Source organism: Cryobacterium sp. TMT1-2-2, from assembly GCF_004403505.1.
Taxonomy (GTDB): Bacteria; Actinomycetota; Actinomycetes; order Actinomycetales; family Microbacteriaceae; genus Cryobacterium; species Cryobacterium flavum.
Genome location: NZ_SOGS01000009.1, coordinates 1 through 57,671, shown reverse-complemented (window position 1 = coordinate 57,671; position 57,671 = coordinate 1). Strand labels below are relative to the sequence as shown.

Sequence of the window (57,671 nt, the reverse complement as noted above, 5' to 3'; positions counted from 1 at the left end):
TGAAGTTGAACCGAGACGCCGACCTGAGCGACAAGCTGCCCAAAGTTCTTGCTCCGACCTTGGTCATCGCCGGTAGCTATGACCAGATGGTCCCGGACCGGCAATCCAAGCTGCTCTTCGGCGGCATCGCCAACGCACGGTACGCGGTCATCGAGAGCGGACACGCCGTTCCGCAGGAACGCCCGGCCCAGCTCTTTCAAATCATCAACGAGTTCCTCACGATCCCCGAGGCCTTCCCGAGGGGTCAGGTCCAAGAACGAATCCACATCTAACACGTCTGCAACGCAATACAAGGCGCAACTGGAGCAACAATGGAAAACACTTCACTGAAAAATTCCGAACACGGTGCTTCACTCGATGTCATCATCATCGGCGCAGGCTTCGCTGGCCTGGGAATGGGTACACAACTGACTCGCGAGGGGAAGCGCTCGTTCGTCATTTTGGAGCGCGCGGATGACGTCGGTGGCACATGGCGTGATAACCACTACCCGGGGGCGGCCTGCGACGTCCCATCGCACTTGTACTCCTTCTCTTTTCGGCCGAACGCAGAGTGGTCGCGGATGTTCGCATCCCAGCAGGAGATCCTCGAGTACCTCCGCAACGCAGCGGAAGAGGAGAACCTGCTGGAGCGAATCGTTTTCCACGCCGAAGTCACTAGCGCCCGCTGGGACGACCAATCTTCGCACTGGATTGTGAATACCCCCCAAGGGCGGTTCGTTGGGAAAGCCCTGATCACCGCGGTAGGTCATCTCTCCGAGCCCAAACTACCCAACATCGATGGTCTCTCCGAGTTCTCCGGCGACTTATTCCACTCAGCGCGGTGGGACGACGTTGTCCAGCTGGAGGGTAAGCGGATCGGCATCATCGGGTCCGGAGCCACTGCCATCCAGGTTCTACCGGAGGTCGCCAAGGTCGCCTCCGGCGTCGTCGTCTTCCAGCGTTCTGCCCCCTATGTGACTCCTCGCCCCGACCGGGCATACTCCGAGGAGGAAAAGGGCCTATTCCGCAAGATGCCCGAAACCATGCAAGAACTGCGCAAAGAGATGTTCTGGTCCAACGAAGAGCGCTACGCCCAGCGCCGCGGCACGCCCGCCTTGGTCTCGACTGCAGCGAAAGTGGCGATTGACCACTTGCACCGACAAATCACCGATCCGGAGCTGCGCCAGAAGCTGACACCCAACTACACGTTTGGCTGCAAGCGTGTACTGAAGTCCAACGACTACTACCCTGCCTTCACCCAAGAGCACGTGGAGCTAGAAACAGGCGGAATCGATCGAGTTGAGGGGAATCGCGTGTTCACCAAGGACGGAGTCCCCCACAAATTGGACGTGCTGATCTCCTGCACGGGCTTCGAGGCGACCGATCTCCCGATTTCTTACCGTGTCACCGGCCGCAACGGAATCTTGCTCAGCACCAATTGGGCCAACGGTATGCAGGCCTACGCCACAACAGCCGTGCATGGATTCCCGAACATGTGGATTATCAGCGGCCCAAACACCGGGCTGGGTCATAACTCAGCGGTCTATATCGCGGAGGCTCAGATCGACTACATCATGGGCGCCCTGGATTTCAAGGACGAATCCGGGCTGCCTCAGCTGGAGGTTTCCGAGTCGGCCGAAGAAGCGTACATGGGCCGTCTGGACAGACTCGCCGAGGGCACGGTGTGGCTCACCGGCGGGTGCAAGAGTTGGTACGTGGACCATCGCAACGGTCGGCTAACAACTCTCTGGCCGGAGCCCGCCTACACATTCCGGCAGGTCAACTCGACTTTTGACGCACAGGCCTACTTGCCCTCAGGTGAGGACTACACCGACGACAGGTCCCTTGTCACGGTCCCATAGTACAAAAGACGGTGTCGGCAACGACCAGAGGACCATCAGGACCTTCAGGACCAGACACAAAATGTATAGTCGCGGTCAGCTTGGCCCCAATGGTCGCAACGGGCGAAAACTCTAGCTACCTCCAGACGCTTGAAGCCGGCATCGTGGGGGATCAACGATCCGTTTCCCTCCGTGGCATTCGCGCCCTGGGTGGCACCAAACAATCAGGTCTCGGCCGCGGTGGCGCAAGTGCCGGCATGCTGGAATTCCAAGAGACGCGGTACGTAGCCTGGAAAGCCTAAATGTGGTGGACCGTTCATGTAGTCCTCGCGTTGTTGGTCGGCTCGAGCATGCAGCGCGTTACCGGGATGGGGATTGATTCGGTGGCCGTCCCCTTCCTGGTCCTGCTCCTAAGGCCTATTGACCGCGTCATCCTCGTTGACCCGTGCGACGCGCTGACCGCCGCCATCATTCTCGGGCGCGTGGTGCGGCACGGGGACTTTCGGCGGGCCGGATGGCTTGCCGTGCTTGCATCAGGGCGCTCATCTTGCAGTACATCCCCAGCGCCTGGTTGGAGATTCCCATCGGAGGGTTACTCGAGCGGGGCGGGTGCCTGTACGATCAGCGATTCCACTGGCGCACGCGGCTTCCCGCGACGTGCCCTTGCCTGGTTCTCCATCTCAGCTTCGACAACATACCGCTTGCAATTACGCTGCACCTTCGTTACGACAGCTCTTACGAGTTGGTCGAATTGCTGTTGTCGCTCTACCCGCCGCACCTCAGCTTTCGTACTCCGCACGGCCGCGGCGACGTCGCGGCTGGTCAGTAGGTCGACCCGGCGCATCCGCTCCGCGACTATCTCGACGGCTCGGGCGTGAACGATGGTCTCCGCCGGAACCGACGGAAGGCCCATGCGCGCTCTGGTCTCCACGTAGGCCTCGGCGAACTCGCGCATGCGAGTGTCGTTCTTCAACATGTGCTCGGTCAGCGATTCCGCGAACACCGTGAACTGCCGCAGATGCTCTGGCCGCGACGGGTCATTGAAGTAGGTATCGGCCTCGCGCTCGTTGGCCCGGCACTCCGCCGCGGTCGTCGCGTGCAAAAGCTGCGGCGGGAGGCCGGCCCGACTCAGGCTGCGCTTCAGCCGTCGCGCTGCTGCGTTGGCCTCCAGCTCGGACCGGTAGATCTCGGGATCGCTGCGCCGGTTGCGCTGCAACTCGGCACGGCGCTCCTTGTTGCGCTCGGCCCACTGCCTCCCGATGCCGCCGAGCAGCGGCCCGACGGATCGAGTCCCGGTTGAGCTCCCGGGCCCGTTCTAGGTGCTCGGCCCGCCAGAGCCGATTTATCGCGCGGATCCGGTTGCGATTCGCCGCCACATACTGGCGCCGCTTCTCCGCCGCTTCATCAGCAGACGGATGCTCCGCCAGCGCCTTCCGCGCCGCGGCGCCTTCCTCAGATGGGTCGTTCATGATCGCGGCTACTCGGCAGGCGGCGGAGCCAACTCGATGACCAAAGCAAGCAGCTCAGAGCGATGCGCCGTCGGATTCGTGATCACACGCCTGATCGCGACGCGCAGCCGTTCGGCGTCCTCGTCCGCGATCCCAGCGACAGGTTCCAGGCAGTACGCGATGTCGTTCTGCAGGTTGGGGCCGTCATCGTCGACGGCTATCTCCGGATAGTAGAACAGAGCAGCGAGCGCGGAGCGGCTGAGCAGGTCCTCAAACTGCTCCTGCGGAATCGTCATACTGAAGCCTCCTGTGCGCGGTCGTGTGTGAGCTAATCATGCCGCTACCAGGAGGTACGCCGACCGTGACGTGAAGTTAGCTGCGCCTGGATACGAGCGTGGGCTCGTCGAAGCGCTCGACGCCCTCTGGGAGAACCGCCCGCGTCATGCGACGGCGGGCCACAGCCTCACGAACGCGCACCGCGATCAACTTGAGCAGGCTGATTGGCCCGATCAAGAGAATCTTCAGGGTGTTCCAGAGACACAAGATCACGAGCAGGTTTAGCCAACCGGGCCCGCCGGCTTCGACCTGCGCTCGGCAATAGATAGCTGCGAGCGCATACGGAACGGCGAGCAGCATCGCCGGCACACCCCACTTCAGCCCGCGCCTCGTATGGATCGCGTCGATCACAAGAGCGGTCGGCATGAATCGACGCAAGAAGAAGTAGCTGCGGGCGGTGGCGGCCAGAATGAATTCGAACATGGCGCGGCCTTTCAGATGCTCGGCAACAAGAACCTGAAGGACTCAAAGTCATACCATCGCAACGAGCGACAGCGCGCTATAGAGGATGCCTACCAACACCCTAGAACTGGATGCATATGGAGGAAAGCCCCCAGCTGTAAAGGTCCAGACGTGCCCGATGGGCGCATCGACACCGTCGATACGCCCAAAGGTCTAGTTCACAGCAGCAAAGGGGTCGGCGATGCCGACGTAGCGAGTCTCCAAGTATTCTTCGATGCCCTCGAAACCGCCCTCTCGGCCCAGCCCCGACTGCTTGACTCCTCCAAACGGTGCGGCCGGATTCGAGACGATGCCCGTATTCACGCCGAGCATGCCCACGTCGAGCTCTTCCGACAATCGCAGGGCACGGTTGAGATCGAGAGTGAAGACGTACCCGACCAGACCGAACTCGGTGTCGTTGGCCAACGCGATCGCCTCCGCTTCGGTCTTGAAAGTGATGATCGGCGCGACGGGACCGAAGACCTCTTCGCGCATGATGCGTGCGGAGGCGGGGACATCCGTCAGCACGGTCGCCGCGTAGAAATACCCGGGTCCATCGATGTATGTGCCACCCAATGCCAGAGTTGCACCCTGTCGTTGGGCATCGATCACGAGCTCGTGAACCTTGGCCCTGGTGGCCTCGTCGACGAGCGGGCCGAGCAGCGTGGCTGGTTCGGTGCCGCGGCCGACGGTGTGGGCGCGCATCCGCTCTACCAAGCGTTGCGTGAAGTCCCCCGCGATGGATTCGTGCACCAGCAGGCGGTTCGCTGCGGTACAAGCCTCACCGCCATTGCGCAGCTTCGCGACCATCGCGCCGTCGACGGCGGCATCGAGATCGGCGTCTTCGAAGACAAGGAGCGGAGCGTTACCGCCAAGCTCCATGGACACTCGCAGCACCTGGTCGGCCGCAGCTTTCAACAGGTTGATCCCCACCGGGGTCGATCCGGTGAACGACAGTTTACGAAGCCGAGAATCGGTGATCAGCGGCCCAGTCACGGCACCGGCACTTGTAGTCTGCACGACGTTGAGCACCCCGGCCGGCAGCCCGCACTCCTGCAGTACCTGGGCGAAGAGCAGCGCGCTAAGCGGTGTCAGCGCTGCTGGCTTCAGCACCATCGTGCACCCCGCTGCGATAGCCGGAGCGATCTTGCGCGTGGCCATGGCCAGGGGAAAATTCCATGGTGTGATGAACAGGCACGGCCCGACCGCACGCCTGGTCACCATCAGGCGGCTTCGACCGTCGGGCGCGACCGCGAACCGGCCCGAAATGCGGGCCGTCTCCTCCGAGAACCAGCGCAGAAATTCGGCGCCGTAGCTCACTTCACCGCGGGCCTCGGCGAGCGGCTTGCCCATCTCGAGCGTCATCAGCAGGGCAAAGTCGTCGGCCCGAGCGGTTACCGCTTCGAATGCAGCCCGCAATATCTCGGCGCGCACACGCGGCGCAGTCTTTGCCCACCCCTTTTGGGCAGCGGATGCCGCCGCCAGCGCCGCGAGGCCGTCTTGCGGCGTCGCATCCGCTACCTGAACCAGAACGTCACCGGTCGAGGGGTCGCAAACGTCGAAGGTGCCTCCATCGCTCGCAGCTCGCCACTCACCGCCGATGAACAGACCGGTGGGCAGGCTCGCGAGGAGCGCCAGTTCGTCGGCGCGGGTGACACCGGCAGGTTGCCGGGTTTCGGTCGTGGTGGTCACAGGGATTCCTTCAGAATGCGCACCACGTCATCGACGGTGGGCTGGATCGGATTGTTGATGGTCACGCTGTCGGCGAGCGTGTCGGCGGCGAGCGATGCCAGATCACCGTCGGTTACTCCGAATTTCGAGAGCGGGCCGGTCATGCCGACCCTCACGGCCAGCGCGGCGACGGCCTCAATAGCGCGCTGCGCGTTCTCGGCCTCGGTCACGTCGGTGCGCCCGACGCCGAGAGCGAAGGCCACCCGAGCGATTCTTGCCGCGCGGGCGGAGAGGTTGAAGCGCAGCACACCCTCGATCACGATGCAGAGCGCTAGTCCGTGCGGAATATTGAACTGTCCACCAAGCGGATGCGCGATGCCGTGCACGAGACCGAGTCCGGTGTGCGAGAAACCGACTCCTGCAACGTGGCTGGCGAGCAGCAGTTCCGCGCGGGCCTCAATGTCGGTTCCGTCGTCGACGGCGCGCGGCAGAAACTCGGCGACGGTGGCGATGACCTGTATGGCGATGCCGTCGCTGTACGGGTTCGCCCGCACGGACAGGTAGGACTCGAGTGCGTGGGTGAGGGCGTCCATGCCGGTGGCGGCGGTCGCGCCGGCCGGCAGGCCCACGGTGAGGTCGGGGTCGAGCACGGCCGCCCGGGCGAGTGCACTGTCGTGACCCACGTAGAACTTGCGATGGCTGACCACGTCGGTGATCACGCCGAAGGCGTTCACCTCGGCGCCGGTGCCCGCGGTGGTGGGCACCGCGACGATCGGCAGGGCCGGGTGCGCGAAGCTGCTCGTGTAGTCGAGGCCGATGCCGCGCTGCGGGTTGCGCGCGCCGAGGGCGATGCCCTTCGCGGCGTCCATCGACGATCCGCCGCCCACGGCCACGATGCCGTCCGCGCCGACGGATGCCGCGAGGTCGCTGCCCTCGTCGACGCACGTTGTCGTCGGGTTCGGGGTGACCCCGCCGTAGACGGTGACGGTGAGCCCCGCTGTTTCGAGGGCCTCGCGCACGGCGGCAACGACTGGGCTGGTGGCGAGGAACGGGTCCGTGACGACGAGCGCGTGCGTCACCCCGCTGGCCGCCGTGATGCGGCCGACTTCGGTGACGGTGCCGCGGCCGAAATGCGCGACCGGTTTCGGGTCGAGCACGAGCGAAATGTCGCTCAGCGGCCGGGGCAGCGGGGCGATCCCGGTCGCGGCGGCGGTCGCATCCGTTGGGCGGATGGTGCTCATGCGGAGGCCAGATCGGCGTTGACGGATGACGCCACGGCCGACGCGGCAGCGGATGCCGCCACCGACGCGGCGACGGCGGCATTCGCCGACGCTTCGGCTGCTTCCTCGGCCGCTGCGACGGCAGCCACCACGTCGGCGGGGCTCGACGGGGTGGAATCGTTCAGTCGCAGGTTGATTCCACTGAGATCCTCATAGAGTCGCACCGGGCTCATCTCCCCCGCGGCGTCTCCGTATTGGGCGCGGGCGCGGCGGTAGATCTGCTCCACCAGGCCGCTGAGTTCGGCGGGTACCCCTACGGAGCGGGCCAGGTCGATGGAGAGTCCGAGGTCTTTACAGGCGAGGGCGATGGAGAAGCCCTCGTCGTAGTCGCCGTCACCGAGGATGGACAGGACGTCGTGCTGAACGAAGTTGCTGTTGGCGGGGCTCGCGATGAGCGAGGCGCGCAGAACGCCCAAGTCGACACCCGCTTTGACGCCGATGCTGAGCACCTCGGCGGTCGCGACCAAATGGGAGAACCAGAGCTGGTTGATCATGAGTTTCACCGCGTAGCCGGTTCCGGCGGCACCGACGTGCAGGATTCGCTCCGGGTCTCCCATCGCCCTAAAGATCGGCAGCAACTCCTCGAAGTCGTCAGAGGAACCGCCAACAAAGATCTGCAGCATGCCCGAGGCAGCGCCGACCGACATTCCGCTGACGGGTGCGTCCAGAATGCGCAGTCCGCGGTCGGCGTGCTCGAATCGCACCCCGTTGGCCACGTCGGGAACGGAGGTGGACATGTCGATCCAGCAGCCGCCATCCGCTATGCCGGCGAGGATGCCGTTCTTGCCGTTGACGACGGTGTCGACGTGACGCGGCGTGGGCAGCATGGTGATGACGACGTCGGTCTGCGCGGCGACCTCGGCCGGGGTGTCGGCCCAGACGGCGCCGTTGGCGAGCAGCGAGGCAGCTGATTCCCGCCGAATGTCGTTCACGACCAGTGCGTAGCCGGCCTCCTGCAGATTGCGGGTCATGCCGGAGCCCATGTTGCCCAGGCCGATGAAGCCGACTCGCGTCGACGGAGTAGCGGTCATAACAGTTTTCTCAATTCAGTCTGTGGTGGTCGAGTTAGTCGAGGGGAAGGGTGGAATCACCCAGGTTGATCCAGGTGGTCTTCAACGCGGTATAGGCGTCGAAGGCGTGCAGCGACCGGTCGCGGCCACTGCCCGAGTTTTTGAAGCCGCCGAAGGGAGTGATGATGTCGGAGGCATCGAAGGTGTTCACCCACACGGTGCCGGCGCGCAGTTCGCGAGCGGCAGCGTGAGCGGTGGAGATGTTGCTGGTCCAGACGCTCGCGGCGAGGCCATAGGGGCTGTCGTTGGCCACGCGCACGGCCTCGGCCGCGCCGCGCACCGTGGTCACAGCAAGGGCCGGGCCGAAAATTTCTTCCTGCCCGATTCGTCCCGTGTTGTCGACGCCGTCAAAAACCGTCGGCTCAACGTAATAGCCTCCGAAGAGTCCATCGGGGCGCACTCGGCCACCGCCGTGAACGTCGACGCCCTCGGCGCGCGCGATCTCGGTGTACCCCAGCACCCGGTCAAGCTGCTTCTCGCTCGCGATGGTGCCGATCTGGGTGGCCTCGTTGAGCGGATCCCCCAGCACGAGCGATCGCCCCACCGCGAGCACCCTGTCGACGAGTTCGTCGTGCACGCGCTCGTCCACGATGAGGCGACTGCCGCCGTGGCAGGTCTGCCCAGCGTTGTAAAAGATGCCCCAGGCAACCGATTCGGCGCATGCGGCGAGGTCTTCGGTGTCGGCAAGAACGACCTGCGCGGACTTGCCGCCGAGTTCGAGGACGACCTGTTTGCCGTTGGACTCGCCGGAGTAGGTGAGAAAGCCGCGCCCGACGGCGGGTGAACCGGTGAAGGTGATCTTGTCCACAAGCGGATGCCGGCCCAGTGCCTGCCCGGCCACAGGTCCGAGCCCGGGAACGACGTTGAAGACACCCGCGGGGATGCCGGCCTCGGCCGCTAGCTCGGCGAGCTTCAGCGCCGACAGGCTCGTCAGTTCGGCCGGTTTCAGTACTACCGAGTTGCCAGCTGCAAGCGCGGGCGCGATCTTCCAGGCTGTGATGATGAGGGGGTAGTTCCACGGAACCACTGCGCCGACAACGCCGAGCGGTTCGCGGGTCACGAGGGCGAGCGCCGACTGGGGCGTGGGTGCCACCTCGTCGTAGATCTTGTCGATGGCTTCTGCGTACCAACGCACTGTGCGGGCGGCCTGCGGCACGTCAACACGGCGGGCGTCCCCGATAGGATGCCCGGAATCGATGGATTCGAGCAGGGCCAGTTCGTCGAGGTTCTCGAGCATCAGGTCGCTGAGGCGGGTGAGTACCCGGGCCCGCTCGCGTCGGTCGGCTCGGCTCCAGACGCCGCGCTCGAAGGCGCTGGCCGCAGCGCGAACCGCGTCGTCGACATCCGGAGCGCCTGCAGCGCTGACCGTGCAGAGCAGACGGCCGTCGCGCGGGGAGAAGTTGTCGAAGGTGGCGCCGTCGCGGGCCGGCCGAAAAGCGCCATCGATGAACAGCCGGGTCTCGGGCTTCAGGGCCGCGGCCCGGGAAATCCAGACAGATTCGCCCAAAACGGTGCTCATACGGTGTACCTCTTTACTGCGTCCCAGTCGATCTGCGCGCCGAGCCCGGGCAGGGATGGCACGACCAGTTCGCCGGACGCGTTGATGCCGAGCGGGGTCATGAAGAAGTCGCGGCGGTCGGGCGTCCAGCCGGGCGGGTCGTAGGGAAACTCCAGGTACGGCCCGGCATCCACTCCGGCGGCGACGTGCAGGTTTGCGAGCAGCCCCAGCCCGTTGCTCCAAGTGTGCGGCGTGAACATCCGGTGCCGCAGGTTGGCAGATTCGGCGACCTGCCTCGCCCGGTACATGCCCACCGAGAGGGCGACGTCGGGCTGGTAGATGTCGTAGGCATCCGCTTCAATGAGGGCGCTCATTTCGCCCATGCTGCGCACCATTTCGCCCGCGGCGATCTGAATGCCGGTTTCCGAGCGGATGCGCCGGGCACCGACAACGTCGGCCTGCGGCAGCGGTTCCTCCAGCCAGAGCACCCCGAGCTCCTGCAGCTCGGCGGCGATGCGACGTACCCGGGCCAGCGGCAGGGCGGCCTCGATGTCTCCGCTCATGCGCCACATCTGGTTGAGGTCGACCATGATGTCGAAGTCGGGGCCGACCGCTTCGCGCGTGGCGCGCACGGCGGCGATGCCCTCGGTGATGCTGTCGCGGGCAATGCGAATCTTCATCGCCTTGAAGCCGCGTTCCCGAGCGGCGAGCGCGGACTCGGCCCGCGCGGCCGCCGGTTTCAGCTCACCGCACGAGGCATACGCGGTGAGGCGGTCGCGCGCCCCGCCAAAGAGCACACTGACCGGCACCCCGGCGACCTGCCCGATGATGTCCCACAGCGCCGCTTCGAGCGGCCAGTAACGGCCGCCGTGAAAGTTGATCGTCTCGATGCGGCGCACCTGGTTGAGGATCTGTAGCGGGTCGGTGCCGATGAAAAGGTCTTCGTAGGCTTCGAAACCGTCCATGGTGTCGCCGGAGCCGACGCCGATCAGACCGGCATCCGTTTCGACCTGCACCAGGGTGGCGGGAAAGTCGCGCCGCGGAACGGGGTCCCAGGCCGCCGAGAAGGGCGGATCGAGTGGCAGATTCAAGCGGATGAGACGGATCGCCGTGATCTTCATGTGGATGCTCCCGAGAGGGTTGGCGCCGGAGCCGCGGTGTTCGCGGGCGTGAAGAACGGGTTGGACGGGCTGTCGCGGGCTTGGATCACGGCGTCGGTGCTTGGCAGTCCGGCCGCACCGTTGACGAGGGCAGTGTGCACGGAGAGGCGGTTGTGGGCGTAGACGGCTTCGGCGTCGTCGGCGCCCGGGTTCACCCAAACGGCGGCAATGATCACGTGACTGTCAGCCTGTTCTCGCGAGATGGTGCCGTCAGCCAGGGCTTCGGCGACCCCGGCTGCGATGCCGGCCTGCGCCGGTCCCCAGATCAGCAGGCCGTGAGCATCCGTTGCCGGAGCGGCCTTGGTCACGAACAGGGTGAGCGGTTTGACCGGCAGGGAGGGGCGCAGCACGGTGACGAAGGGAACGTGACCCGCGCTCGGGGTGGCAAGGGCGGTCGCCCAGGCCACCCCCGCCGGACCTTCGCGGTGACCGAAGACCGTGTTGACGTGGGCGGCGTTCACTCCCTCGCCGATGAAGCTCTCGCCGATCTGGAGGGCTTGCGTCATCAGATCAGTCCCTGTTCGGTCAGCCATTCGTTGGCGATGTCTTCGGGGTCGTCTCCATCAACATCGGCCAGCGCGTTGAGCTTCTGCATTTCTTCGGTCGTCAGCTTGTCGCTCATCAGCGCCATGACCTCGGCGATGCCGGGGTATTCATCGAGTGTGGTCTGCTTGAGCGTGAACGCGCCCTGGTATACCGGGAAGAATTCCTTGTCGTCCTTCATTACCGTGAGGTCGAGGGCGGTGATGCGCCCATCCGTCTGGAAAACCTCACCGAAGTTGCAGTCGTCGCCCTTTTCGGTGGCCGTATATATAACACCCGTGTCGAGCAAGGCCACATTGGAGTCGGGAACGTCGAGACCATACGCGGCCTTGAGACCCGGCCAACCATCATCGCGGGTCGAGAATTCACTCTCAATGCAGAAGGTCTGGTCGGCCACCGGCAGCTTGGCGATGTCGCTGAGCGAAGTGACGCCCAGCTCTTTAGCCTTGTCGGAGCGAATCGCGAACGCATAGGTGTTGTTAAGCGGTGCTGGGTCGAGCCACGCGATACCGTTGGCGGCGTCGACCTCCTTGGTGGCGGCGAACTGTGCTTCCTCACCCTGTACGGGAGCGGTGTTGTTGTTGTAGGTGATCCAGGACGTACCGGTGTATTCCCAGTACCCCATGAAGTCGTCACTTTCGAGTGCGGCGCGAACGTTGGCCGAGCCGACAACCTGCGTGTTGGCATCTGTCTTAGCGCCGTGAGCATTGAGGAGACCGCTCGTCAGGTAGGCGAGGATGTACTGCTCGGAGAAATCCTTGGCGCCGATCGTACCCGTGAGGCCGGTGACTTCGTCACCCTTGGACGCGGTCCCAGCCGAACTGCCCGACGAACAGCCGGTCAGGGCCAGGGCGCCGACGGCCGTGAGGGCAAGGATAGAAAGGACAGTGGCTTTTTTCATTGTTACTCCTTGGGTGTGGGGTTGGTTAGAGCTGCTGTGATCGAAGAAGAAATTGAGAGTTCAGGTACCACGGGGGCGGAGCACGTCTTCGGCTGTAGCGGCGATCCAGTCGATGAGAAGGGCGATACAGGCGACGAGTACGGCGCCGGTCACCAGGACTGGGTATCGCTGCAGTTTCAAGCCGTTGACGATCATGTCGCCCAGGCCACCGGCGTTGATGAAGGTGGCGATCGTCGCCACCCCGACGCAGAAGACCAGCGACGTGCGCAGGCCGGCGAGGATCACCGGCACGGCGAGGGGCAGCTCGATACGAAAGAGCACCTGGTTCTGGGTCATACCCATTCCGAACGCTGATTCACGCACATTCTCGTCAACCTGCTGCAGACCGATCATGGTGTTACGCAGCACCGGCAGAAACGAGTAAACGACGAGCCCGACGAGTGCCGTAACGTAGCCGGTTTGCCAGAGGATGGCCAGCAGAATGATGACGCCGACCGCCGGCGTTGCCTGGCCCACGTTGGCGAGGCCCAGCACGATCGCCTTGATCAGGCGCGAGCGCGTGCGGCTGAGCAGGATTCCGGTCGGAATGGCTAAAAGGGCCACGAGTGCGGACGCAACTACTGTGAGCCCGAGGTGCTCGCGCACGCGGGCGATGATGTAGTCCGTGTTGAGGGTGCGGGACTCGATCGAGTCGAGCGTCAGGCTCGACAGCCAGAGAAAGAGCACGACGAGCACGAGTAGCACCGCGGCGGGGGTGAGGAACCGCTTGATCGACCAGATTTCATCGCTACGCCGGGCCGTGCGGCGCAGCACAGTCGGGGTCGCGCTGGTAGCCGTCGGGACGACCATGGTCAGGCCTCCGCAGTAGGGGCGAGAACGGGCACTTCGGCACCGAGCACTGCGGAGATTTGGTCAACGCTAATCGACCCAACCGTCTTGTTTAGCTCATCAACTACGGCCAGTGCCGGGAGTCCTGAAAGAACGAGGGAATCAAGGGCGTCACGCAAAGAATCCGTGGTGCGCACCGTGGTTCCTCCCCCAGTCGCGGCGTTTGCGGGGCCGAGGCGAGCTGCGGTCACAGGAATGAGGACGAGGCGTTTGATTGCAGTGCCCAAACCGATAAATGAAGAGACGTAGTCGTTAGCGGGGTTCGAGAGAATGTTCGCCGGGGTATCGAATTGTTCAATCTGGCTGCGGTTACTGAGCACGGCGATGCGGTCGCCGAGACGCACGGCCTCGTCGAAGTCGTGAGTGACGAAGATGATCGTCTTGCCGATCGATGCTTGAAGGCGCAGAAACTCGGCCTGTAGTTTCTCTCGGGTGATCGGGTCGGTCGCGCCGAACGGTTCGTCCATGAGCATCACCGGTGGGTCGGCGGCCAAGGCACGAGCAACACCTACGCGCTGTTGCTGTCCGCCGGAGAGCTGCTTGGGGTAGCGGTGCGCGAAGTCGCCGGGTTCGAGACCCACCGTGGTGAGGAGTTCGTGCACCCGGTCGTTCGTTTTTGCTTTGCTCCAATTTAGGAGCTTGGGCACAACGCCGATGTTCTCGGCGATGGTCATGTGCGGAAACAGCCCGATTTGCTGGATGACATAGCCGATGTGGCGGCGAAGTTCACTCGGGTCGAGCGAGAGTACATCGCGGCCGTCGATCGAGATCGAGCCGCTGGTGGGCTCGATGATGCGATTGATCATCTTCATGGTGGTGGTTTTGCCGCATCCGCTCGGACCGACAAACATGATTAGCTCGCCGGGCTGCGCGGTCATCGAGAAGTTCTGAACCGCGGCGGCGGGCTGGTTGGCGTACTGCTTGGTTACGTTGTTGAGCTCGATGAGCGCACCACTCGTTTTGCCGGCGATCTGCAGCAGGGCGGTGTTTGGTTGCTTAGGCACGGAGTCCCCTTGAGGTGGTTGAACGGGTGATGCCCACGAAGGCGGCATCGACGACGAGGGCGAGAAACACCACACCGAGCGTTCCGGTGAGGGCGAAGTTGAGGGCGTTCTTAGAACCGAGCGAGCTGAGACCCTGAAAGATGAACTGGCCAAGACCGGGGCCGGCTACGTAGGCTGCAATCGCAGCGACGCCGATCGTAAGTTGGGCGGCCACGCGTACCCCAGTGAGAATGATTGGCCACGCCATTGGAAGCTGCACGCGGAGCAGCACCGTGAATGGCGTCATGCCCATACCAAGGGCGGATTCCATAATTGCTGGAGAAACCTCGCGAAGGCCCACGACCGTGTTGCGCACGATTGGCAGCAGCGAGTACATAACGAGGGCGATCACGGTCGGCGTCCAGCCCAGGCCAACTGCGGGAATCAGCAGGGCGAGCAGCGCAAGCGACGGGATGGTGAGGGCCACGCCTGCAGCAGTGATGACGGCGGACCGTGGAAGGGGCTTGTCCCACACCAACATCCCCACTCCGACACCGATCACCATGGCGATCGCCAGGGCTACGGCCACAACGGCGAGATGTTCGCCGAGCAACTCCAGGATGTCGTCCCACCGGCGGGCCCAGAACGTCAACAGTCCGTTCAGGTCTAAGGTCACGGGCGCGTCCTCCTTCACTCAACTCTGCGTGAACCGCGATTCAACTGAATAGCGGTGGAATACAGCGAGACTACGAGATCGTGCCCTTTTGCACAACCATGATTGTGCATATGGCAACATTCAACTATTCTGCAACCATGATGACCATGTTGAGCGGCTCGGATTCCGGAGCGGCCAAAGCAGTACCACGGCGAAACTCCGCTGGATTACGCCGGGATCTCGAGCTTCTAGAAATTCTCGGTTCTCCAGAAGCTGACTCCGCTGGTGGGCTTGGAGTCCTCCGTGTGGCCCAGTTAGCCGGACGCGACAAGGGCCTCGTGTCGCGCACTTTGGCGACTCTTGCCGAGGTCGGTTTGGTCTCCCGCGACGAAGTCACGCAAAACTACCGTCTGGGATACCAGCTCTACGCCCTCGCAGCGCGCACGCTCGAATCTCGCCTCGTGCGCGCATCCGTGCCGTACCTTCGACGGATGGTTACGGCAACTCATGAGACCACCCACCTGTGTGTCTTGCGCGGGGGGAACGTGCTGACGTTGGCGAGTGAACTCAGCGAGTATGCCTTTCGCGGGCTCGGCTGGGAGGGTGTTAGTACGGCCGCCTGGCGCACGTCGTCAGGACGAGTGCTCGTGAGCGATTGGGCCGAGGACGATCTTCGGCGTTGGTATGAAGCGCACGGACATGATGAACCGGTGTTGGGCCCAGTCACGCCGCTGCTCATGTATAGCGACACAGCCGAAACGACATCACGCGAATCACAGGGCGTACCCCTCGTCACCGATTTTGAGAGTCTGAAGCGCGAAGTGGCGCACATCCGTCAGCGTGGCTACGCCACCGTCGACGAGGAATTCGAGAAGGGCGTCGTGGGGGTCTCCGCACCGGTCTTCGATTTTCGACGCAACATCATTGCCGCTATCAACGTCAGCGCTCCCAAGACAAGACTGGGAACGCACCTCAACGAGGCTGGGGTGCTGGCTGCCCGCGTCGCGGCGGAGCTCTCGGTGCAGCTCGGGGCGCCCGCCCAGACCTAAGCGGAAGAACGACGACCGTGAGACCGCGAGCACCTCGTACGTCGTTGCCAAGCCAGAGTTGGTGCGCTCGGCGCGACGACGGGTGACTGCATCATCACGTGGTTTCGAATCTGTCGGCCACCATCTGGTGAGCTAGAGCATTAGACGCGGAACGACAGCTGATCGGGGCGCAAGGTAAGCGTGATTTTCCGCCATCCGCTGCGCGCCCTCGAGTGCGGCACGCGCTCGAGAGGCGTCAAGTTTCTGCGCCGCCTCTCTGGTACTGCACCTAGCGGCTTAGCACACGTAATGCCGTAGCGATCGCGGTACGCCGAGACCGTGCTCGCGTACTTTCGCCACACAGCGGACGCCGATCCTCGCGGCGGTACCCCGAGCGCTCGAGTCCACGACTCCCCTGCGAGCAACGCACGGTCGAGCACTGCGGCCGCTCGCGACTCGATCAGGTCGGCGCGCTCGACCAAGGCCTGATGCATGGCAGAATCCATCGGGCCGAGCGCCCGTGGCATGAGTCCAGGGACGAGACGCGGCGCACGGCGCGAGCGACCCGCTCCGCTATCCCGCGACTCGGGCCCGCAGCACCGCCGCGATGTCCTGCGCGTCCTCGAGCCCGCGCGCCACAACCACGCGCGGCAGCAGGCTCGCAACGTCGACGAAGTGGGCCTCGGCCCGCCGCAGCTCGGCGGTCAATGGTCACGGAAAGGATCAAAACTCAGGCTCGCGGCATCTTGCTGGATTCCGTCTAGAGAAAATACGTACTAGTAGTTCTAGTGAAATAACTCACTAAAAGGAATATGAGGATCACAGTGCCGGCTTCGGCGATTTCTGAGTCTGACGCAGTTGACGTGCTCATCGCGGCCGGTTTCGACGTGTCCGTGCGTTCCGACCAGCGTCGGGGCGTTGGCCTTCTCGTGAGCCGCGACGGCGAAACCGCTGCAGTGCAAGTGAAGGTGCGGCAAAAGACGATCTATGAATGGGACGCCCTGCATTTGCTTGAGAATGCCCAGGAGCGTGTCTTGGTCGTCGTGCCCGTCGCAAGCCGCGGCCTCATCGACGCCGCGAAGCGCGATCGGCGGTTGGGCGTTGTATCGCTCAGGGATCGACTCCTTGTCTGGGACCGCGAGGAGATACACTCGCCAGACGAGATCGTGGCGGCGCATGCGTCAGTGGCTGTGCCTGGCCGACGACGCAACCCGTGGGGTCGCTGGGCAATCATGCGTGCGTACCTCCTCGACGGGGAGCCTCGATCCCAAGTTGAGCTGGCGAAGGAAACCGGCGTGACGCAGTCTGCGGTGTCCAAGTCACACAGCGCGCTCGATGGCCTTATTGTGAGATCAGCTTCTGGTTAGAGGGCGACAGATCGCTTAGCGCTCTGGGAGATGTTGTAACGAGCACAGTGATTGAGAGCGCGTGATGACGTACAGCGTAATTCGAGTTCGTGCGACGCCTAGTGCCTCGCGCTCAGGGCACATGGGTGGCGTGGTCGTGGTTGCTGGTATCGCGGTGGCCGCGTGGATCGCTTTCGGCCGCCACCTCTTCGGGATCGGTGGCGACCTCACCATCATCTACGCGGCGACGCTGGGTGTGATTTTTGCCGCCTTGCTGGTGTTCACGGGGCTCGCGGTACGACGCACGGCACGTCGAGGGTTCGAAACTCGCGCGATAACATACGCGTTTTTCCTTGCATCAGGCGTTAGCGGACTCTTGTTGGGACTCACGCTTCCAGATTCAACACCTCGCGGTTTGCAGACAATCATCAGCGGACCCACACAGCCTGCGTTGGATATCGCTATTGGTATCGCGAACCCCCTGGGCGTTATCGGAATCGCGACCGCGATCATTGCGCTCGTGCTTTCGATTCGCGATTCGCGCGGGCTAATCACGCTTGTTGAGTCTTGGGGCGACGAGGATGACGGCGCCCTTGTCGACCCCGCGTAGCGGCAATTCGTTGCATCGACGCTGCTCCCGAAAGACCCACGTGCAGCACGTCAAGCCGGAAACACCGTCTAAGAGACAGCCCCCACCTAGGCTGAGCAGTATGACGGTCGAACAGGTTGAGCAAGGGCCGCGCCAAGTCGCGCGCACTGTTGAGGTGCCGGCTTCGGCCGAAGACGTCTTCGCGTTGGTGGCTGATCCGCACCGTCACGGTGAGCTGGACGGCTCGGGCACCGTCGGCGGTACGGTGTCGGGGCCGCGGCGACTCACCCAGGGCGCAAAATTCTCGGTAGCGATGAAGCAGTTCGGCGTCCCGTATCGCATCACCAGCACGGTGACGCGCATCGAAGACGGTCGGCTTGTAGAGTGGCGTCACCCCGCGGGACACCGGTGGCGCTGGGAACTCACGCCGCTCACGCCCACGTCTACGCGCGTTACTGAGACGTTTGACTACAGCACCGTCCCAGCCGTTCAGGGAAAGGTCTACGAGCTGCTCGGCTTTCCTCGGCAGAACGCCGCCGGCATCGAAGCCACCCTTCGCCAACTCACGTCGCTCTCCCCCCGCGCTTGACGTGAGGCCACCGAGCCGGAGTCGGTTACGCTGCCGTGATTACCAGCGCCACCGACTCGTCGGTCGTCCGGCTCAGGCGCCGGACCGCATGGTGGCGAAGTGCTCAGTGACTAGATCCCGCTTAGCGCTTCCGCATCCGCATCCGCATCCGCATCCGCATCCGCATCCGCATCCGCATCCGCATCCGCATCCGCATCCGCCGCAACATTCTTCTGCACGGCGAACTGGGTCCGGTGCAATTCCTCGTACCGCCCACCCACAGCCAGCAGTTCCTCGTGCGTACCGCGCTCCACGATCGAGCCGTCCTCAACCACGAGGATCAGGTCCGCGCTGCGGATGGTGGAGAGGCGGTGTGCGATCACCATCGCTGTCCGTCCCTCGAGCGCCTCGCTGAGCGCCGCCTGCACGGCGGCCTCAGACGTCGAGTCCAGCGCCGCCGTCGCCTCGTCGAGGATGACGACGCGCGGCTGGGCGAGCAGGAGCCTCGCGATGGTCATCCGCTGGCGCTCACCCCCGGACAATCGGTAGCCACGCTCGCCCACCATGGTGTTCAGCTGGTCGGGCAGGGACCGGATGAGCGGCTCGAGCCGCGCACGGCGGACGGCGTCCCACACCTCATCGTCGGACGCTTCCGGCCTCGCGAGGCGCAGATTGGAGAGGATGGTCTCGTGGAACAGGTGGCCGTCTTGCGTCACCATGCCCAGGGTATGGCGCATGGAGGCGAACGTGACATCGCGGACATCCGTCCCCGCGAGGCGCACGGCGCCGCTGTCGACGTCGTACAGGCGCGAGAGGAGCTGCGCAATCGTGGATTTGCCGGCACCGGACGAACCAACGAGGGCAACCGTCTGACCCGGCTCGATCCTGAAGGACACGCCGTGCAGCACCTCCTCGCCGCCGCGCGTGTCCAATGTGGAAACCTCCTCGAGAGAGGCGAGAGACACCTTGTCCGCGGACGGGTAGGCGAAGCGCACGTTGTCGAACTCGACGGACACCGGGCCTTCGGGCACGGCGATGGCGTCGGGCTTCTCCTTGATGAGCGGGTCGAGGTCGAGCACCTCGAAGACGCGCTCGAAGCTGACCACCGCGCTCATGATCTCCACCCGTGCGTTTGCGAGGCCGGTGAGCGGCGCGTAGAGGCGGGTGAGGAGAAGCGCCAGGGTGACCACGTCGCCGGTGTTCAGCTGGCCGGCTAGTGCGAGGGCGCCGCCGAGCCCGTACACGAGCGCGAGGGCGAGAGCGGAGACGAGCATCAGGGCGGTGTAGAACACGAACTGCAGCATTGCGGCGCGCACACCGATGTCGCGGACACGGGCGGCGCGGACGCGGAACTCCTCGGCCTCCTCGTCGGGCCGGCCGAACAGCTTGACGAGGGTGGCGCCGGGCGCTGAGAAGCGCTCGGTCATCTGCGTGCTCATGGCGGAATTGTGGTCGGCGGCCTCGCGGCGGAGCGCTGCGAGGCGGCTTCCCATGCGGCGGGCGGGTACCAGGAAGATGGGGAGCATGATCACGGCGAGAACCGTCACGAGCCAGGACGTGCTGAGCATGACGATCAGGGTGAGGATCAGTGCCACGACGTTCGTGACCACGCCGGAAAGCGTGCCGCTGAAGGCCTGCTGAGCGCCGATCACATCGTTGTTGAGGCGGCTCACGAGGGCGCCCGTTCGTGTGCGGGTGAAGAACGCGATCGGCATCTTCTGCACGTGGTTGAAGACCGCGGTGCGGAGGTCGAGGATCACGCCTTCACCGATCCGCGCCGAGTACCACCGCGTCACGAGTGACACGGCGGCGTCAGCCACTGCCACGAGGGCGATGACGACGGCGAGCCACACAATCGTGGTGACCGCGCCCTGGGCGACGATGACGTCGACCACCTGGCCGGCGAGTACCGGCGTCGCGACAGCGAGGAAAGCTCCCACGGTGGAAAGGGTGATGAAGATCAGCAGCTTGGACCGGTAGGGCACCGCGAACGTCATGATCCGTCGCACGGACTCACGGGAGAAGCCGTGTTTGCCGTCCCTGGCGCTCGAGATCTTGTGCAGCGAGCTCCAGGCCGCGCCTTCCATGCTCATGATGGTTCCTTCCGTTGGTACCCGGCCAAGTTTAGATGGCGAGTTGCCCGAGCTCGGGGTTCTCCCCAGCGGCGGCGAGCCGGGGCCTTTTTCATGAAACGGCACGGCCGGCAACGAACGTGTGGGCGGTGTTTGCAGCGCGGCTGCCGAGGTGACGCGTGGTGCGCCGGTCAGCGTCATGGACCGCGTCAGGGCCGCGGTCGTTCCACGACTGTGCGCCCGCCAAAAGCGGTTCACAAGGTCATCATTTACCCATCACATTCATCACTAAATGACCCAAAACGATGACGTACGATTGGCGGCAGCGAACCGCCCGGTTCCCTGCAAACACAAGGAAATCCGCGGGTTTTCGGGAACTTTCGGCAAGGACAGAATTTAGGCTAGAACCTGCAAGGGGTCGCAGGTTCGAATCCTGTCAGCCCACCAAAGGGCCGCTCGCGAAACTGTTCACGAAACGGCCCGGTCGAAACAAAAAGAAATCGCTCCTGAGGATTTTCAGGAGCGATTTCTGGTTTAAGCGGCGTCCCAGCGCACCGACTAACTGCGCTCATCAGGTCACTCGTCGCGACGCCTATCCCAGGGGTCTAGTAGCGGCACGCTGTGGCTACCTCTGGTGAAATAATCGAACGGCACTGAGATTCCGGTTCGATGGCCCTCATCCGGTGATGCCGGCGCACCCGGGACACATTGTTTTGGTGGCGATCGCAGACATAGACACAGTCGTCGTGCAGTGCCGGAGAACTCCCCGACGAGCACGACGCCGACATATCCATCAGCAGACTACCGCTATCGACAACCCCACCTAAACTAGGACAACTCACCGTCAGGTTTTCAGGAAGCGCCACCATTTAATGGGACGTGATCCAGGAAAGGAACCATTCCATGATTTTCATCGTTGCCAAGTTCACAGTGAAACCAGATTGGAGTGATCGCTGGCTGGACCTCACACGAGGTTTCACAGAGGCCACTCGCCAGGAACCAGGCAACCTGTGGTTCGACTGGTCGCGCAGTGTTGACGATCCTCACGAGTTCGTCCTCGTCGAGGCATTCCACGATGACGCCGCGGGAGCTCACGTGAACAGCACTCACTTCTCGGCGGCTATGAAGGCTATGCCTCAAGCGCTCGTGAAGATTCCAGAGGTCATCAGCGAGCGTATCGATGCTGAAGGTTGGGGCCCATTGGGAGAAATGACGATGCCCGAGTAGCAAAAAAAATGGGTGATTGCTGAATTGATCGACGTGACCCCCGCTATCCATCTGATCACCCGAGCCGCCAAGAGGCGCACCCAGTGGTCCATGAACTCGAGGCACCGCGACGAACAGAGGTTATTTACCGCTAGCCCCGCGACGCCACCGAGCGAGACCAGCAACCGGTTATAGGAACAGGACTATGCACGATCTCAATGCTCTTACGGTTCGCAGCATCTCAGTGTCTGAGATGAGCAATAACGTGTACGTACTCACTTCGAAATCCAACGGCGCCCAGGTCCTGATCGACGCCGCGGACGATGCACCCGCCATCTTCACCCTGCTCGAAGATGCACAGAAAGACACCAGTGCCATCGCCAGGCTGGCCCTCATAATCACCACACACTCGCACTGGGATCATGTGCGGGCACTTGGCGAGGTCAGGGAACTAACGAAGGCACCAGCTTCGGCGGGGCTCGACGATATTGCGGACATTGCCGTTCCTACGGACATACCCTTGCACCACGGAGAAGTTAGGTCCATCGAAGGCATTGAACTCGAAGTAATCCACCTGCGCGGACACACCCCCGGGTCGGTTGCCGTGCTCTACCGCGACCCATCTGGTCCCGCCCATCTGTTCACTGGTGATTCGCTCTTCCCAGGCGGAGTTGGAAACACCGACGGTGATGCCACGCGTTTCGCATCGTTGTACAACGACATCGTCACCCGAATCTTCGACTACCTTCCGGACGACACACTGGTACACCCAGGCCATGGAGCAGGTACAACGATTGGAGCCGAGCGGAGCAAGCTCTCCGAGTGGAAACAACGCGGCTGGTGATCACGAAACCCGCCTTGTCGACGAGCACCTGAAGTGGGCGGATATTCCGCTGCACAATTGGCGATCACTTCGAATAGCGAATGGTCGAAGGCGCAGCTGACTGACGACCAGGACGGATGCTGAGGATTTGATCAGCTTTATTGAGTCTTTTCGTGTGCGAATGCGGCTTGTAGGGCTCGGGAGTAGTCGCGGAGGGCGGTCTCGACATACGGCAAGGGGGACGCTTGGCCCGAGTGGAGCCAGTTGCGAAAACCGACGAACATGGCGTGCCAGTAGCCATGGCCGAGAACTTCCGGCAGCGTGTCTTTGGGGTCGAGTCCCTCTCGATCAGCGATGAAGTGGGTGATGGCATCCCTCCAGGGTTGACCCTGCATATATGCGTAACTCTGTAACGCCGGAACCGCCTGGATGAGAGTGACTTCGGCGCGCATGATGGGCAGGGCAGCGGGATAGGTGTGTAGGCCGGACAGTACCGCTGCCACGACCGCGTCGGTGCTGACGATGTCGGCGGGAGCCCTCTCCAGAGCGTTGGTGAGGTCTTTGAGCTGCCGGTTGAATCGGTTCCAGACGATGTCGGCTTTGTTCGGAAAGTAGTTGAACAGCGTCTTGCGCCCGATGCTTGCGGCAGTGGCGATGTCGGTCATCGTTGTCTGGTCGAAGCCGTTTTTCAAAAACAGGCCGAGGCCGATCTCGGCGACGGCATCCACGGACACTGTCGGGGGACGTCCTCGCCCTCGACTCTCTCCGGTATCAGGGGTGGAAGCCATTGACTCGACCATACTCTCTGGCAATACTTGAATTAAGACACTTGGTGTAATAAATCGAGTGTCGTCGACGCATAAATCGGTGCGTCCGTTGATCATCCACAAGGAAGAGGAAGTTCAGCATGATTTTTGACTACATTATTGTCGGTGCCGGAGCGGCGGGATGTGTCCTGGCCAATCGGTTGAGTGAGGACCCCGCAAATCAAGTTTTGCTGCTTGAGGCCGGAGGCTCCGATCGTAGTCCGGTGATTCTCGTACCGAAGGGGTTCTATTTCACGATGACGGACCCGAAGTACACGAAGAAGTTCGCCACCGAACCGTTTGGAACCGGTTCCGTAGAACAGTGGTCCCGCGGTCGTATGATCGGCGGTTCCACCGGGGTGAACGGCATGGTCTGGAATCGCGGCTGGAAACCCGATTACGACTCGATCGAAGCGGCGGGAAATCCTGGTTGGGGATGGGACACCTTTGTGGGTGCCTACAAGAGCATTGAAGACCACGCACTTGGCGCGTCGAATACTCGAGGCGTCGGCGGTCCCGTTGGGATTTCCGTGGCTTCGCCGCCCGAGGAAGTCAGTGAGGCCTTCATGGACGCCGCAGGGAAGCTCGGTATGAACCGGGAAGACGACCTGAACGGGAGCGACAATGAGCGCGTCGGATACGTATCGTCGAACATCGCGAACGGCTTGCGTGTCAGCGCTGCGGAAGCCTATCTGCATCCGGTTCGGCAGCGCCCCAACTTGACGGTGCTAAGCCATTCGGAGGTTGGATATGTCCTCTTCGATGGGAAGCGTGCCACCGGCGTGCGCGTTGAGCGCAAGGGCGTGACGGTCGACTACTCCGCCCGTAAAGAAGTGCTCCTGGCCGGCGGTTCGCTCGACACTCCGCTTCTCCTCGAACGCTCCGGCATCGGAGATTTAGATCAGCTACGTTCCGCCGGGGTGAAAGTAGTCGTGGACAGCCCCAACGTCGGAGAACGGTTGCACGAGCATCACGGCACCAGCTTTCAATTCTCGATGCAGGGCGCCGACGGGTACAACAAGCAGCTCTCCAACGTCTCCCGGCAGATGCTCACCGGCACGAAGTATCTGATGCAACGTGACGGCGTCATGTCGTTCGGTGGTTACAACGTGCTGATGTACTACAAGTCGGATCCGAAATCCGAGCGGCCGGATACGCAGGGATTTTTCACACCCATCTCCACGGCGGCGGCATCGTTAACGTCGGGCAAAGTGAAGGTCGACAAGAACCCGGGAATGATGTTCCTGACGTATCCGCTGCGCCCGACGAGTACCGGATCCATCCACATCACCGGCAACTTGCCGTCGAACAAGCCGACGGTTACCGCGAATTTCCTCGAAACCGAGCACGACCGCCGCCTGGTCGTTCTCGGGGCAAGAAAGGGACGCGAAATCATGGCCCAGAGTCCGATCAGTCGACTGGTGCGCGAGGAGACCCTCCCTGGCACCGGCTACACCACGGATGAGCAGATACTCGAAAACGCGCTCAACCGCGGCGGAACCGGGTACCACACCCTGGGCACGTGCGCCATGGGACCCAATGACGACGACGTTGTCGACGCACGGCTTCGTGTTCGCGGGGTGGAGGGACTGCGAGTCGTTGACGCGTCCGTCTTCCCACACATGCCATCGGGGAACAACAATGCCCCGACTCAGGCTCTCGCCTGGCACGCGGCACAACTCATCCTCGAAGACAACTCGTGAGCAACTCCCCGAGACGCTTCACCACACCGTGGTAACGGCCTAGTTCGATCAGGTTTTGCGGGTGACCCCGGCAGGTCTGCGGCTACCGGCTCACAGTCGTGTCGGCCAGTTATTGGAGACCCTCTCCGGTAACTGGCCGACTGTGCTACTAAGGGTCTTGCATGGCGGGCCCGTGTCAACGGCGCTGGTTTTCAGGCGCCGGCGATGCCGCTCTGTAGCGGCTCAGTGGCCGTGCGCCTCGGAGCCCTCGGTGAGCTGGCACGAGTAGGGAGGCGAGTGCATAGCTCAGACAAGCAACAAGGAGACACCACGATGACTGATTTTCAGGGAAAAGTGGCACTCGTCACGGGCGGCGGTTCCGGCATCGGGGCGGCCATCTCACGAAAGCTGGCCGCGGCAGGCGCATCGGTCGTGGTCAGTGACCTCAGGCTCGACGCCGCGCTGAAGGTAGCCGAAGACATCACGGCCGCCGGGCACTCCGCCGCAGCAGTCGAGCAGAACACGACCGTTCCGGCGCAAGCGGATGCTGCCGTACAGCTCGCGATCGACACCTACGGCGCACTTCACCTCGCGGTGAACAACGCGGGAATCGCCCCCGCCCCGGCCCCCGTCGGCGAACTCGACCTTTCCGATTGGGACAAGGTCATCAACGTCAATCTGAACGGCGTCCTCTACAGCCTTCGCTACGAAATCCCCGCCATCGAGAAATCGGGCGGTGGCTCCATCGTGAACGTGTCGTCCGTCCTCGGCACCAACGGTGAACTCAACGCCTCATCGTACGTCGCAGCAAAACATGCCGTAGTCGGACTGACGAAGGCGGCCGCCCTCGAGTACGCGACCAAGGGCATCCGCATCAACGCCGTTGGCCCCGGTTATATCGACACTCCACTGCTCAGCACCCTGCCCAAAGAAACGTACGACGGGCTGGTTGGCCTGCACCCAATCGGCCGACTGGGAACGGCGGATGAGGTCGCAGACCTGGTCATATTCCTGCTGTCAGAAAACGCTAGCTTCATCACCGGCAGCTACCATCTCGTCGATGGCGAGTACTCGGCGCGCTGACCACGCGGCCCCACCAGTGGGCGGGACGCGCCAACGCACGGTTGCGTTCCCTGAGTGGTGTAATTTCCGGGGTTTAATTCGTTGGATTATCAACGTAGTGCACTCATTGAAATTGCGCGGCCTGGACGGTGTTAAGCTCGTCATCTCCGACGCCCACAGCGGCCTAAAGAAGGCCATCAGCACCGTATTTGGGGTGCCTGTACTGAGTGGCCCAGGTGCGCACATTTCGAACAGACCTCGTCAGCGGTTTGCACTCAACATCGGCCCACTCATGACCTGACCCGCAACGGTCTCAAACGCCACGATTAAGAATCTACGGATACCTTAATAGAGAAAGTATCGGCGAAAATTGTAACCCGCGTAATTCCTTCACAATCCTGAGCGGGCGTTTTCGTTTCATTATTGCGCAGACCCAAGCCGCGCCCGCAACGCGTCGGGGTCAGAATGGCCAGAGCCTTCGGATTCTGGCGCGCAGTTTCTGTCGTGCCATTTCAGATTTGCACGGCCCGTTAAAGATCGCGAAGTCGTCGAAGCGATGCGCGCCGGGACGGGTGGCCACCGTGCGGGTGGCAGTGACCACCGCTCGTAGCTGGTCGACGGTCATCGGGAGCGGCGCTTCGTGGGGATGGTAGGCGACGGTGCGTGCATAGTCGCGGCCCCGGCGGTTCGACATTTCGATGTGGGCTCCCATGACTCGACTCACTGGGTGGCGCTTTGAGAAGGCAAGGAGCCGGTCGACGCTGTCCTGGAATGCGGCGATGTCGTGCACGTAGAGCCGGCCGGGGTAGACCGTGTCACCCGTGAAGAGGAGCTCGGTGGTGGGGTCCCAGATCGCGATCGACGAGGCTTCGTGACCGGGGATGGCAAGGACCGCCAGCTGCCTCTCGCCGAGTTCGAAATGCACCTCCCCAGCGGGCCAGCCGACGAGCCCGAAGAACTCGGCGACGTCGCTCGGCGCGTGCCCAACTAGGACGGTACGTGGTCGATCTGCGAACTGCCCATCGGCGGCGATGTGGTCGCCATGGGAGTGACTGTGTGCAACCACTAGTTCGTAGTCATCGTGTGGATGCTGGGCAAGCCATTCATTGCACAGCCGGTCGACCAGCTCTCGGAGGGGGAACGACGCAGGGTCGGACGTCGCTCCTGTGTCGAGCAGTAGCGCGCGGGCCTCGCCGAACATCAGATAGAGGAAGGGGGCTTCGTAGTTGATGGCCATGCTCTGCCTGAGGACGATGGTGTTCGCGTCAATCCAGTGGGTCTGGATGAGCGGGTCCGTGGAGCGCCGGAACGGCGGCGCCCCGTGGTTCCACCTGACGTCGAGATCCATCGGATTCGCTGGCACGGGTCAGAATGGCTGGTCTGTTGCGCACGATAGCTCCTGCGGCAGCCGCGACAGCAACGTGATCAGCTCATGTGTGACATCGAAAGGGTAAGCAATGCCGACCAGCGGATCGAAAACCCGTTGTAGATCCGGACCCAAACCGCATCGACGTCCGCTCGGGCCACGCGGTGTGTACATAGCCATGACAGGATCCGAATCTCGTCTGTGCCCACGTAAACGCCAAACCATACGCTTCGAAGGAGGAAGAACAGCGCCGGCGCAATGTACAACCAGGTGTCGAGCAATACCAAGGTACCGCACCCGCGCACGGTGAGTATTCCGACCACCATACACCCCAGGGAACACACGCGACCGCCCGGGCTACGGATCCGGACCCTTCGATCCGACTCCACCGGCGCCGACTAAAGCAGCGCGCTGGGAGTGTCGTGCGAACGATCGTTACCGAACATCACACGCTACAGACCTTGGCGTCGGACGAATTCACAAGCCACCTCGGCCGCACAACTTGAAATGTGCCGAGGTATCGGTTGGAGGAATCAGTTGCGGCTTGCGCGGCGGCGGGCGCGTCGCGTCGCGGCTCCGCTGCGCCCGTAGACGAGGTACATCGCCAGGCCCATGATGATCATCAGGAGCACGGTGTACACGAAAGTGATCGACATCGAATCCAGGTTGTTTTCGCCCTCGGTGCTGGCCTTGATGGCGATTCCCAATGGTTGGTATAGCGGGTGGTATAAGAACACGGCGGCATCGTAGTCGTCGAGCAGGCTGTTGAAGTTGAGCGCCGTGATCGCGGCTGCGGTCGGGATTACGAGGGGAAAGAGTACCTTGCGCAGGGTGAACATTGATCCCGCTCCGAGAATGCGCGCGGCGTCTTCCAGCGACTCTGGCACCGACGCGAATGCCGCTTTCAGCAGCCGTAGGGTGAAGGGGACCTTCACAATGATGTAGGCCAGCAGGAGGAGGCTGGTGGTGCCGGTGAGTACCTGGCCGCCGACGAGCGCTTGGGGCCGGTCAAACGTCATGACCAGCGCGAGCGCGATCAGGATCGTGGGCAAGATCCACGGGATATGGAGGAGGTATTCGAGCAACCCGGTGACTGGGTTGCGATATTTCTGTAACACCCTTGCGACGAACAACATGCCCAGTACCACGATCGCCGAAGCCAGTGCGCTGTAGACGACGCTCACTATGAATGGGCGCAGTACCGACGGGGTGCCGAAAACGGTTGCGTAATTGTCGAAGGTCAATGCATCCCAGGTGATCATCCCGCGCAGGATGGCGGTCGAGTCGAGAAATGAGAACAGCACGATGAGCAGTACCGGCGTCGCGTAGACCACGAACAAGGCATAGGCAAGCACGTGCACGACGCCGTTGGTGACCCGATTGGGAATCTTCTGCTTTTGGAGCGGCGTGGCCACCTTGGCGACAGAAAAATACACCCCGGACTTCTCGGCCCGGTTCATCATGGCCAGCAGCACGATCGTGGCCAGGCCCAGGATGATGGCGAGCAGTGCGGCCAGATCCTGTGAGCTGCTGCTCTTCGAGAACGTCAGAATCATCGGGGCAACCGTCTGAAAGTCGGTACCGCCCAGCACGATCGGAGCGGTCAGCGCACCAAGTCCAGTGAGGAACGTGAGCACCGTCACGGCGAAGATCATCGGGCGCAGGGCCGGCAGCACGATCCGCCACAGAATGCGCAGGGTTCCCGCCCCCATATTCCGGGCCGCCTCGATCGTCTGGTAATCGATCTTGGCGAGTGACGAACCAAGAAAAAGCATGTGGTTGGTGGTCGTGGCGAGAGTCATCACGACCACGACGGCGAAATATCCGGAAAACCAGTCACGGTCGATGTCGGGAAACCAGTTGCCCACCGCGTTCGTGACGAAGCCGTAACGACCGTAGATGAAGTTGTACCCGGCGGCGAGCACGATGCCGCCGTAAATGAGGGTTGTCGCGTAGCCGAGCCACAGTATCCGGGCACCCCGAATGGCGAAATAATCGGTGACGAGCACGATGAAAATACCCAATACGTTCACCGTCACGGCGAGCGTGCCGGCCAGCAGAAAGCTGTGCCACAGGCTGTTCATGGCCCGCTCTGAGCTGACCAGTTTCTCGAACGCGCGAAAGCTGAGCTGGCCGTCGGGGAAGAACGTGCCGATCAGGAGGGTGGCGTTGGGAAAGATCAGGAACGTGGCGATGAACCACACCGTCACCAGGGCCACGATCAGCACGAGGGGCGACCGCAGCATGGAACGCCAAGAGGAGGTGCGCATGCTAATACTGCAGGATCGACGCGGGGTCAATGTGTAGCTCGGCTCGCGAACCGGGCGCAAGCGGCGCCGCGCCGCCCTCGGGTACGAGCGCGCGAATCATGCTGCCGGAACAGTCGATCGTGTAGGTGCTGTGCGCGCCGTGGTATGCGCGTTCAGCGACGATTCCCTCAAGACGGATGCTGCCGGCCACGTTTGCAGGAGGCTGCAGCCACACCTTCTCGAGCCTCAGGTATGACGCCTTGTTTGGGTGCAGAGCGGTACCGCCACCACGCTGCAGCCGCTGCACCAACTCGCCCGACAACTTATTCATGGCACCCACGAACGTGCACACAAACTCTGTGCTCGAGCGGTTGTAGATCTCCTCCGGAGTTCCCACCTGTTCCACCACGCCATGATTGAACACGGCGATGCGATCGCTCATCGTCAGGGCTTCCTCCTGGTCGTGGGTCACGTAGACCGTCGTGATGCCGAGCTCGCGCTGCAGGTTTTTGAGCTGTTCGCGCAGCTGCACCCGCAACTTGGCATCGAGGTTGGAGAGGGGTTCGTCGAGCAGCAGGATGCGCGGCTTGAGCACGAGCGCGCGCGCGATGGCCACGCGCTGCTGCTGGCCGCCGGAGAGTTCGGAGACGTTCTTGCTGAGCTGCTCCGATGTGAGCTCCACCTGCCCGGCTATTTCCGCGACGAGGGCACCCGTCTGCATCTTCTTTGTCTTGCGCACCTTCAGGCCGAAGGCGATGTTTTCCCACACGCTCATACTCGGGAACAGGGCGTAGTTCTGAAACACCATTCCCACGCTGCGCTTCTCGCTCGGAAGCTTCGTCGCGGCCTGGCCATCGATATAGATCTCGCCTTTCGTCGGTTCGATGAAGCCGGCGAGTGTGCGCAGCGCGGTGGTTTTCCCGCATCCGGACGGCCCGAGCAGGGTGAAGAACTCACCCTGCTTCACCTCCAAATTGAGATCGGGAATGGCGGTGTGTTCGCCGAAACGCACTTCGATGTGGTCAAATCTAATCATATAAACTCCCACCGGGTGAGGCTGTTGACGAAGCCGCACCCGGCGACTTGTGGCGGGTGATGGAGGTCGGCGCTCGTCGGCGCGGATGACCGTTAGGGCAGGTACTCGAGCTCGGTCTTCTCGACCCACTCGCCGATGTGCTCCCGGGTCAGTGCCCAGTTAATGTCTTGCTTGGGCAGTGATTCGATCAGCTCGACGACCGCGGGGAGCGCCTGAGCGCGGGCCTCGGTGTTCACGGGGTAAGCGGCGAATTTGGCCGCAAACTGGCCCTGCACGTCGGAGCTACCGAACCAGTCAATGAACTCTTCGGCCTGCTCCTGGCGCGGAGTGCCGTTAATTACGGCGATCTGCTCTGTGACGTACGGAACACCGTCTTCGGGGCTGATGACTCCGGTGACCGTGCCGTACTCGGTATCACGACTCGTGATACCGCTGCTCGGAATCACGCCGAAATCGACCTCACCGCGGATCAACCGGGCATACAGGTCGGTGCCCTCGACGGCAGGGGAACCGTGCCCGAAGTATGCCTGCACCTGGTCCCAGCCATCGTCGGATATACCCAGGTCGCCGTCCTCGTCCGCGTAGGGAGCGAGAAGGCCCGCGAGCACCAGCTGTGGTGTCGCCTGGCCGAGGGCAGTGTTCACTTCGTAGTTACCGGTGTACTGGTCGCCGTCCCAGAGGTCGGCGATCTCGGTGGGGGCATCGGCTGCGCTGACCGTGTTGGTGTCGTAGGCCATAACGATGGCCTGTTCAACCAACGGCCAGAATACGCCGTCCTCCGCGTCGCCGGCGGTGCTGTCGACTTCGCCGGACCAGGCCGGTGTGTACGCGGAGACAGCCTCCTCGGCCTTGAGCGTTTCGAAGAACATGTTGTTCAACCCGAAGACCACGTCACCCACGGGATTATTCTTCTCGGCCACGATCCGGTTGGCGAGGTCGGCGCCGCCGAGGCCTACGATCTCGATGTCCAGGCCGGCAGCGGCGGCCTGCTCCGTGATCCATTCGCCACGCCCATCAGAGTTGGAGTTCGTGTACACGATGAGCGTTCCAGTGGCGTCGCCGGAAGCGGCAGTATCGGTCGCGGCACTGCACGAGGTCAATACCACGATGCTCAACAGGGCGAGCGTGAAGGAGCTCGCGGTGATGGTGCGCTTATTCAATTGATTGTCCTTTTCTGAGCCCGGTACAACCAAAAAAGTCGCCCCCGAGCCAAACCTGTGATTTCGACATTGACATCACCACGCTACGGCGGGGACTTACTCGACCCTATCGTTATGACACAAATTTGGCCTATTGTTCACTCGATGTGCACACACCGCAGCACGGTATGCAGCTATCGCCGTGCACCGCGCCGCAAGGCGGGCTGAACGCGCCGCCCAAGCAGCCCTGAATGGCTTTCCCGCTCGCGATGACTCCCGGCACCGTCCCTACGTGAGTGCCACGACCGACGACGTCTGGATCAACCTCGACCCGGTCGTCTCGATCGAGGAAACGCCTTCGCTGACGCTGTGCGAGAGGGAATCGCGCCGGGAGAGAACTATCCCTGTGTGGAGCTCACCACCTCGAACGGGAGCACACACCTAATCTCGCTCGGCGTGTACCCGAACCAGGCCGGCGGCTCTGCAAGGGGTTCAGATGCCAGCTTTGAGAAGTGAGGTTTCGCAGGCGGCATGTTTGTCGTGTTGAAACCGGTCAGAATCGTGGGCAAACTGTTCGCGCTTCCTGTTCACCATCGCACCTGCCGGCCATGAGGTTTTTGCCCATTGTGGGTATGGTTTCATCATGGACCGCATCAGAACTGTCAGCGCATTCGTCGGGCGTTGGTTCGCCGTTATTGTTTTGGCTGCGGGAGCGTTGGCGCTTGCTGTCCCCGACGCATTTTCCGGCCTGACCGTGGCGATCCCATGGCTACTTGCCGTGATCATGCTGGGAATGGGTATGACGCTGCGCCCGGTTGACTTCGCGATTATTGCCAGGCGGCCGTGGGCGCTTCTGCTGGGCGTTGCGGCCCAGTTCTTCGTGATGCCGTTGCTCGGCTTCGGGATTGCCGTCGCGCTGGGGCTTTCGCCCATGCTGACGGCCGGCATGATTTTGGTCGGTTCTGTGCCCGGAGGTACAGCGTCCAACGTGATGGTCTACCTCTCTAAGGGCGATACCGCGTTGTCTGTGGCGATGACGTCCGTTTCGACTTTGCTGGCCCCCGTGCTGACGCCGCTGCTCGTGCTGGTGCTCGTGGGAGAGTCCCTGCCCGTCAATGCTGGCGCTTTGTTCGTGTCGATTGTGCAGATCGTGCTGGTTCCGGTAGTGCTCGGGCTCGTGTTGCGCATGATCGTGCCGCGCCTGGTGGACCGTTTTCTCGATGTTTTGCCGCTGCTGTCGGTAGCCGGCATCACCGTCGTGGTTGCGGCCGTCATCGCCGCCAGTGCCTCCACGCTGTTGTCGATTGGCGTGCTCGTGGTCGTCGCCGTGATCCTGCACAACTCCCTCGGACTGACGCTTGGGTACTACATTGGGCGTCTGTTCGGGCTTCCGGTCGCCAGTCGCCGAGCTCTCAGCTTCGAGGTGGGCATGCAGAACTCCGGCCTGGCTGCCGCCCTAGCCGTGGCGCATTTCAACCCGGTAGCCGCGCTGCCAGCGGCAATTTTCTCGGTCTGGCATAACGTATCGGGTTCGGTGCTCGCCAGCTACTGGGCGCGCAAGGATCTACCGTCCGATGAGATTTCCGAATCCTTGCCGGTTACCGCCCGCGCCTAACCGGGGTCTGGCCAGTAATGGAACGGTGGTCGCAGCTTCACGCATTTGGCCAGATGTAAACCGAATCTACCGATAGGTACACAAGCTGGCGACGACGACAGCAATTGCGGTCGCAATGGCCGTTATCCAGGTCGGCACAAGATCATAAGGAACGCTGTCTCAGCGGAGATCCACGTGCTCACACGATAACCGGAGCGCACCGTGCTGGTGCGCCATCGATATTCAATTCCATGTGTCGAGGAGTGTATCCTGGCCCGCCGGGAGGCTGCTCGTCGCCACGTCACCCGCCCACCCGCCCGCCCGCGCGTCAGGATCCACGGTCAACCTCGCAGACTTCCGGCCGTCGCCGCCCCGGTCTCAGCATTAGCAAGTCGGTCACTCCCCCGGGGCTTTAGTACCTGCCGGACGAGGACCTACGCCGCGAACGGGGCCGGGCAGCTCCCAATTGCTCGATGGGCGACTGCGGCCGCCGCCAGGCGGCGCCGTGGTGGCCGCAACCCATAAGGAACGCATTGAAGTGGAGCTGGTGTGGGGCTGACCTGGCCGGCGCTGCCCTAGTTCATTACCAGGCCGCCGTCGACGACCAGGTTCTGCCCGGTGACCGACCGCGCCCAGGGGGAGGCAAAAAAGAGTACCGCATCCGCAAATTCGGCCGGGGTTGTCACTCTGCGTAGCGGGGTGGAGGCGGCGATGAAGTCGAACACGTCCTCGGGGGTAGCCGCGCTGGCATCCGTGGTGCGCAGCAGCCCGCCGGAGACCATGTTTACGGCGATGTTGTGCGGGCCGAGGTCTGAGGCGAGGGTGCGGGTCAGGGAGAGCAGGGCGGCCTTGGCGGCCGTGTAGTCGTGGTAGGGCACCACCGGGTTCTGAAACAGGTTGGTACCGATGTTGATGATGCGGCCAAACCCGACCTCGCGCATGCCTGCCAGCGCCTGCTGGGTTGTGTTCAGGGCACCGCGGACGCTGCCCGAAAATTGCGCCTGGAATTCGTCCCAACTGATGTCGGCAGCGCCGGAGCGGGCGTCGCCGTTGAAGCTGAAATCGACCAACGCGTTATTGACCACCGTTGTCACGCTGGAGCCGAAATGTGCCTGCGCCTGCGTGAGCATTGCCGCGACCTGGGCCGGGTCGGTGACGTCGGCCTGTACGGCAAGAGCGTGTTCAGGCCCATAGCCGGAAGCCAAGGTTTCCGCCGCTGCGGCGCTGTTGCGATAGTTGATGACCACCCGGGCGCCCAGAGCCGCGAAAGCGTGCACGATGCTTTTACCCAGGCCGCGTGCGCCGCCAGTGACCAGGACAATCTGTTCTGCTATTTGCATGATTTTCTTCACCTTGGGTAAGGCGAAAGGACGAGATCCGGCACCAAAGCAGTGCACGTAATTCTCCGTGACATCCCTTCGCTAGTTCGAACTAGATCAGGTTCAACGGGTGTCATCTCAGCCGGCCGTCATGCAGTCGGCACCCCGTGTCGCTGAAAACGAGTATACGCAACCGCCTGGTACCGGAAAATTCGCGTCCTGACAGTGAACGACGCTTTCTAGTCAGCGCTGATCTGGTGGCGGAAGCGATCGCGACGGCTGTGGAGGTTCCAGAGGTGCTCAGCGAGCACTGACGGGTCCTTCTCGGGATCGCCGGCGATGATGCGGCCGCCGATGATGAGCTGGGAGACCTGGATTCCTTCTTCTCCGAGGGCCTCGTTGAGCAGCTGTGCGTAGGCGGCCTGTCCAGCGAATGCGATTGACGTGCCGGTGACATTGCGGCCCGGGGTCACGGCGGATCCGCCGTTGACGAAGAGGATGGTGCCGCGGTTAGCGCCGAGGAAACGCATGCCGGGGAGGACCTGATGCACGGCGGCGACGGGTCCGTAGATGGAGAACTCGATTGGGCCAACGAGGTCGGCGGGAGTGGTCTCCAGAACCGGGCGCATGAAGTCCTTCTGCGGCAACGGGCTGTATTGCAGTACCTCGATCGGGCCGAGAGTTTCTGCGACCTGTTCGAGAGTGCGGGTGATGGAGGTCGGATCGCGCACGTCGGCGACGAAGCCGTGTGCTGAGATGCCCTCGGCCAGCAGTTCGGCGGCGAGGGCATCTACGCGTCCCTGGTGGCGGGCGATGAGCGCGACGGTGAAGCCTTCGGCCCCGAATCGCCGCGCGACGGCGGCCCCGAGTCCTGAGCCAGCTCCGATGATTGCGATAGTAGTCATAGCTGGTACAAGGGCCATGCTGTCCGAGAAATTCCGATACCCGCGCTGTGAGCTCCCGTGAGTGACGAGCCGTGGATTGGTAAGTCGCTCCGCTGCGTCCGGGCTTGGCCTGGCTGGTGGATACCGGGCCGGGAACGGGGCAGTTGGTGGTCAGCACCCAGCATTGACCGGATGCCGTGGACGCGACATCGAAGAGCGCCTGGTGGGTGAGGCCCAGTTTTTCACCGAGCACGAATGCTTCGCTGACGGCGATCATTGAGATGCCGAGGATCATGTTGTTGCAGATCTTTGCGGCTTGTCCGGCGCTCGGGTCGCCGCAGTGCACGATGCGCGCCCCCATCGTGGCAAGAATTGGTTCGGCGATCGCGAAGTCCGCCGCCGACGCCAGGCCGCGCGTCGAAGCAGTCCTCTCGCCGCTTGCAGCTCGGTCTCCATGTCGGCGAGGGTGAACAGTAGGGACTGTTGTTCGACGAGGAGCTAACCTTCTTCGGGCAGATAGAGACAGGATCGACAATCAGGTCCATGTAGTGCCAGAACTCGCGATGGTCGGCGTAAAACGATGTCGGGTGGGTAGACCGCGCTTACTGGTGCAGAGGAAGCCTGAACCCGAAAAATTATGTACTAGGTGATTCTCGCTGTGGCGGCCGACGCTCGCGACAACAAGTTATGGCCATCGTTGCGGTTCAGGATCAAGCAAACGCCCATCATGTACCCACCTGAATCGACCCGGAGCGATTTCTCGTTCAACCGGATGCTGTGTGAGCCTCTCCCCACCGTCTGACGCCGATGGGACGATACCACGCAGCGTTCCCGACCGCTCTCGCGAGCCCGGATCAGCCCGGGAACGCTGCGTCGTAGACCGCGCGAAGCTCGGCACTGTCGGCCCCGGTCACGCCGCATCCCGTGATCGTTCCATCGATTGCGCCGACGAGGTAGCTCTGGCCGACCTCGAAGGGCACGCCTGAGAAGTCGGAGGTCATCGTGTCGACCTGCGCCACCTCCACGCGGTCGGCGACGTCGCCGACAAAGCGCTCCGTGACCTCCAGAACAACGGTGTTGCCCTGGATCTGCAGCACCGTCGCGGCGAACGCCTGCTCCTGCGCCGCGACGGTCGCAGGCTCAAGCGGGAGGCAGCTGCCACTCGCCAGGCCTCCGCCCATGGGAGGCTGCAGCGACTCGACGGTGGGTTCCGGGCCACCGAGAACGAGAGGCGCGACGATTGCAGCGGCGATGGCGAGGCCGGCGGCGACGCCGACCACCGGCATCCACCGCCGGAACGCGCGTCGTGGCGTCTCGGGCGTGGCGGTCGTGGTGGGTGAGGATTGGTCGGTCATGATCTGCTCCATTCTGTGGTCGAGCCACGTCGGCGAGGCAGGGGGCAGCGCGCGGGCCGGATCGGCGGCGCGCAGCTGATCGCGCAGCGCACGGTCATCGTCGTGCATCTTCGCTCCCTTCGTCGTAAGTTATATGTCCGGTCGAGTGGCCGGATTTCAGTAGCTCCTGCTTGAGGCGCGCCTTCGCGCGGTGCAGCCGGATCGCCGCTGCGTTCGCGCTGATGCCGAGCACAACGGCAATCTGCGGGCTCGTCAACTCGTCCCACGCCCACAGCCGCAGGATCTCGGCATCGTTTCGACGCAAGCCGGCGAGGGCTGCGGTCACGCGGGCCGCCACGGCGGTGCCTTCATCGACGGTGGATGCTGCGGGGTTCTCGTCCGTAACGGCCGGCGGAGGGTCGATGGCGATGATGCGGCCGATGAGACGCGTGCGGCGACGCTCGGCGCGTTGGGCGTTGCTGAGGCACTGTCGAGCGACGACGATCGCCCAGGGGAGGGCATCGTCGGGAACCTCGTCGAGGCGGCGCCAGCACACGAGCAGGGTGTCGCCGATCACGTCGTCGGCCGTTGCGGCGTCGGTGCGGCGGTGCAGGTAGTGGCGCACAGGGTCGCCGACCAGCACGACCAGGTTGCGCATCCGCTTTTCGCGCTCGGTGTCGGTCACAACTCTCATACTGAGGCATGTCCGGCACGGGCGCGAGGATTTCATGCGAGGACGGACGTGGTCGACTCGCTGGATGGCAGTTTGGTCGCAGCGAACCTCATCTATTTCCGCAGGTGTGTAGTTCGAAAGTGATGCGAATCACTTTCGAACTACAGGTCTCGATTCGCATGAAATCGACCTTGTCCTTCGCTCAGCAAATCCGACCGGCTGCGGGAGGCACAATTCTTTAAGGCGTCACAAGTCGTCTGGGATGCAGACTCCGTCGTAGAGTTTCGCGGGAGTTGCGCCGCTGCGCGCCAGGCGGAACTCGCGCGCACTGGCCCAGATCCTGCGGGGCGCGCTGCGGCCATGCGAACAACCCTCAGGTCACCGGAAGGCGGGTCTTGCCCAGGTACATGAGCTCCCAGAGCGCCTTGGTCTCGGTGTATTCCTCGACCAGAACATCGTCGAGGTACCGGCGCAGAGCCAGGGTTCCGGTAAAACGCAGGTAGGCTGCGTCGAACCGCATCAGGCGCGCGAGCAGCTTCGCGGCCGGCGGCACGACGTCGATGAATCGTGTGCGCAGCAGCGTCTCCTCCCGTTCGAAGGTGATGGTGAAGCGGTCGGGGCCGGCGCGGTAGTCGTAGGTGAGGATATCCGCTACCGGCTTACCAGTGGGAGCGTCGATGCCGATACGGTCGGTCGTGACCGCCACTTTGGTGCCGTCGTCGGCCACGACAACACCATCGCGGGCGAGATGCAGGGTGGTGAGCGGCTCGTAGCCGTAGGCCTTTTCGGCAGTGATGTGCGCGGCGATCAGGCTGTACGGCCCCACCTGCGCGCGTCCCCAATACCAGTTGTGCATGAGTTCACGCAGAGGCGCATCGCCCCAGTTGTGATCGTGGTAGCCAACCCCTGTGGTTTTGACGACCTGCCCGTCGACCGAGTACTCGGCGTCGACGCGCCCGTTCGGCACCGCCACAAACCAGGCGAACGTCTTCTCCACGCCGTTGCGCGCGAACATCTCGTAGCCGGTCGCCGGCCGCCAGGCCGGCACCGTGCCGCTGAGCGTCACGTTCACCGTGATGTTCTCGACGGATGCGCTCACCCGGTAGGTCTGTAGATCACCGCTGAAACGATTGTCGCCGATGCGCACATCGCAGCCGTCGGTGGAGGCACTGAACTGCTCGGGATCGGCCGCGAAAGTCCTCTCGAACGACCGTCCATCGGGCAGGTCGAGGTTTATGTTCACGAACGGAGCCAGGCGGGTGCCCGGCGTCGCGGGGTTCTTCGTATAGAAGCCCACGACGAGCTTGGCGCCATCGTCGAGACTCGCGTCGAAATACCACCACTCGTACGACCCACGGCGGTTCGGGTCGGTGCGCAGACCGTCTTCGAATTGCGCCGTGCTGAGCGGGTTGAGGCCGAGCCGAGCGAAATCAGCCGGGTCGGCGGCCAGGCGCACACGCTTCTGGCCAGCACTCGTAGTGGTCATGGCGCTCCTTCTATCGATGACCTAGGTATACATCAGACTCAATATGCGCATGCTGCCGAGCATGCACCAAGGACGGGCCTCACGCTGTGTGCGTGGGGCCCGCCTGGTCCCGTGAGGGAATTCGAGTGGGTTTACCGGTGCTTGTTAGCCTTTTTTGATGACGACGGTGGTGTTGTCGGTGTAGTAGTTGCGTTGGAAGTCGATCTTGGTGGTGGTTTTGGCGATCACGGCGCAGTTGGCGACCTTGGTGTCTTTGCCGAAGGTGTTGTCCTTGATGATCGTGCCTTGGAGGGGGCCATAGGCTTTTTCGGCAATGTTCACGGTGCAGGCCCCGCCATTGGCGAAGTTGTCGGCGAAGGTGAAGTTGGATACCGTTCCGCGGTCCTGAGTGATTTGTACGGCGGCGCTGTGCGAGTCGGTCAGGCGGTTGCCGGCGACCGTGATGTTATTGCCAGACTGAACCTGGATGGAGTCGTCGTGACTGGGCGAACCGCCCTGATTCGGGTCATTGCGGTAATGCATGTGGTCGTGGATCCAGGAGTCCTGCAGGCTCACATTGCTTCCCGTGATGTGAATGCCATCGATGACGTTATTGATGTTCACGCGCGTTGCCGTGAAGTTATAGCCGTAGATTCCGTTGGCATCGGGCGAAGCGGTGCTCGGGGACAGCTCGGTGTCGGTCACGACGAGGTTTCTGAAGCCGCCGAGGTTGTTGATGAGGGCGCCCGGGCCGTTCATGGTGCGACCACGAATGATGGAATTTTTGATGGTGACGTTGGCCGCGCTGATCTTGACCAGACCACGAATGTCGAGGCCGTCGAGAACTGTGCCGGCCGTCGTGACATTGATGTCGCCATGGTGCACGGTCAGTGTGGTTCCGGACGGAACACCCGTGTTGGAGGCACCAGGTATGCCACCCGGTGTCGGAGTCGGCTCGGGTGACGGTGTGGGAGCCGGAGTCGGCTCGGTTGACGGTGTGGGAGCCGGAGTCGGCGCGGGCTCCGGAGTCGGTGCGGGCGTGGGCTCCGTTGCGCCGCGTTCAAAACCGGCCAGTTCGAGGTTCAACCTGACGTCGGCGACGCTACTGGACAGGGTTACGGCGCCGTTTGTCTGCGTCGTCACGGGAACCGTGACCGTCTTGGTTGCACTGGTACCCACGGGTGCCGTGAACGAATACGTTTGCGTGTCCTCTGCGCCGACAGCAATTTTCACCTGACTTCTGGCCGTGACCTCGGACGTGAAGAACTTCACATCGACGGATTTCACGCCGGAGGGCACTGTGCCCAGCTGAGCGGTGATGCTCCGGCCAGCCGGGATATCGATCGAGGTGCTTGTCGAGTCGGCGCTTCCGCTTCCGTTCCCGGCAAAGGCCGGAACAGCGGTGAGGCCGGAAAGGGCGAACGCCGACACCGCGACGGCGGCCAGAATGACCAATCGTGGTTCCCGGCGTGGGCGGACGTCGGTGACAGGCCGAGTGGTTGTGCTTGAGTTGTGTTTAAGGATGGACGTGCGGATATTTCTCAATGTCATTAGTTGGTTACGTATATTCTTTGTCGCGCACAAGTCCGGGAACGTGCGGGTGATCAGCCGTAGAGGGCCACATTGTACTCAATGAGCTTTGCCCACTTAGGGTTCGCATGCAAATCGAGTGACCTCATCTTCGCTGGCGCGACGGGCATTCGGCGCCCAAAAAAGCGGCCGGACCTGCGCTAACAGGACCGGCCGCTTGGATTCTGCGAATTTAGCGTTTACGCTTCTCGCGCACCCGCATGCTGAGGTTGATCGGGCTTCCCTCGAAGCCGTAGATCTCGCGCAGGCGACGCTGGATGTAGCGACGGTAGCCCGGGTCGAGGAACCCAGTGGTGAACACCACGAATGTCGGCGGGCGGCTCGAAGCCTGGGTGCCGAATAGGATGCGCGGCTGTTTGCCACTTCGCACGGGGTGCGGGTGGGCTGCGGCGAGCTCGGCCAGGAAGGCGTTGAACTTGCCGGTGGCGATGCGGGTGTCCCACGACTCGAGCGCGAGCTCGAGGGCCGGAACCAGCTTCTCCATGTGGCGACCGGTCTTCGCCGAGATGTTCACGCGCGGGGCCCAGGCCACGTGGGCCAGGTCCTGCTCGATCTCACGCTCGAGGTAGCGGCGACGGTCGTCGTCGATCTGGTCCCACTTGTTGAACGCGAGCACGAGTGCGCGGCCCGACTCGATCACGAGGTCGATGACGCGAATGTCCTGCTCGCTGATGACCTCGGTCACGTCGAGCAGCACAACGGCGACCTCGGCCTTTTCAAGGGCAGCGCTGGTGCGCAGCGAGGCGTAGAAGTCAGCACCCTGCGAGAGGTGCACACGACGGCGGATGCCGGCGGTATCGACGAAACGCCAGACCTTGCCGCCGAGTTCGACCTGCTCGTCGACCGGGTCGCGGGTCGTGCCGGCGAGTTCGTTGACAACAACGCGCTCCTCGCCCACGACCTTGTTGAGCAGGCTGGACTTGCCGACGTTCGGGCGGCCGAGAATGGCGACGCGGCGCGGGCCGCCGACCTCTTGCTTGGCGACGTTGGAGATTTCGGGCAGCACGAGCAGAATCGCGTCGAGCAGGTCGGCTACACCACGACCGTGCAGGGCGGAGACCGGCCATGGCTGGCCGAGGCCGAGCGACCACAGGCTGGCCGCTTCGGGCTCCTGGCGCACGTCGTCGACCTTGTTGGCGATCAGGAAGACCGGCTTGCCGGACTTCCGCAGCATGCGCACGACGGCCTCGTCGGTCGAGGTTGGGCCCACGTTGGAGTCGACGACGAACATGACCAGGTCGGAGAGGTCGATGGCGATCTCGGCCTGGGCTGCGACGGAGGCGTCGATTCCCTTGGCGTCGGGCTCCCACCCGCCGGTGTCGACGAGGCTGAACTTGCGCTCGTGCCATTCGCCCTTGTAGGCCACGCGGTCCCGCGTGACGCCGGGGGTGTCCTCGACGACGGCCTCACGGCGGCCGAGGATGCGGTTGACCAGCGCCGACTTGCCCACGTTCGGGCGGCCGACGATGGCGATCACCGGCACGGCCGGCAGGTACTGGATCGCGTCGGGGTCGTCGGTGACGGTCTGCAGTACGTCGAGGTCTTCCTCGTCGAGGTCGTAGTTGTCGAGGTCCGTGCGCAGCGCGGCGGAACGCCGCGTGGCGAGTTCCTCATCGAGGTTGGCGAGTCGTTCGGCCAGCTCGGTGTCGAGCGCAGTGCTCGTGTCGTCGTATTCGTTACTCATTCAAAGCCCGCTTCGTGCGTGTGTGGTAGACGTCGATGACCGCGTCAATGGTCTGCTCGAAGTCGAGATGGGTGGAGTCGACGGTTATCACACCGTCTGCAGCGCTCATGAAATCGACAACCTGTGAGTCAGCGCGATCACGTGATCGCAGCTGTTCTGCCACGGTTTGGGCCGATTGGGTCGTTATTTCCGCAGAGCGTCTAGCCATTCTAGCCTCCTCGGATGCCGTGAGTAGAATGCGTACCTCGGCCTTGGGGGCGACGATGGTCGTGATGTCGCGCCCTTCGACCACCACGCCGGGCCGATCGACGTTCGCGGCGAGGCTCCGAAACAGTTCGGTGAGGGCCTCACGCACCGCGGGAACCCGGGCTACAGCGCTGACGGCGGCGCTGACTTCGGGCGAGCGGATGGCGTCGGTCACGTCGGTCTGCCCTACCGTGACGAAGTATTCGTCCGGGTCGGTACCGATCGAATAGTCGAAGTCTTTGAGCAGCGCGGTGACGGCATCCGCTTGGGTCTGATCGGTCTTCCGGTCGAGCGCCAGCCAGGCCAGCGCGCGGTAGGCGGCGCCGGTGTCGAGGTAGGCGAAACCGAGGCGACGTGCGACCGCTCGGCTCACGCTCGACTTGCCGCTTCCGGCCGGCCCATCGATGGCAACGAGGGTGGGGAGGGTGTGACGGGCCATGAAAGTCAACCAGCAATCCGCCAGCCGCGGGCGGCCAGCTCTTCGGTGAGGCAAATGACGGCCTCGGGCAGGACGGAGATTTCGGCGAGACCGATCTGGGCGCCCGGCGAGTGTTCCAAGCGTAAGTCTTCAAGGTTGACGCCGAGCTCACCGATGTCGTTGAGCAGCCGGGCAATCTGGCCGGGCCGGTCGTTGACCATGACGACCATCGATGAGAACCGGCGGTCCTGGCCGTGTTTACCGGGCAGGCGGGCCACCCCAGCATTGCCGCCGGCGAGTTCCTCGGCGACCTTGCGCTGCGAACCTGGTGCGGCAGGGTCTTCGAGGGCATCGATGAACCGGTCGAGGTCGTCGCGGTAAGCCAGCAAGACGTCCCGCACCGGGCCGGCGTTGGCTCCGAGGATCTGTACCCACAGGTCGGGGTCGCTCGCCGCGACGCGGGTCACGTCGCGCAGGCCCTGGCCGGCCAGGTTGAGCGAGGAGTGTGCGGCCCCGGTGAGGCGGCGGGCCATCAGGGTGGAGATGACCTGCGGTACGTGCGAGACCAGGGCGACGCCGAGGTCGTGTTCCTCGGGCGTCATTTCGACCAGGATAGCGCCGAGGTCGAGGATGAGGTCGTCGATCGCGCCGGCCTGCTGGTAGCTGATCGCGTCGTGCGCGGCGACCACCCAGGGTCGGCCGATGAACAGGTCAGCGCGGCCGGACAGCGGGCCGCCCTTCTCCCGACCGGCGAGCGGATGCGACCCGATGTACCGGCTGATGTCCGCGCCGCGCTCGCGCAGCTCGGCGAGAGGGGCCAGCTTGACGCTCGCGACATCCGTCACGATCGCTCCCGGGTACGCCTCGAGTTCGCGGGCGACGATCTCGGCGGTCACGTCGGGCGGCACGCAGACCACGATCAGCTGCGGCAGGTCGCCGTCCTTCGCGGCGCGGCCGGCACCGTAGTCGATCGCGATGGCGAGGTTCGTCGGTGACGCGTCGGCGAGGATCGTCTCGATCTTGCGGCCCCGCAGTCCGAGGCCGATGCTGGTTCCGAGCAGACCGACGCCGACGATGCGCACCGGGCCGACGAGGCGGCTTTCCCCCATATGCGTCAGTCCTTAGTTAGCTTCGGGCCGCGCGCTCGGCGCCTGCCGGGAGACGGTGAGCAGCTGGCCGAGTTCTTCGCGGGTGAGTTCGCGTACGGCTCCCTGCTGCAGGGTTCCGAGGTTCAACGGTCCGAATTGGCGACGTACCAGGTCGACCACGGGGTGACCGACGGCGTCGAGCATCCGTCGTACGATGCGGTTTCGACCGGAGTGCAGGGTGAGTTCGACCATGCTGTAGCCGCCGCCGGGAGGGCTCGTGAGAATGCGCGCCTTGTCGGCGTGGATGGGGCCGTCGTCGAGTTCGATGCCGCTCTGCAGCTGCCCGATGGTCTGCGGTGAGACGCGGCCCTCGACCTTGGCGATGTAGGTCTTGGAGACGCCGAAGGAGGGGTGGGCGAGCACGTGGGCGAGGTCACCGTCGTTGGTGAGAATCAGCAGGCCGCTGGTCTGGGCGTCGAGGCGCCCAACGTTGAACAGTCGTTCGTCGAACTGGTCGGTGAATTCGCGCAGGTCGGGGCGTCCGCTCTCGTCCTGCATCGAGGAAACAACGCCGACCGGCTTGTTGAGCATGAGGTAGCGGCGGGTGGTGTCGAGCTGCACGGCCACGTTGTCGACGGCGACCTGGTCGGTTTCGGGGTGTACCCGGCGGCCAAGCTCGGTGACGACCTTGCCGTTCACCCGCACACGGCCGGAGGTGATGAGGTCTTCGGAGACGCGGCGGCTGGCGACGCCGGCTGAGGCGAGCACCTTCTGCAGGCGCACGCCGTCGGCTGCGGCCTCCGGGTTGAAGTTGGGGTCGCGCGGGGCTTGGTCCTGGGGGGTGTTGTCGGTCAAAGTAGATCCTCGAATCCGTCGGTGCCGCCGTCGAGCAACGGCGAAAGGTGGGGTAACTCGTCGAGCGAGTTGATTCCGAGCTGGGTGAGCAGCAAGTCTGTGGTGGCGTAGTTGATCGCGCCGGTTTCACTGTCGGTGAAGGCCTCGGTGACGAGGCCGCGACCGAGCAGGGTGCGCACGACGGAGTCGACGTTGACGGCGCGAATGCTGGCGACCTGGCCGCGACTGATCGGCTGCTTGTAGGCGATCACAGCGAGGGTTTCGAGCGCCGCCTGGCTGAGCCGGCTGGGATTCTGGGTCAGCACGAAGTCGGTCACGAGCTCATCGTGCGTTGCACGCACGTAGATGCGCCAGCCACCGGCGACCTCGCGCAGCTCAAAACCGCGGCGCACCGCTTTCCTACCGTCGGGGCTGCTGATGCCGTCGAAATCGGCCACCAGCCGCGCAACGGATGCCGCTACCTCAGCGACCGGCCGCCCCACGGCGGTCGCGAGGTGCACGAGGCCCTGCGGTTCGTCGGCGACCATGAACACGGCTTCGAGCTGGCGGTCGAGGTCGCTGGCCGCTGGCGAAACGGATGCTGCGGCATCCGTTTGCGGGGCGCGCGATCGCGTGTCGGTGGTCGGGTTTCTAATTGTCATAGTCGGCTCCGAGGGATGCCAGGTTTTCATCGGACCAAGAGTCGCTGCTCCAGCGCAGGGTGAGCTCGCCGAGGGGCTCGATCTGATCGAAGGAGAGGGCACCATGACGGTACAGCTCGAGCACCGCGAGAAAGCGGGCGATGATGACGCCCTTCAGGTCGGCCCCGGCGATGAGCTGCCGAAACGAGACCGGCTCCCCCGACTGCAGCATGGCGACGACGTAGGCGGCCTGTTCGCGGATGCTGACCAGCGGCGCGTGCAGGTGGTCGAGGCCCACAACGGGCAGCTCGCGCGGTGCGAGGGCCACGGCGGCCAGGGCGGCGAAATCGGCGAGGGAGAGTGTCCAGACCAGCTCGGGAGTCTTCTGACGGTACTTCTCCTCCAGCCGCACCGACCGCACGTGCCGGCGGGTCTCCACGTCGAGCTGACCGGTGAACCAGCCCGCGGCTTCCTTGAAGGCGCGGTATTGCAGCAAGCGGGCGAACAGCAGGTCGCGGGCTTCGAGCAGCGCCACGTCTTCGGCGTCGACAAGTTCACCCTGCGGCAACAGTCCGGCCACCTTGAGGTCGAGCAGTGTGGCGGCGACGACGAGAAACTCGGTGGCCTGGTCGAGTTCTTCGTTGGCATCTAGGCCGCGCAGGTAGGAGATGAACTCGTCGGTGACCCGGCTGAGCGAGATCTCGGTGATGTCGAGTTCGTGCCGCGTGATCAGTTTCAACAGCAGGTCGAACGGGCCTTCGAAGTTGCCGAGGGCGACCGAAAACGCGGGCTTCTCGGCCGCGCTAGGCGACTGCGCCACGGTGGATCAGTTCGCGGGCCACCTGTAGGTAGGCCTTAGCGGCCGCGTGCTCGGGCGCGAAGTCGGTGATGGGAACCCCGGCGACGCTCGCGTCGGGAAATTTCACGGTGCGGCCGATGACGGTTTCGAGCACGCTGTGGCCGAAGGCGTCGACGACGCGCTCGAGTACCTCGCGGGAGTGCAGGGTGCGGGAGTCGTACATGGTGGCGAGGATTCCGTCGAGTTCGATGGCCGGGTTGAGTCGGTCGCGCACCTTGTCGATGGTTTCGATGAGCAGGGCGACGCCGCGCAGGGCGAAGAATTCGCACTCGAGCGGGATCAGCACGCCGTGGCTCGCGGTGAGGGCGTTCACGGTGAGGATGCCGAGCGAGGGCTGGCAGTCGATCAGGATGACGTCGTAGTCGGCCGACACCTTGCGCAGCACGCGGGCCAGGATCTGCTCGCGAGCGACCTCATTGACCAGGTGCACCTCGGCGGCGGAGAGGTCGATGTTGGCCGGGATAACGTCGAGTCCCTCGACCGAGGTCTGCTGGATCGCGTCTTTCGGGTCGACCTTGCCGTTCAGCAGCAGGTCGTAGATGGTGGTGACATCGTGGGTGGGTACGCCGAGGCCGGCCGAGAGGGCGCCTTGCGGGTCGAAGTCGACGGCCAGCACGCGGCGGCCGTAACTGGCCAGGGCGGCACCGAGGTTGATGGTCGTCGTGGTCTTGCCGACGCCACCCTTCTGGTTGCAGAGGGAGATGATGCGGGCCGGACCGTGGCTTTTCAGCGGCTCCGGTTCGGCGAATTCGTGTTTTTCTCGTCCGGTCGGACCGACCGGCATATCGTCGAAACCGGGTAGCGAAATTCGCTCGCTCAACTTACGCGTCACTGGCCCGTCCTTGATTTGTCCTGCACCCATCACTTGGTCGATTGTAGCGAGTGTTCGGCCCGTCGCCGCAAGGATCGCCGCTGTGCCCCCTGATCAACGCGCTCGGGGGTGGGCGAGGGTGTACATGTCGCGGAGGGTGTCCACCGTGACCAGCGTGTAGATCTGGGTGGTCGCGACCGAGGAATGGCCGAGGAGTTCCTGCACCACGCGCACGTCGGCCCCTCCGGCGAGCAGGTGTGTCGCAAAGGAATGTCGCAGGGTGTGCGGCGAGACGGGCACGGTGAGCCCGGCGCGTTCGGCGGCAGCGCGAATGATCAGCCAGGCGTTTTGCCGGCTCACCCGCTGCCCGCGCAGCCCGAGAAACAGGGCCGGCGTCGAGCGTCCGCGAGCCGACAGCATCGGCCGAGCTCGCACCAGGTAATCGGAGACGGCGGCGCGCGCGAAACTGCCGACCGGCACGATGCGCTGTTTGTCGCCCTTGCCGGTCAGGCGCACCGAGTCGAACTCCTCCACGAGCACGTCGTCGACGTTGAGGTTGACTACCTCGCTCACCCGGGCGCCGGTAGCGTAGAGCAGTTCGAGCAGGGCTTTGTCGCGCAGGCGCTGCAGATCGTCGCCGTCGGTGGCCGCGAGCAGCGCGCTGACCTGGTCGATCGAGATCGCCTTGGGCAGGCGCAGGGCCAGTTTGGGCGGTTTGGTGTCGTGCGCAACATCCGTTTCGACGAGGCCCTCACCCTGCAGAAACCGGTGAAACCCGCGCACGGTCGAGAGAACGCGGGCGATGGAAGCCGCCGTCAGCGGCGATTCCGGGCGCAGTCCGAGGTACTGCACGAAGGCCGAGATGTGCGCACGGGTGACGTCGCGCAGGTCGGTGATCGGCCGCGGCGCACCCTCAGCCGAATCTGCCCCAAGCCAGGCCGTGTACAGCCCGAGATCACGGCGGTAGGCGGCGACGGTGTTCGCCGCGAGACCGCGCTCGACCGACACGTGCCGCAGATACCCATCCACCGCCGTGGCGATCGACATGTTCAGGCGGCGGTGTGACTGCTGCGCGAATGAATGCTGAGCGGATGCCGCGGCCACGGCAGGTCGGCCGCCGCCAGCGTGCTCCACCCGCGTGAACGCGCCACCTGCGCGGCCAGAACAGCCACGATCAGGATCGGGTTGGAGATGCGACGGGCCAGCACGGCGTCGACGCACTCGTCCAGCGGAACCCAGCGCAGTTCGATATCGGCTTCTTCGTGGGTACGGGCGAACGCGGCAACCGCCGAGATGCCCCGGGCGAGGTAGACCCGAATCGCTTCGTTGCTGCCGCCGGGCGAGGTATAGAACTCGGTGAGCAGCGCCCACTCGGAAGCGACGACATCCGCTTCTTCGGCCAGCTCGCGCTTCGCGCCGACGACGGCGTTCTCGCCGCTCACGTCGAGCAGTCCGGCCGGCAGTTCCCAACCGCGCAGGCCGGTCGGGTGCCGGTACTGCTTGATCAGCAGCACCCGGTCCTGCTGGTCGAGGGCGAGTACGGCGACCGCGCCGGGGTGGTCGAGGTACTCGCGGGTGATGCTCGCGCCGTTGTAGTCGAAGCTATCGCGACGCACGTTCCAGATGGCGCCGTCATAGACGATGTCGCTCGCGGTCACGTCGACCGGCGCGACGTCATCCTCTAGTTCAGGCACTGAGTTCTTCTTTCACCTCGAACAGGCGGCTGGCCTGCTGGCGGTCGAGCGCGGCCTTGATCAGGCCGCGAAACAGCGGATGCGCGTGGTTCGGTCGTGACCGCAGCTCGGGGTGGGCCTGCGTGCCCACGTAGAACGGGTGTTCCTCGCGCTTGAGCTCGACGTATTCGACCAGGTGGCGGTCGGGGCTGGTTCCGGAGAACCACAGGCCGGCCAGGGCGATCTGGTCGCGGAAGGCGTTGTTGACCTCGTAGCGGTGACGGTGACGTTCGGACGCCGAGTTTTCGCCGTACAGTTCGGCGACGAGGGACCCCTCGGCGAGGGTGGCCGGGTAGAGGCCGAGGCGCATGGTGCCGCCGAGGTCGCCTCCGGCGATGATCTCGACCTGCTCTTCCATGGTCGCGATGACCGGAAACTCGGTTTCCGGGTCGAACTCGCTCGAGGATGCTCCAGGCAGGTTGGCCTTGTTGCGGGCGTATTCGATGACCATGCACTGCAGGCCGAGGCACAGGCCGAGCACCGGGATGCCGTTTTCGCGGGCGAACTTGAGGGCGCCGAGCTTGCCCTCGATGCCGCGGATGCCGAAGCCGCCCGGCACGCAGATGCCATCGAGTTCGCCGAGCAGGCGGGCCGCTCCCTCGTCGGTTTCGCAATCGTCGGAGCCGATCCAGACGATCTTGACCTTGCTCTGGTTGGCGAATCCGCCGGCTCGCAGCGCCTCGGTAACCGAGAGGTAGGCATCCGGGAGGTCGATGTATTTGCCGACCAGACCGATCGTGACCTCGTGCTTGGGGTGGCGTACGGCTTCGAGCAGGTTCTCCCAGCCGGACCAGTCGACGACGTCGGCCACGAGGCCGAGGGCGTTGACGATGTACTTGTCGAGACCCTGGTCGTGCAGCATGGTCGGGATCTCGTAAATCGACGCAACGTCGACGGCGTTGACGACGGCGTCTTCGTCGACGTCGCACATGAGAGCGATCTTGCGCTTGTTTGACTCAGAGACCGGCCGGTCGCTGCGCAGTACGAGGGCGTCGGGCTGAATACCGATCGAGCGGAGCGTCGCGACGGAGTGCTGAGTGGGCTTGGTCTTCTGCTCGCCGGCCGCGCCGAGGAACGGCACGAGCGAAACGTGCACGAAGAAAACGTTGCCGCGGCCGAGTTCGTGGCGCACCTGGCGGGCGGCCTCGAGGAACGGCTGGCTTTCGATGTCACCGACGGTGCCGCCGACCTCGGTGATGATCACGTCGGGGCGCACATCGTCACTGGCCTGCAGGCGCATGCGACGCTTGATCTCGTCGGTGATGTGCGGGATGACCTGCACGGTGTCGCCGAGATATTCGCCGCGGCGTTCCTTGGCGATGACCTGCGAGTAGATCTGCCCGGTCGTCACGTTGGCCGACTGGCCGAGGTTGATGTCGAGAAAACGTTCGTAGTGCCCGATATCGAGGTCGGTCTCCGCGCCGTCGTCGGTCACGAAGACCTCGCCGTGCTGGAACGGGTTCATCGTTCCCGGGTCGACGTTCAGATAGGGGTCAAGCTTTTGCATGACGACCCGCAGGCCGCGTGCAGTGAGAAGGTTTCCGAGGCTGGCCGCCGTCAAGCCCTTACCGAGCGAGGAGACCACACCCCCGGTCACGAAGATGTGCTTGGTCGTGCCGTCTGATCTATCCGTAAGTATATTTTCCACCACGGGCTTCAATGCTATCACCTGAATTTCGCCGATCACTTTGGCTTCGCGAGGTCGAGCAGTTCGCGGGCATGTTCGAGGCCGCTCTTCGAGTCGGGCAGCCCCGAGAGCAGGCGCGCCATTTCGGCGGCCCGGTCGTCGCCGCGCAGCTGGCGCACGCTCGAGGCGGTGACGGATCCGTCACTGTCCTTGACCACACTGAGGTGGTTACCGGCGAACGCTGCGACCTGGGCGAGGTGGGTGACCACGATCACCTGGGCGGTTTCGGCCAGTCGGGCCAGCCGGCGTCCGATTTCAATGGCGGCGGCCCCGCCCACGCCGGCATCGATCTCGTCGAAGACGAAGGTGGGTACCGGGTCGGTCGCGTTGATGACGACCTCGATGGCGAGCATGACCCGCGACAATTCGCCACCGGATGCCCCGCGCGCCAACGCCCGGGGTTCGGCGCCCGCGTGCGGCTGCAGCAGCAGGCGTACGAGGTCGCTGCCGGTGATCGTGAACTCGGGGCCGGGTTCCACCTCCACGAGTAGCACGGCGTCCGGCATCGCCAGCGCGCCGAGTTCTGCGCTCACCCGGGCGCCGAGCTGCACGGCTGCCGCCAGGCGCAACGCGGTGAGGGCGGCGGCGAGATCGGTGACCAGCGTGTGGTCGGCATCCGCTTCGGCGCTGAGCTCATCGATTCTCTCGGAGTCGGAGTCGAGCTCGAGCAGCCGCGTGCTGCCGGTGTCCAGAAATTCGATGGCTTCCTCGAGACCGCCTGGGTACTTGCGGGCGAGGATTCCCAGTTCGCCGCGGCGTTCCTGCACGATTTCGAGTTCGCGGGCACCGTCGGCGTCGAGGCCGTCGAGATAGCTGGCCAGTTCGGCGGCGATGTCGGCGACGACGAAACCGACGTTGGCGATCGCCGCGACCAACGACGGCAGGGCGACGTCGTGCGGCGCGACCCGGTCGAGGGCGCGCCTGGCGGTTTCGAGCAGGGCAACGACGTCGGGCAGGTCGTCGGGGTTGTCTTCGGCGGAGATGAGCTGACGGGCCTGCTCGCCGGCCAGGCGCAGCTCTTCGAGGTTGCCGAGGCGTTCAGCACGCTCGGCCAGCTCGGCGTCCTCTCCGCGCTGCGGGGCGACCGTTTCGATCTCGGCCAGTGCAGCGCGCAGGTCGTCGGCCTCGCGAGCACGCAGGTCGCGCTCCGTGACCAGCCGATCGAGATCCTGTTGATTGGCCTGCCAGCGGTGGAAGGCGTGCTGGTAGTCGCCGAGAACGGCGGCGAGATCGAGCCCGGCGAAGCGGTCGAGGGCGTCGCGCTGGGCGGCGGCGGAGCGCAGGCGCACCTGATCACTCTGGCCGTGCACCACGACGAGGTCGTTGCGCAGGTCACCGAGTACGCTCGCCGGAGCGCCACGGCCGCCGACCATCGCGCGACTGCGCCCTTCGCTCGAGACCGATCGCCCGAGGATCAGTTCCGGCCCGTCGAGGTCTCCCCCGGCGTCGCGCACCCGGTCGGCCACGGCGCTGGCCGGGTCGATGACCCAGCGGCCCTGCACGAAACTTTGCGGCTGACCCTGACGCACGGTGCCGGCATCCGCTCGATCGCCGAGCAGCAGCCCGAGGGCGGTGACCACCATGGTCTTGCCGGCGCCGGTTTCACCGGTGACGGCGGTGAAGCCGGGGCCGAGCGGCAGCGTGGCCTCGGCGATGACGCCGAGGTCGCGGATGAACAGCTCGTCGATCACTCGCGGCCGACCGGGCCGCGCCAGCCGGTGACCGGCAGGTCGAACTTGTTGACCAGGCGGTCGGTGAATGGCCCGATGTGCAGGCGGGCCAGCCGCACCGGAACAGTGGAGCGGCGCACGATCACGCGGGCGCCGGTTGGGAGGTCCTGCGTGCGGCGTCCGTCGGCGCAGAGCACGGCGCGGGCGCCGGTACGGGAGAGTACTTCAACGGCGAGGGACGACTCCGGGCCGACCACGAGCGGCCGCGCGAACAGGGCGTGGGCGCTGAGCGGCACCAGCAGCAGCGCTTCGACGCCGGGCCAGACGATCGGGCCGCCGGCCGAGAACGAGTAGGCGGTCGAGCCGGTCGGGGTCGAGAGCACGACGCCGTCGCAGCCGAACGACGACAGCGGACGACCGTCAACCTCGACGACGACCTCGATCATGCGTTCGCGGCTGGCTTTTTCGACGGTGACCTCGTTGAGCGCCCAGGTTTCGTAGACGACCTCGTCGGCGACCTTGACCCGCACCGAGAGGGCGAGGCGTTCTTCGACCTCGTAGTCGCCCTTGAGTGCTCGACGCACGGCCTCGCCGAGGTCGTCACGCTCGCTCTCGGCGAGAAAACCCACGTGGCCAAGGTTGATACCGAGCAGCGGTGCCGAGCAGCCGCGCACGAGTTCGGCCGATCGCAGGATGGTGCCGTCGCCGCCGAGCACGATGACCAGCTCGAGCTCGGCGGTTTTTACGGTTTCCCCGAGAATGGCAATGTGGCCGTTCAGTTCGGGCGATGAAGCGAGCAGGTCGGCCCGCTCATCGAGCGCGAGCACGGGCACGGCGCCGGCAGCGATGAGCTGCTCGCAGACCGTCGCGGCGGCCTCGAGCGAGTCGGCCCGGCCGGTGTGCGCCACAATCAGAAAATACCGCGGGGTGTCACTCATCTCGTCACGCTCCCACCACGGAATCGACCCGGTCCATCCATTCTGTCGGATTTGTGCCGGCCGTGGCGCTCATCCAGCACAGATACTCGTGATTTCCGGCCGCCCCAATGATGGGTGAGGCGATGACGCCGCAGGTCTTCAGGCCCAGGTCCCAGCCGGCCCAGAGCACGCCGGCCACCGAGTCGCTGCGCAGGCCCCTATCGTGCACGATGCCCTCGCGAATGCCGCCGCGACCCACCTCGAACTGCGGCTTGATCAGCAGCACGAAGTCGGCGCCGGGTGCGGCCGTGGCCACGAGGGCCGGCAACACGGTGGTCAGTGAGATGAACGACAGGTCGGCCACGACGAGGTCGGGACGGGTCGCGATTCCGGATGCCACGGCGAGCGTTTCCGGGGTCGCATAGCGGATGTTGTACCCCTCGACCAGCAACAGCTGCGGCTCGGTCTTCAGTTGCGCTGCCAGCTGGCCGTGGCCGACATCGGCGGCGATCACCTGAGCGGCGCCGCGTTCGAGCAGCACCTGGCTGAACCCGCCGGTGCTCGCTCCGGCGTCGAGAGCCGTGCGGCCGCTGACGTCGAGGTTGAAGGCGTCGAGCGCTGCATTGAGTTTGTGGGCGCCCCGGCTGACGTAGTGGTCGGTCGCGGCCACCTCGAGAACGGCGTCCGCGTCTACTTTGGTGCTGGCCTTCACGACCGGCACTCCGTTGACCGTGACGAGGCCGTCGGCGATGAGTTTGGCAGCGACCGTTCGGGACCGAACCAGGCCACGATCGGCGAGGGCAGCGTCGAGGCGGGAGGCGGGCATCCGTTCTGGCGGGCCGTCAAGCGGGGCGGTATCGGTCGGGTCAGCGTCGTTCACGTGCTCGGGCATAAATGGGTCTGTTTCATGGTCTCGGCGAAAATTCGGCACGGAGGCGTCGGTCACGCCTGGCCCGCCTGGTCGGTGTCGGCGTTCTCGAGTTGTTCGCGCAGCTGCTCGTGCAGCTGCCCAAAGGCCTCAGCGCGCGCTTCGAGCGGCTGGGTCTCGATGTCGACGAGTTGCGCCGCGAGATCGACCGATTCTGGTTCGGGGTTCACAGCTCTAGGCTACTGCTCGAGATACAGTCGCTCCGGAACGTTGAGGCCGTAAATCGCCCGCCCGGATCGGTAGATCGCGGCGCAGGCCGCGCGCAGCAGGTTGACCCCGCCGTCGCCTGCCTTGAGAATTTGCACGTCGTTGCCATGCACCCGCACGCTGGCCCCGCTCACCGTCGCGGTCGAACCGTCCTTGGAGAACACCGTTTCCGGGTACGGCTCGTGCAGTTGCTGCAGGTTTTCGATGATGAACGCCGGCCGCGACTCCTTGTCGGCGGCGAGGGCTTGTTTGGCCCGGTCGATGCCGGTGAGCACGAGTACGGCGGGGATGCCGGCCCGGTTGGCACCGAGAATGTCGGTGTCGAGCCGGTCGCCGATGAAGAGCGCGTTCTTCGCGTTGAACCGCCGAGTCGCCTCCAGAAAGATGGCCGCTTCGGGTTTGCCTGCCACGAGCGGCAGCCGGCCCACAGCCGTGTGCACGGCGGAAACAAGCGTTCCGTTGCCGGGAGCGATGCCGCGGGCCACCGGAATGGTCCAGTCGGTGTTGGTCGCGATCCACGGAATTCCGGTGCCCACGCCGTCGGCATTCAATGCGAACGCCGCTTCGGCCAGGTGCACCCAGCCGACGTCGGGTGAGAAACCCTGGATGACGGCGGCCGGCTTGTCGTCGGCCGAGCGCGTCACGACGAAACCGCCCTTGACCACCTCATCGACCAGACCGTCGCCACCCACCACGAGGATGCTCGAGCCGGGTGCCACCTGCTCAGCGAGCAGCCGCACGGCTGCCTGGGGAGAGGTGACGACATCCGCTGCGGCCACGCTCAGCCCGAGTTGGGTGAGGTGGTCGGCAACTGACTGGTCGGTACGCGAGGCATTGTTGGTGATGTAGCCCACGCGCATCGTGTCAGCGGCACGGTTCAGGCTTTCAACGGCGAACGGAATCGCCGCCGGACCCGCATAAACCACACCGTCCAGATCGGCCAGCAGCACGTCAACGCCATCGAGTGGCGTCGCCGACTCAGGCTTTCGGCGATGCAGCATCCGGCTCCGTTTCGTCATCCTGCGAAACGGATGCCGCAGCGTCGTCCTCGGCGTTCGTCTGGTCGTCGGCGTCGTCAACCTCAACGGCAGACGCTGGATCAACGGCCGTCACCGGAGCATCGCCGAGGCCGGCCGCGGCAACTGCACGAGCAGCCTCGCCGGCGTCGACCGATTCGTCATCGTCGTCATCATCGCCGGCGTCAGCCGCAAAGTCGGCGAGGGCGTCATCGTCGTCCTCTTCCATCTCTTCGATTTCGATGGTTTCGTCATCGTCACCGGAGGCACCGAGGGCGGCATCAGCGCGAGAGGCCCGTTCGAGCCACTCGTCAGCTTCGTCCTCGCGGCCGAGTTCGCTCAGAACCTCTGCGTACGCGGCGAACAGCTCGGGGCTGTAGGAGAAGGCCGTGTTGGGGTTGAGCTGGGGAATTTCGAGTTCAACGAGCGCGGCATCCGTTTCACCGAGGTCGAGGCGTGCCCCCGACATGGCGATGGCCAGACCAACCTGTACGGACGGGGACAGCGTGCTGCGGTCGACCGAGCGACCAAGCTCGAGAGCCCGGTCGGGACGGCCCACGCCACGTTCGCTGTCGACCATGAGGGGCAGCTGGTCGTTCGAGCCGGAAATGCGACGGTAGGTGCGCAGTTCGCGCAGGGCCAGGGCGAAGTCGCCGGTGGCATAAGCGGTGATCGCGAGGCTCTCGCGCACAACTCCAATTCGGCCGGCCCGGCGGGCGGCGCTCATCACGTGCTGGTGGGCGAGCTGCGGGTTCTCCTCGATGACGCGTGCCGCCATGGCCAGGTGGCGGCCAACGGTCTCGGCGTTCTCCTTGGTCAGGGTCTTCAGCTCGTTCCGCGCAATGCGGTCGAGGTCGTTGGCCGTGATGTCGTCGGGAAGCTCGGGGTCATCGTGACGGGGACGCACCGAACGCAGCTCACGCTGCATGCGCTGCTCTTCGGTCATCTCCTCTTCGACGACGCGGGCATCGCGGTCGTTACGGGCCGGAGCGCCGTCGCGGGTCCACAGCTTCTTGCCGGCGTCGACGCGCGGGGCACCGGCACGGTTCGGTGAACCGCCGCGCTGGGTCCACGGCTTGCTGTCGTTGTCGCTGCGCGGTCGGTCGTTGCTCGGCCGATCGCTGCGGTCGGGCCGTGCGCCATCCTTGGCCCACGGCTTACGGTCCCCGCCCTGGGCAGGGCGATCAGAGTTGCCCCGGTATGGAGCGCGATCGTTGGAGCCGGACGGACGATCAGAGTTGCCACGGTACGAAGGACGCTCACCCTGCGCCGGGCGGTCAGAGCTACCCCGATACGGAGGACGCTCGCCCTGCGCCGGGCGGTCAGANAGGACGCTCGCCCTGCGCCGGGCGGTCAGAGCTACCCCGATACGGAGGACGCTCGCCCTGCGCCGGGCGATCAGAGTTGCCACGGTACGGAGGACGCTCGCCCTGCGCCGGGCGGTCAGAGTTGCCCCGATACGGAGGACGCTCGCCCTGCGCCGGGCGGTCAGAGTTGCCACGGTAGGGAGCACGATCGTTGCCGCCGGACGGTCGGTCAGAGTTGCCACGGTACGGGGCACGGTCACCCTGGGCAGGACGATCAGAGTTTCCCCGGTACGGAGGACGCTCGCCCTGGGCCGGACGATCCGAATTGCCACGGTACGGAGCCCGGTCATTGCCACCGGAGGGGCGGTCAGAGTTGCCACGGTATGGAGCACGCTCGCCCTGGGCCGGACGATCCGAGTTACCACGGTACGGAGCCCGGTCATTGCCGCCATAGGCGGGCCGATCAGAGTTACCGCGATACGGCGGCCGTTCTCCACCCTGCTGGGGGCGGTCGGAGTTGCCACGGTAGGGAGGCTTGGCACCATCACGGCCACCGGAAGGTCGCCCGTTCGAGGGTCGGCCACTCTGGTTCGAACGACGGTCATCCTGACCGTTGTTACGGGAATCGCCGTCGCGGGGTCCTGAAGGGCTCACTTGTATCTCCTGTGTAATTAGTCCGGCATTTCGACAGACAGACCAAGCCTAATCCCTAGCGCAAAACCCCGCTGAGAACCTACCTATCAAGATGCAACGCCATTCCGCCAGACGCCCGCTCTTACCGCGGCTGCAGCACGTCGCAGCTCGCACAGCGTCCACGTTGTAGGCGGGGTGTCGGGGTATTCGCGGGGTGTTCGCGGGGTGCCGAGTTCGAGTGTTTGAGCTGAGCAGCGGATGCGCCGTCACCCCGCAGGCGTACGGCCCGGGTCTTGAGAACGCTACTGAACGCGGCCGAAAGAGAGCGGCTTAACGAAAACAGGGCCACCCGCGTGGGTGGCCTGTTAACGCAGGAAAGCCATCCCCGGAGGGATGGCTTTTCTGGTGTTTCTAAGTTAAGTCCGGCGGTGTCCTACTCTCCCACAGGGTCCCCCCTGCAGTACCAT

The 57,671-nt window shown here is 64.1% G+C and carries 52 protein-coding genes, 3 pseudogenes and 1 riboswitch (1 of these 56 running past the window's edge); of the genes and pseudogenes, 12 read left to right on the top strand and 43 right to left on the bottom strand.

From position 1 onward, the window contains the following. Together E3T35_RS07375 and E3T35_RS07370 are read left to right on the top strand one after the other, a co-directional pair. A protein-coding gene (locus tag E3T35_RS07375) for an alpha/beta fold hydrolase (RefSeq protein WP_134378284.1) crosses the window boundary here: on the top strand, nt 1–272 show its 3' end. 571 nt of this gene lie to the left of the window's left edge; the window shows 272 of its 843 coding nt (coding positions 572–843); its start codon lies beyond the left edge, outside the window; it ends in the stop codon at nt 270–272. Between the two features lie 39 nt (nt 273–311). After that, nucleotides 312–1,841, top strand: a complete 1,530-nt coding sequence (locus tag E3T35_RS07370; protein ID WP_134378283.1) for an NAD(P)/FAD-dependent oxidoreductase — start codon at nt 312–314, stop codon at nt 1,839–1,841. Nucleotides 1,842–2,412: 571 nt separating this feature from the next. On the opposite strand, the gene E3T35_RS07365 is transcribed toward E3T35_RS07370, so the two are convergent. From E3T35_RS07365 to E3T35_RS07305, 13 genes are all read right to left on the bottom strand, one after another. Then, nucleotides 2,413–3,036 (bottom strand): hypothetical protein, encoded by a 624-nt coding sequence (locus tag E3T35_RS07365; protein WP_134378282.1) that lies wholly within the window; start codon nt 3,034–3,036, stop codon nt 2,413–2,415. 261 nt (nt 3,037–3,297) lie between these two features. Next, nucleotides 3,298–3,564, bottom strand: a complete 267-nt coding sequence (locus tag E3T35_RS07360) for a hypothetical protein (protein WP_134378281.1) — start codon at nt 3,562–3,564, stop codon at nt 3,298–3,300. Between the two features lie 76 nt (nt 3,565–3,640). Continuing rightward, a complete protein-coding gene (locus E3T35_RS07355; RefSeq protein ID WP_134378280.1) occupies nt 3,641–4,027 on the bottom strand; it encodes a sulfate permease in 387 nt (128 codons plus the stop codon). A 192-nt stretch (nt 4,028–4,219) separates the two neighbouring features. Beyond that, on the bottom strand, nt 4,220–5,737 hold the full coding sequence (locus tag E3T35_RS07350) for an NAD-dependent succinate-semialdehyde dehydrogenase (RefSeq protein ID WP_134378279.1): 1,518 nt from the start codon (nt 5,735–5,737) through the stop codon (nt 4,220–4,222). Then, complete coding sequence (locus tag E3T35_RS07345) at nt 5,734–6,957, bottom strand: iron-containing alcohol dehydrogenase family protein (RefSeq protein ID WP_134378278.1); 1,224 nt, start codon at nt 6,955–6,957, stop codon at nt 5,734–5,736. Before E3T35_RS07345 ends, E3T35_RS07350 begins: the two co-directional genes overlap by 4 nt. Continuing rightward, on the bottom strand, nt 6,954–8,027 hold the full coding sequence (locus E3T35_RS07340; RefSeq protein ID WP_134347079.1) for an NAD(P)-dependent oxidoreductase: 1,074 nt from the start codon (nt 8,025–8,027) through the stop codon (nt 6,954–6,956). Before E3T35_RS07340 ends, E3T35_RS07345 begins: the two co-directional genes overlap by 4 nt. Before the next feature lie 34 nt (nt 8,028–8,061). Next, complete coding sequence (locus E3T35_RS07335; protein ID WP_134378277.1) at nt 8,062–9,585, bottom strand: aldehyde dehydrogenase; 1,524 nt, start codon at nt 9,583–9,585, stop codon at nt 8,062–8,064. Continuing rightward, complete coding sequence (locus tag E3T35_RS07330) at nt 9,582–10,685, bottom strand: mandelate racemase/muconate lactonizing enzyme family protein (RefSeq protein ID WP_134378276.1); 1,104 nt, start codon at nt 10,683–10,685, stop codon at nt 9,582–9,584. The genes E3T35_RS07335 and E3T35_RS07330 overlap by 4 nt, the downstream gene beginning before the upstream one ends. Beyond that, nucleotides 10,682–11,230: a formaldehyde-activating enzyme gene (gene fae, locus E3T35_RS07325; protein WP_134378275.1), complete on the bottom strand. Its 549-nt coding sequence runs from the start codon at nt 11,228–11,230 to the stop codon at nt 10,682–10,684. The genes E3T35_RS07330 and fae overlap by 4 nt, the downstream gene beginning before the upstream one ends. Further along, the gene (locus E3T35_RS07320; protein WP_134378274.1) at nt 11,230–12,168 is read right to left on the bottom strand and encodes a glycine betaine ABC transporter substrate-binding protein; all 939 of its coding nucleotides are present in this window, start codon (nt 12,166–12,168) and stop codon (nt 11,230–11,232) included. Before E3T35_RS07320 ends, fae begins: the two co-directional genes overlap by 1 nt. 60 nt (nt 12,169–12,228) lie before the next feature. Beyond that, on the bottom strand, nt 12,229–13,017 hold the full coding sequence (locus tag E3T35_RS07315; protein ID WP_104088385.1) for an ABC transporter permease: 789 nt from the start codon (nt 13,015–13,017) through the stop codon (nt 12,229–12,231). A gap of 2 nt (nt 13,018–13,019) precedes the next feature. After that, on the bottom strand, nt 13,020–14,060 hold the full coding sequence (locus E3T35_RS07310; protein WP_370449212.1) for an ABC transporter ATP-binding protein: 1,041 nt from the start codon (nt 14,058–14,060) through the stop codon (nt 13,020–13,022). Further along, nucleotides 14,053–14,715 carry an ABC transporter permease gene (locus tag E3T35_RS07305; RefSeq protein WP_370449307.1) on the bottom strand — a complete coding sequence of 221 codons (663 nt, stop codon included), beginning with the start codon at nt 14,713–14,715 and terminating at the stop codon, nt 14,053–14,055. The genes E3T35_RS07310 and E3T35_RS07305 overlap by 8 nt, the downstream gene beginning before the upstream one ends. Nucleotides 14,716–14,999: 284 nt before the next feature. On the opposite strand from E3T35_RS07305, the gene E3T35_RS07300 reads away from it, so the two are divergent. Further along, entirely contained in the window at nt 15,000–15,743 is a 744-nt protein-coding gene (locus tag E3T35_RS07300) for an IclR family transcriptional regulator (protein WP_241988761.1), read from the top strand. A 552-nt stretch (nt 15,744–16,295) separates the two neighbouring features. Here E3T35_RS07300 and E3T35_RS20025 read toward each other — a convergent pair. Then, entirely contained in the window at nt 16,296–16,430 is a 135-nt protein-coding gene (locus E3T35_RS20025; RefSeq protein WP_255577970.1) for a hypothetical protein, read from the bottom strand. A 155-nt stretch (nt 16,431–16,585) separates the two neighbouring features. On the opposite strand from E3T35_RS20025, the gene E3T35_RS07295 reads away from it, so the two are divergent. The 3 genes from E3T35_RS07295 to E3T35_RS07285 all read left to right on the top strand — a co-directional run bounded on the left by E3T35_RS07295 (nt 16,586) and on the right by E3T35_RS07285 (nt 18,246). Further along, the gene (locus E3T35_RS07295; protein ID WP_134378273.1) at nt 16,586–17,089 is read left to right on the top strand and encodes a hypothetical protein; all 504 of its coding nucleotides are present in this window, start codon (nt 16,586–16,588) and stop codon (nt 17,087–17,089) included. 136 nt (nt 17,090–17,225) lie between these two features. Then, nucleotides 17,226–17,678, top strand: a complete 453-nt coding sequence (locus E3T35_RS07290) for a hypothetical protein (RefSeq protein WP_241988760.1) — start codon at nt 17,226–17,228, stop codon at nt 17,676–17,678. Between the two features lie 100 nt (nt 17,679–17,778). Then, nucleotides 17,779–18,246 (top strand): SRPBCC family protein, encoded by a 468-nt coding sequence (locus E3T35_RS07285; RefSeq protein WP_134347086.1) that lies wholly within the window; start codon nt 17,779–17,781, stop codon nt 18,244–18,246. 110 nt (nt 18,247–18,356) lie between these two features. On the opposite strand, the gene E3T35_RS07280 is transcribed toward E3T35_RS07285, so the two are convergent. Beyond that, nucleotides 18,357–20,318, bottom strand: coding sequence for an ABC transporter ATP-binding protein (locus tag E3T35_RS07280; RefSeq protein WP_166789871.1), 1,962 nt, complete (start codon nt 20,316–20,318; stop codon nt 18,357–18,359). Nucleotides 20,319–21,200: 882 nt separating this feature from the next. On the opposite strand from E3T35_RS07280, the gene E3T35_RS07270 reads away from it, so the two are divergent. Together E3T35_RS07270 and E3T35_RS07265 are read left to right on the top strand one after the other, a co-directional pair. After that, nucleotides 21,201–21,524 (top strand): putative quinol monooxygenase, encoded by a 324-nt coding sequence (locus E3T35_RS07270; protein ID WP_134347088.1) that lies wholly within the window; start codon nt 21,201–21,203, stop codon nt 21,522–21,524. 184 nt (nt 21,525–21,708) lie between these two features. Further along, entirely contained in the window at nt 21,709–22,347 is a 639-nt protein-coding gene (locus E3T35_RS07265; RefSeq protein WP_104088399.1) for an MBL fold metallo-hydrolase, read from the top strand. 137 nt (nt 22,348–22,484) lie between these two features. Here the strand turns inward: E3T35_RS07265 and E3T35_RS07260 are convergent, their stop codons facing one another. Continuing rightward, nucleotides 22,485–23,060 (bottom strand): TetR family transcriptional regulator, encoded by a 576-nt coding sequence (locus E3T35_RS07260; RefSeq protein WP_166789870.1) that lies wholly within the window; start codon nt 23,058–23,060, stop codon nt 22,485–22,487. A gap of 173 nt (nt 23,061–23,233) precedes the next feature. Here E3T35_RS07260 and E3T35_RS07255 point away from each other — a divergent pair, with 173 nt between their 5' ends. The 3 genes and pseudogenes from E3T35_RS07255 to E3T35_RS07245 all read left to right on the top strand — a co-directional run. Continuing rightward, nucleotides 23,234–24,835, top strand: a complete 1,602-nt coding sequence (locus E3T35_RS07255; RefSeq protein WP_134347090.1) for a GMC family oxidoreductase — start codon at nt 23,234–23,236, stop codon at nt 24,833–24,835. 312 nt (nt 24,836–25,147) lie between these two features. After that, nucleotides 25,148–25,897, top strand: coding sequence for an SDR family NAD(P)-dependent oxidoreductase (locus E3T35_RS07250; RefSeq protein WP_134378272.1), 750 nt, complete (start codon nt 25,148–25,150; stop codon nt 25,895–25,897). Between the two features lie 103 nt (nt 25,898–26,000). Then, nucleotides 26,001–26,087: pseudogene (locus E3T35_RS07245) on the top strand (transposase); the annotation flags it as partial. Between the two features lie 249 nt (nt 26,088–26,336). Here the strand turns inward: E3T35_RS07245 and E3T35_RS07240 are convergent. The 4 genes from E3T35_RS07240 to E3T35_RS07225 form a co-directional block, all read right to left on the bottom strand. Next, nucleotides 26,337–27,224, bottom strand: coding sequence for an MBL fold metallo-hydrolase (locus E3T35_RS07240; RefSeq protein WP_134378271.1), 888 nt, complete (start codon nt 27,222–27,224; stop codon nt 26,337–26,339). A gap of 551 nt (nt 27,225–27,775) precedes the next feature. Beyond that, nucleotides 27,776–29,512 (bottom strand): iron ABC transporter permease, encoded by a 1,737-nt coding sequence (locus E3T35_RS07235; protein WP_134378270.1) that lies wholly within the window; start codon nt 29,510–29,512, stop codon nt 27,776–27,778. Nucleotide 29,513: 1 nt separating this feature from the next. Next, complete coding sequence (locus E3T35_RS07230) at nt 29,514–30,527, bottom strand: ABC transporter ATP-binding protein (RefSeq protein ID WP_134378269.1); 1,014 nt, start codon at nt 30,525–30,527, stop codon at nt 29,514–29,516. 92 nt (nt 30,528–30,619) lie between these two features. Next, a complete protein-coding gene (locus tag E3T35_RS07225; RefSeq protein WP_134378268.1) occupies nt 30,620–31,687 on the bottom strand; it encodes an extracellular solute-binding protein in 1,068 nt (355 codons plus the stop codon). A gap of 622 nt (nt 31,688–32,309) precedes the next feature. On the opposite strand from E3T35_RS07225, the gene E3T35_RS07220 reads away from it, so the two are divergent. Further along, nucleotides 32,310–33,281, top strand: a complete 972-nt coding sequence (locus E3T35_RS07220) for a bile acid:sodium symporter family protein (RefSeq protein WP_134347095.1) — start codon at nt 32,310–32,312, stop codon at nt 33,279–33,281. A gap of 554 nt (nt 33,282–33,835) precedes the next feature. On the opposite strand, the gene E3T35_RS07215 is transcribed toward E3T35_RS07220, so the two are convergent. The 23 genes and pseudogenes from E3T35_RS07215 to E3T35_RS07115 form a co-directional block, all read right to left on the bottom strand. Then, a complete protein-coding gene (locus E3T35_RS07215) occupies nt 33,836–34,600 on the bottom strand; it encodes a 3-oxoacyl-ACP reductase (protein ID WP_104088416.1) in 765 nt (254 codons plus the stop codon). A gap of 56 nt (nt 34,601–34,656) precedes the next feature. Next, nucleotides 34,657–34,757: riboswitch (TPP riboswitch) on the bottom strand. Nucleotides 34,758–34,818: 61 nt separating this feature from the next. Continuing rightward, nucleotides 34,819–35,484 (bottom strand): SDR family NAD(P)-dependent oxidoreductase, encoded by a 666-nt coding sequence (locus E3T35_RS07210; protein WP_134378267.1) that lies wholly within the window; start codon nt 35,482–35,484, stop codon nt 34,819–34,821. An 85-nt stretch (nt 35,485–35,569) separates the two neighbouring features. Next, nucleotides 35,570–35,857, bottom strand: a pseudogene (locus tag E3T35_RS19555) (NAD-binding protein); the annotation flags it as partial. Beyond that, nucleotides 35,851–35,919, bottom strand: a pseudogene (locus E3T35_RS20180) (hypothetical protein); the annotation flags it as partial. The pseudogenes E3T35_RS19555 and E3T35_RS20180, both read right to left, overlap by 7 nt. 398 nt (nt 35,920–36,317) lie before the next feature. Beyond that, entirely contained in the window at nt 36,318–36,926 is a 609-nt protein-coding gene (locus tag E3T35_RS07200) for a hypothetical protein (protein WP_134378266.1), read from the bottom strand. Further along, nucleotides 36,913–37,482 carry an RNA polymerase sigma factor gene (locus E3T35_RS07195; protein ID WP_134347098.1) on the bottom strand — a complete coding sequence of 190 codons (570 nt, stop codon included), beginning with the start codon at nt 37,480–37,482 and terminating at the stop codon, nt 36,913–36,915. The genes E3T35_RS07200 and E3T35_RS07195 overlap by 14 nt, the downstream gene beginning before the upstream one ends. Before the next feature lie 361 nt (nt 37,483–37,843). Continuing rightward, nucleotides 37,844–38,956, bottom strand: coding sequence for a lipocalin-like domain-containing protein (locus tag E3T35_RS07190; protein WP_134378265.1), 1,113 nt, complete (start codon nt 38,954–38,956; stop codon nt 37,844–37,846). 144 nt (nt 38,957–39,100) lie between these two features. Then, nucleotides 39,101–40,390 (bottom strand): hypothetical protein, encoded by a 1,290-nt coding sequence (locus E3T35_RS07185; protein WP_134347100.1) that lies wholly within the window; start codon nt 40,388–40,390, stop codon nt 39,101–39,103. Nucleotides 40,391–40,697: 307 nt separating this feature from the next. Next, complete coding sequence (gene der / locus E3T35_RS07180; protein ID WP_134378264.1) at nt 40,698–42,209, bottom strand: ribosome biogenesis GTPase Der; 1,512 nt, start codon at nt 42,207–42,209, stop codon at nt 40,698–40,700. Beyond that, nucleotides 42,202–42,894, bottom strand: coding sequence for a (d)CMP kinase (cmk, locus tag E3T35_RS07175; RefSeq protein WP_134347101.1), 693 nt, complete (start codon nt 42,892–42,894; stop codon nt 42,202–42,204). The genes der and cmk overlap by 8 nt, the downstream gene beginning before the upstream one ends. Before the next feature lie 5 nt (nt 42,895–42,899). Continuing rightward, a complete protein-coding gene (locus E3T35_RS07170) occupies nt 42,900–43,982 on the bottom strand; it encodes a prephenate dehydrogenase (protein WP_134347102.1) in 1,083 nt (360 codons plus the stop codon). Between the two features lie 12 nt (nt 43,983–43,994). After that, entirely contained in the window at nt 43,995–44,744 is a 750-nt protein-coding gene (locus E3T35_RS07165; protein WP_241987923.1) for a pseudouridine synthase, read from the bottom strand. Between the two features lie 68 nt (nt 44,745–44,812). Further along, complete coding sequence (locus E3T35_RS07160; RefSeq protein WP_134347104.1) at nt 44,813–45,457, bottom strand: SMC-Scp complex subunit ScpB; 645 nt, start codon at nt 45,455–45,457, stop codon at nt 44,813–44,815. Beyond that, nucleotides 45,447–46,256, bottom strand: coding sequence for a ScpA family protein (locus tag E3T35_RS07155; protein WP_134378263.1), 810 nt, complete (start codon nt 46,254–46,256; stop codon nt 45,447–45,449). The genes E3T35_RS07160 and E3T35_RS07155 overlap by 11 nt, the downstream gene beginning before the upstream one ends. After that, the gene (locus tag E3T35_RS07150; RefSeq protein WP_241987924.1) at nt 46,240–47,079 is read right to left on the bottom strand and encodes a ParA family protein; all 840 of its coding nucleotides are present in this window, start codon (nt 47,077–47,079) and stop codon (nt 46,240–46,242) included. The genes E3T35_RS07155 and E3T35_RS07150 overlap by 17 nt, the downstream gene beginning before the upstream one ends. A 141-nt stretch (nt 47,080–47,220) precedes the next feature. Further along, nucleotides 47,221–48,153, bottom strand: coding sequence for a site-specific tyrosine recombinase XerD (xerD, locus tag E3T35_RS07145; RefSeq protein ID WP_134347106.1), 933 nt, complete (start codon nt 48,151–48,153; stop codon nt 47,221–47,223). A 2-nt stretch (nt 48,154–48,155) separates the two neighbouring features. Next, complete coding sequence (locus tag E3T35_RS07140; RefSeq protein WP_134347107.1) at nt 48,156–48,800, bottom strand: NUDIX hydrolase; 645 nt, start codon at nt 48,798–48,800, stop codon at nt 48,156–48,158. Continuing rightward, nucleotides 48,793–50,487: a CTP synthase gene (locus E3T35_RS07135; RefSeq protein WP_233197486.1), complete on the bottom strand. Its 1,695-nt coding sequence runs from the start codon at nt 50,485–50,487 to the stop codon at nt 48,793–48,795. Before E3T35_RS07135 ends, E3T35_RS07140 begins: the two co-directional genes overlap by 8 nt. 35 nt (nt 50,488–50,522) lie before the next feature. Continuing rightward, nucleotides 50,523–52,217, bottom strand: a complete 1,695-nt coding sequence (recN, locus tag E3T35_RS07130) for a DNA repair protein RecN (RefSeq protein ID WP_134378262.1) — start codon at nt 52,215–52,217, stop codon at nt 50,523–50,525. Further along, nucleotides 52,214–53,134 (bottom strand): NAD kinase, encoded by a 921-nt coding sequence (locus tag E3T35_RS07125; RefSeq protein ID WP_134347109.1) that lies wholly within the window; start codon nt 53,132–53,134, stop codon nt 52,214–52,216. The genes recN and E3T35_RS07125 overlap by 4 nt, the downstream gene beginning before the upstream one ends. A gap of 4 nt (nt 53,135–53,138) precedes the next feature. Next, complete coding sequence (locus E3T35_RS07120) at nt 53,139–53,939, bottom strand: TlyA family RNA methyltransferase (protein ID WP_134347120.1); 801 nt, start codon at nt 53,937–53,939, stop codon at nt 53,139–53,141. Nucleotides 53,940–54,055: 116 nt separating this feature from the next. Continuing rightward, the gene (locus E3T35_RS19225) at nt 54,056–54,211 is read right to left on the bottom strand and encodes a hypothetical protein (protein ID WP_166789869.1); all 156 of its coding nucleotides are present in this window, start codon (nt 54,209–54,211) and stop codon (nt 54,056–54,058) included. 9 nt (nt 54,212–54,220) lie between these two features. Beyond that, a complete protein-coding gene (locus E3T35_RS07115) occupies nt 54,221–55,249 on the bottom strand; it encodes an HAD-IIA family hydrolase (RefSeq protein WP_134378261.1) in 1,029 nt (342 codons plus the stop codon). Between the last annotated feature and the right edge of the window lie 2,422 nt (nt 55,250–57,671).

What these genes read in the sequence shown, in the direction of transcription:
- E3T35_RS07115 (WP_134378261.1), bottom strand. Translation starts at nt 55,249, where the DNA reads ATGCTGCATCGCCGAAAGCCTGAGTCGGCGACGCCACTCGATGGCGTT.
- xerD (WP_134347106.1), bottom strand. Translation starts at nt 48,153, where the DNA reads ATGTCGATCGCCACGGCGGTGGATGGGTATCTGCGGCACGTGTCGGTC.
- E3T35_RS07230 (WP_134378269.1), bottom strand. Translation starts at nt 30,527, where the DNA reads ATGATTAGATTTGACCACATCGAAGTGCGTTTCGGCGAACACACCGCC.
- E3T35_RS07200 (WP_134378266.1), bottom strand. Translation starts at nt 36,926, where the DNA reads ATGCACGACGATGACCGTGCGCTGCGCGATCAGCTGCGCGCCGCCGAT.
- E3T35_RS07210 (WP_134378267.1), bottom strand. Translation starts at nt 35,484, where the DNA reads ATGACTACTATCGCAATCATCGGAGCTGGCTCAGGACTCGGGGCCGCC.
- E3T35_RS07120 (WP_134347120.1), bottom strand. Translation starts at nt 53,939, where the DNA reads ATGCCCGCCTCCCGCCTCGACGCTGCCCTCGCCGATCGTGGCCTGGTT.
- E3T35_RS07345 (WP_134378278.1), bottom strand. Translation starts at nt 6,957, where the DNA reads ATGAGCACCATCCGCCCAACGGATGCGACCGCCGCCGCGACCGGGATC.
- E3T35_RS07160 (WP_134347104.1), bottom strand. Translation starts at nt 45,457, where the DNA reads ATGACAATTAGAAACCCGACCACCGACACGCGATCGCGCGCCCCGCAA.
- fae (WP_134378275.1), bottom strand. Translation starts at nt 11,230, where the DNA reads ATGACGCAAGCCCTCCAGATCGGCGAGAGCTTCATCGGCGAGGGAGTG.
- E3T35_RS07235 (WP_134378270.1), bottom strand. Translation starts at nt 29,512, where the DNA reads ATGCGCACCTCCTCTTGGCGTTCCATGCTGCGGTCGCCCCTCGTGCTG.
- E3T35_RS07170 (WP_134347102.1), bottom strand. Translation starts at nt 43,982, where the DNA reads ATGGGGGAAAGCCGCCTCGTCGGCCCGGTGCGCATCGTCGGCGTCGGT.
- E3T35_RS07190 (WP_134378265.1), bottom strand. Translation starts at nt 38,956, where the DNA reads ATGACCACTACGAGTGCTGGCCAGAAGCGTGTGCGCCTGGCCGCCGAC.
- E3T35_RS07240 (WP_134378271.1), bottom strand. Translation starts at nt 27,224, where the DNA reads ATGGATCTCGACGTCAGGTGGAACCACGGGGCGCCGCCGTTCCGGCGC.
- E3T35_RS07215 (WP_104088416.1), bottom strand. Translation starts at nt 34,600, where the DNA reads ATGCAAATAGCAGAACAGATTGTCCTGGTCACTGGCGGCGCACGCGGC.
- E3T35_RS07335 (WP_134378277.1), bottom strand. Translation starts at nt 9,585, where the DNA reads ATGAGCACCGTTTTGGGCGAATCTGTCTGGATTTCCCGGGCCGCGGCC.
- E3T35_RS07360 (WP_134378281.1), bottom strand. Translation starts at nt 3,564, where the DNA reads ATGACGATTCCGCAGGAGCAGTTTGAGGACCTGCTCAGCCGCTCCGCG.
- E3T35_RS07250 (WP_134378272.1), top strand. Translation starts at nt 25,148, where the DNA reads ATGACTGATTTTCAGGGAAAAGTGGCACTCGTCACGGGCGGCGGTTCC.
- E3T35_RS07370 (WP_134378283.1), top strand. Translation starts at nt 312, where the DNA reads ATGGAAAACACTTCACTGAAAAATTCCGAACACGGTGCTTCACTCGAT.
- der (WP_134378264.1), bottom strand. Translation starts at nt 42,209, where the DNA reads ATGAGTAACGAATACGACGACACGAGCACTGCGCTCGACACCGAGCTG.
- E3T35_RS07320 (WP_134378274.1), bottom strand. Translation starts at nt 12,168, where the DNA reads ATGAAAAAAGCCACTGTCCTTTCTATCCTTGCCCTCACGGCCGTCGGC.
- E3T35_RS07125 (WP_134347109.1), bottom strand. Translation starts at nt 53,134, where the DNA reads ATGAGTGACACCCCGCGGTATTTTCTGATTGTGGCGCACACCGGCCGG.
- E3T35_RS07270 (WP_134347088.1), top strand. Translation starts at nt 21,201, where the DNA reads ATGATTTTCATCGTTGCCAAGTTCACAGTGAAACCAGATTGGAGTGAT.
- E3T35_RS07355 (WP_134378280.1), bottom strand. Translation starts at nt 4,027, where the DNA reads ATGTTCGAATTCATTCTGGCCGCCACCGCCCGCAGCTACTTCTTCTTG.
- E3T35_RS07285 (WP_134347086.1), top strand. Translation starts at nt 17,779, where the DNA reads ATGACGGTCGAACAGGTTGAGCAAGGGCCGCGCCAAGTCGCGCGCACT.
- E3T35_RS07330 (WP_134378276.1), bottom strand. Translation starts at nt 10,685, where the DNA reads ATGAAGATCACGGCGATCCGTCTCATCCGCTTGAATCTGCCACTCGAT.
- E3T35_RS07220 (WP_134347095.1), top strand. Translation starts at nt 32,310, where the DNA reads ATGGACCGCATCAGAACTGTCAGCGCATTCGTCGGGCGTTGGTTCGCC.
- E3T35_RS07315 (WP_104088385.1), bottom strand. Translation starts at nt 13,017, where the DNA reads ATGGTCGTCCCGACGGCTACCAGCGCGACCCCGACTGTGCTGCGCCGC.
- E3T35_RS07340 (WP_134347079.1), bottom strand. Translation starts at nt 8,027, where the DNA reads ATGACCGCTACTCCGTCGACGCGAGTCGGCTTCATCGGCCTGGGCAAC.
- E3T35_RS07265 (WP_104088399.1), top strand. Translation starts at nt 21,709, where the DNA reads ATGCACGATCTCAATGCTCTTACGGTTCGCAGCATCTCAGTGTCTGAG.
- E3T35_RS07150 (WP_241987924.1), bottom strand. Translation starts at nt 47,079, where the DNA reads ATGCCGGTCGGTCCGACCGGACGAGAAAAACACGAATTCGCCGAACCG.
- E3T35_RS07255 (WP_134347090.1), top strand. Translation starts at nt 23,234, where the DNA reads ATGATTTTTGACTACATTATTGTCGGTGCCGGAGCGGCGGGATGTGTC.
- E3T35_RS07280 (WP_166789871.1), bottom strand. Translation starts at nt 20,318, where the DNA reads ATGAGCATGGAAGGCGCGGCCTGGAGCTCGCTGCACAAGATCTCGAGC.
- cmk (WP_134347101.1), bottom strand. Translation starts at nt 42,894, where the DNA reads ATGGCCCGTCACACCCTCCCCACCCTCGTTGCCATCGATGGGCCGGCC.